The following is a 57671-nucleotide window of genomic DNA, read 5'->3' on the forward strand; positions in this document are numbered from 1 at the left end:
AAATCCTGAAAAAAGAGGGTTATCATAAGCTAACAATCCCTAAAGAATATGGCGGTGAAGAACTTTCATTATATGAAATTTTGCTTGTACAAGAACGATTAGCGAAAGCCTGTGGTTCTACGGCACTGGCGATAGGATGGCACTTAATGGCATTCTTTAGCCTTAGGGATTTCCGGCCTTGGAAAGAAGAAATTTTTGCGAAAATATGCAGAGAGGCCGTTGAGGAAGGTTCATTATTAAATGTTTTTGTCACGGAGCGGACATCAGGCAATATTGTAAGAGGTGGAACCCCATCAACAATTGCGAGAAAAACGAAAGACGGATATATCATTTCAGGAAGAAAGGCATTTGCAACATTGGCGCCAATTGTGTCGCATTTTACGATTTTGGCATATGTCGAAGAAGAAGATAAAACGGCCGAATTTTTAATTAAAAAAAATGATTCGGTACAATTGATAGATACATGGAATGTTTTGGGAATGAGAGCAACAGGCAGCCATGATATCGAACTGCATGATGTGTTTGTGCCGGAAGAGGCGTTATTGTCTTACATTGACAAGGGGAAGAACAACCGCTTTAAGGGCAACAGCAGTGCCTACACGCTGCAGTTGCCAGCCATTTATTTAGGGATTGCGATTGCTGCCAGAGATTTTATTTTAAAGTATGCGGCTGAGAAATTTTCACCAAGTCTAGGAGATGTTATTCTAGAGGCGCCGCATGTTCAGGATAAAATTGGAGAAATCGAAATTTTAATCGCTGTATCAAGATACCTGTTATACGGTTTAGCTGAAAAATGGGACCGAAATTTACATGTTCGAGATAAGTTAAGCAATGAAGTCTCTATTACAAAATATACAGTATGTAATAATGCGATCAAAATAGTAGAGCTGGCTATGAGAATCGCAGGCGGTCATTCGTTATCGAAAGATTTGCCATTAGAAAGATATTTTAGGGATGTTCAGTGTGGTTTATATAATCCTCCTTTAAATGACATGGTCGTGAGTCAAGTTTCGAAATCCGTGATTGAAGAATATCGAAATAGCTTGAAAGAAGTGCAATTTAAATAGGAGGATGCTGGAGACTGTGGGAGCATTTTCTGCTGCTGAGCAGAAAAGTGCATAATATTTGCTGACTGGAACACCAGAGGCCTTAATTTCATGAAAAATGAAATTAAGGCCTTTCTTGTGCGCCCGGCATGGGTGTAATCTATAGGGTGAAAGTCCCGAGCTGCGAAGGCAGAAGTAGCAGTTAGCTTAACGCAAGGGTGTCCGTGGTGACGCGGAATCTGAAGGAAGCGAGCGGCAAACTTCCGGTCTGAGGAACACGAACTTCATATGAGGCTAGGTATCACTGGGTGAGTTTGCAAGACAAAACAAAGCCCTTTCTGCCGAAGGTGATACAGAGTAAATGAAGCAGATGGATGGAAGGAAAGATTACACTCTTACCCGGGGAGGTCTGGCTGGCACGCCAAGTAACCTTGGTAACCTATCTAGTGATAGATAGCTGAACCGTCAGAAGTCAGCAGAGGTCATAGTATTAGTTGGTCTAGAACAACTAAGAAGGACCGAACAATTAAGAGAGAATAGCCCTTGGCATTCAGTGAGTCATGATGAACACAGAAAACGTAGTACCTCACTTGAGGGAGGAAGCGGTGAATCCCGTGGGAGATCTCTTGGAGGGTGGAGTGACCACTGGCATAAAGAGAACAGCTATTCACGGAAGTTATAAAGACTTGCGTCAATTATCTTAATTGAACCGCCGTATACGGAACCGTACGTACGGTGGTGTGAGAGGACGGGAGTTAATCGCTCCCTCCTACTCGATTTTCACAATATGACAAGGAAAAAAATTTTTTGCATTGCACAAATGTGTCAAAGTATTATGGTTCATCGCCATTTTTCCAAGTTAAACAAATTAAATTAAACATAATGAGTTAAGATGGGAGAAGCGCCATCGGCCCAAACACTCGAGTAGTTCCCGCATTAAACGTTTTGAACAAAGGGGATATTGTATATAGATCTGGATAAATTTTCGGTTGGTGGAGGAAATTGATGATTAGGCTAGAGAGAGTTAGTAAAATATACGAGTCTGGTGGGAAAAAAGTAGAAGCTGTAAAAGATGTTTCGCTTCACATTAAAAAAGGCGACATTTTTGGAATCATCGGTTTTAGCGGAGCCGGAAAAAGTACACTTCTTAGGTTAGTGAATTTACTCGAACGTCCGACAAAAGGAAATATTATAGTCGATAATTATGATTTGAATTCCATATCTTCGAAAGATCTGCGGCAATTAAGAAGAAAAATTGGAATGATTTTTCAAACATTTAATCTATTTAATTCTCGCACGGTATATGGCAATATTGCTTACCCTTTAAAATTGGAGAAAAAATCGAAGGAGGAAATCCACCAACGAGTTACAGAGCTATTACAATTTGTTGGTCTTGAAGACAAAGCTGACAAATTTCCAGAACAGTTGTCAGGAGGTCAAAAACAAAGAGTAGGGATTGCACGAGCGCTTGCAACTTCACCAGACATTCTGTTATGTGATGAGGCTACCTCGGCTTTAGATCCAGAAACCACAAATGAAATATTAAATCTATTGAAAAAAGTGAATGAAGAATTCAATATTACGATTTTATTAATAACACATGAAATGAACGTGATTCGAAAAATTTGCAATCGCGTAGCGGTTATGGAAAACGGGAGAATCATTGAAGAGGGCGAGGTTTTTAATATATTTTCAAATCCTCAAGAAAAAACGACGAAAAATTTTATCAGTTCGGTTGTAAATGAAAAATTATCTTCGAGCTTGCTTGAAAAGTTAAGGAAGGATCATGAAAGAAAGCTTTATCGAATTGTATTTTCAGGAGACACTGCGAGTCAACCTATATTATCGACATTAACAGCTAAACATAATATTCACTTTAATATCATTTACGGAAGCATCAATGAACTTCAAAATCAATTGTTTGGCAATTTAATCGTGGAATTCATTGGAGCTGATTCTCAAATTGAAGAAGTATTAAAAGAGTTGACAGAGATAGTTGAAGTAAGGGAGGTCACAAACGGTGAAAGTTGATTGGACGACGTTTTGGCCTAGAATACTTCAAGCAACAGGTGAAACGATTACAATGGTCATTTTCACATTGATTTTTGCTAGTATTTTAGGAATTATCATGGGACTACTGCTATTTGTCACCCGTAAAGGCAATATTTTAGAAAATAGATTCATCTTTTCATTTTTGAATTTATTAATCAATATTATTCGACCTATACCGTTCATCATATTTTTAGTTGCCATCAGCCCGCTTACGCGATTCGTTGTGGGAACTACAATTGGAACGACAGCGGCTATTTTTCCGATGACCATTGCTGCAGCTTTTGCCATTGCCAGGGTGGTAGAAAATAATTTAGTCTCAATTGATCCAGGTATTATTGAGGCTGCAAAGGCGATGGGGGCATCACCCATTCAAATAATATTTGGGGTACTAATTCCCGAAGCATTAGGGCCTTTAATTTTAGGAATTACATTTATCACCGTAGGACTTATTGATTTTTCCGCCATGGCTGGAACGGTCGGCGGAGGGGGCCTTGGGGATCTTGCGATGACATATGGTTATCAGCGGTTTGATACATCCGTCATGATTGTTACGGTTGTCATATTAATTATTCTTGTTCAAATTGCCCAATTTATTGGCAACATGCTTTCACGTTTCTTTTTACGCAGATAGATCAATCATATATTAGGGGGATTATTATTTTATGAAAATCAAACTATTCCATTTACTAGTTACAATTTTGGTGATTGGCCTCCTGGCGGGCTGCAACAGCGATTCAGCATCTGGTGATAAAAATGAAAAAGTCGTTACTGTTAAGGTGGGGATTACCGGATCAGATGGACAGTATTGGGACATCATTAAGAAAAAAGCGTTAGAAAAAAATATTAAGGTAGAATATGTCGAATTTTCCGATTATGTGCTGCCAAATACTGCACTTGTCAATGGCGAGGTAGATGTGAACGCCTTCCAGCATCTTGCATTTTTAAGTCAATTTATCGCGGAAAATAATGTGAATATTGTGCCGATTGGCTCAACTGTTGTTGCTCCTTTAGGATTGTATTCGGAAAAATATAAAGATGTATCCGAGATCCCAAATGGTTCAAAAATTGCGGTTCCAAATGATCCGGCTAATTTAGGCAGAGGGCTAAAGGTTCTGCAGCAAGCTGGATTAATTGAGTTAAGGGAAGATGTCGGTCTTTATCCAACAGTAAAAGATATCGTTAAAAATCCAAAAAATATTGAAATAGTAGAAGTCGTTGCCCAACAGACTCCTAGAGTACTGCCTGATGTAGCCGCATCAATTATTAATGGCGGAATAGCTGGTCAAGCCGGCTACACTTTAGCAGATGCCATTTTTCATGATGATCCAAACAGCAAAGATACACTGCCGTATGTTAACGTTTTTGCCACTTTAGAAAAGAATAAAGACAATGAGGCATATAAGACCATTGCGGAAATTTATCAGACAGAAGAAGTAGCTAAAGCAGTAGAAGAAGATACGAAGGGTGCAAGCATTGTCACAAAGGTGCCAGTACCAGAACTGCAAAAAGAATTAGATCGCTTAGTTGAAAATATAAAACAAGGCAAAGAATAACATAAGAAAGGAATTGTTTATTTGCGAGCAAGGCTGCATTTGAATTTGATGACAATCGACTGATAGAATCGGAATTTGTACTTTTGAAAAGATGCTGGAGTGAGAAATATGGCAAAGCAGATAATATTAAATCTTTTTGATATGGCAGGAGCTATGCATAATTCTCACGGATTATGGAAGCATCCTCAAAATAAACGTCATCTTTATTATAATGATCTACATTATTGGATTGAGTTAGGAAAATTGTTGGAAAAAGGGAAGTTTGACACTATTTTCTTTGCAGATGTAGCAGGAGTGTATGATGTCTATCAAAATAGTAAAGATGCTGCGATTCGAGACGGCGTTCAAGTTCCGCTAAATGATCCGGCCTTTATTGTACCAGCGGTGGCAGCTGTTACAGAGCATTTGTCATTTGTAGTAACGGTCAGCACAACGTATGAACATCCGTTTTCAAATGCACGTCGTTTCTCCACATTAGATCACTTTACAAACGGCAGAATTGGCTGGAATGTTGTCACCTCATATTTGCCAAATGCTGCGCAAAACTACGGCCATAAAGAAATTGTTAAACATGACGAGCGTTATGATATTGCCGATGAATTTATGGAGGTTTCCTATAAGCTTTGGGAAGGCAGCTGGGAGGAGCATGCGTTTGTTGGCGATGCGGAAAATGAAATTTTATTTGATCCCGAAAAGGTTCATGAAATAAACCATAATGGGCGATATTTCAGCGTAAAAGGCCCGCATTTAACATATCCTTCTGCACAGCGGACACCTGTTATTTTTCAGGCAGGTTCTTCTGAACGCGGCAGAGATTTCGCCGCCAAGCATGCAGAGTGTGTGTTTGTTGGCGGGTCGACGCCCGAAAAATTAAGATTTTATATTCAAGATATTAAAGAACGGGCTGAAAAATACGGACGGAATCCTGATAATATTAAAGCATTTACGTTTTTAAATGTCATTGTGGCAGAAACGACAGAAGAAGCTGAATTAAAATATGAGGAATACAATCGATTGTGGAGTGCTGAAGCGGCAAAAGCTCAATATAGCGGTTCAACAGGCTATGATTTATCTAAATATGAAGATAAAGACGCCTTTTTTGAATATAAGCATACGGAACATGGTCAGTCTCGAGCTGCTTCATTAACGAAAGATGCGCCAAGAAAATTAACTGTTCGAGAAGTGTTAAACAAGTTTGAAACGATCGGAAGGAGTAATGTATTAGTCGGCAATCCCGTTGAAATAGCTGACAGCATTCAATTCCAGATCGAACAAACTGGAATCGACGGGTATAATCTTGCACATCTTATAACGCCTCGAAGCATTGAAGAGTTCATTCATTTCGTTGTTCCGGAGCTGCAAAAACGTGGAATCTATAAAAAAGAATACGAGAAAGGAACACTGAGGGAGAAGCTGTTTGGTACAGGGAAAAAGCTGCTGCCAGATGATCATACAGGTGCAAAATATCGGAATTTTTAACAATTTTAAAGTTTGCTTCTCCTTCAGCTCATAATGTTGGAGGTAATAATGGAATTTCGTACAGTTGGAAGGACAGGCATTCATGTTTCAAATTTATGCTTTGGAACAATGTCATTCGGCGGCATTGCAGATGAAGAAACTTCCATTATGATGTATAAGCAATGTCGAGAAGCCGGGATAAACTTTTTTGATACAGCAAATGTTTATAATGATGGACGTGCTGAAGAAATTCTTGGAAAGTGTATTGCCGGTCATCGAGATGAGATTGTTTTAACCTCTAAAGCAGGCTTGCCTACAGGCAAAGATTTAAATAGCGGCGGTTTATCGAGAAGAAATCTTTTTTTATCAGTTGAACAAAGTTTAATAAGATTGGGCACTGATCGGATTGAATTTTATTTTGTTCATCTGTTTGACGAGTATACAGATATTGAAGAAGTCGTTAGAGCTTTAGATGATTTACAAAAACAAGGGAAGATTTTATTCCCCGCTGTAAGTAACTGGGCTGCCTGGCAAATTGCAAAAGCTCTAGGAATATCTGAAAGAAAACAGCTAGCACGGTTTGAGTTAATTCAACCGATGTATAATCTCGTAAAACGGCAAGCGGAGGTAGAAATTTTTCCGTTAGCTCAATCAGAGCAATTAGGTGCCATAACTTACAGTCCGCTCGGCGGAGGCTTATTAACCGGAAAATATAACAGTATAAACAAGCCGGAGCAAGTAAGATTAGTAGAACAAAAGAATTATGAGAAAAGATATAGTCATCAGTATTATTTTACTGTTGCACATCAATTTACGGAGCTGGCGAAACAATTTGGATATCATCCTGCTTCTTTAGCAGTTTCATGGGTATTACATCATCCTGCTGTAACTGCTCCAATTATAGGAGCACGTAATCCGGAACAACTGGCCCTATCGATTGCTGGGGCAGAAATCCCTTTAACTGCCAGTGAAAGAGAACAGATATCCGCATTGTCAGATGAGCCTCCATTACCAACGGATCATAGTCCAGATGAGGATTTATTTAGCAAATATAGAAAGTAATCCAGAGGAAACGGTGCTAGTGTTTTAAAAATCTAGCATAAGAATCGATTTCACACTTTGACAAATTTGAAATCAGAGAATGGTTATGCTGTCTTTTCCTTTAATGGCAATTTGTGAAAAGCTGTTGGAGCAATCTTTTCTTACGGGATGGTGGACTTAAGTATTCTAATGATGAACATCAGAGCTTGGTAAATGGACATCCATTTCCTGAATCAAAACAATCGTGGTGTAAGCTGCGGTGTAAAACAAACGGATTGATGAAACAGTTGAACGTTTGAACTTTCACATTATTTTTTGCGGTAATACGCGAAAAAGATGTGGTTGGTAAATTTAAAAAACAAAACAGGAGTGTTTGATGAATGTCAAGCCAAAAACCATTAAATCAAAGGATTAACTTCAAAAATAAAGATGAATCAAATTCTCTAACTTTTACCAGCCCAGTAAAAGTTGATTCACCAGAATTAGAATACTTAATTGCTGCAATTGCAGAAGATGCTGAAAAACGCAGAAGTACTGGGAGTAAAGATCATCCATATTATGCCTTTGATTTAATCCGAAAATCTCGATTGGGTGCATTGCGATTACCTGTTGAACTTGGCGGCAGCGGTGCAAATATTCGTGATCTTTTTCAAATTTTAATACGTTTAGCGGAAGCTGATCCAGATGTCGCACACAGCCTTCGTTCACACTTTTCCCAAGTGGAGAAATTTTTGCTGCTTACGGATGAAAAACTCCGTGAAAAGTGGCTGCAAAGAGTAGCCAATGGAGAAATCATCGGCAATGCTTCTGCTGAAATTTCATCCAATAATGCTGGAAATTTGGTTTTTGAAACAACTTTATCACCGGATGGTGAAGTCTTCCTATTGAATGGCAAAAAATACTTTAGTACCGGCACACTGTATGCAGACTGGGTAGTTGTTACGGCATCAACTCATGAAGGAAGGCCTGCATCGGTAATAATTCCGACAAATCGTGAAGGTGTCATCATTGAAGATGACTGGGACGGCATCGGACAAAAATGGACAGGAAGCGGTACTACACGTCTTCACAATGTGTATGTCAATCAAGATGAAATAACATATATTGATGGCTCCAAAACGCCTTTCAACTCTTTTCTGCAGCTCTATTTGCATGGAGTGATAGCGGGCATCTTGCGGAATGTGGTGACAGACGCTAAAGCTTTAGTTCATGGAAGATCACGGACATTCAGTTTTGCTGCTGCGGATACACCTCGACAAGATCCGCAACTGCAGCATGTCATTGGACAGCTCTCAAGCAGCGCGTTTACCGCAGAAACTATTGTCCTAGCTGCCGCAGATGCAATTGATGCTGCTCTGAATTCAGCAGTTAATGGAGTGATCGATTATTCTCTGAGCCATGAAGCTTCCCTGCGAGCTGCACAGGCCAAGGTTATTATAGATCAACTTGCCTTACAGGCCTCGACGCTTCTTTTCGAGGTTGGAGGGGCATCCGCAACGAGACAATCAAAACATCTTGACCGTCACTGGCGTAATATTCGCACTCTTGCTTCACATAATCCAACAGTTTACAAAGCTAGAGCTATTGGCGACTACGTCGTGAACAGTACAGATCTTCCAATAAGAGAGGTTTACTTTTAAGGCTGTTTTAAAAATTTTATATATAAAAAGGAGTGTTTAAAAATGAGTAACTATGAAACAATTAACAAAAAGTATTCAAGAGCATTTATTGAGGAAATTAGGGAGAAAGTTAAGCCAATTATTGAAGAAGTCATTAAACCAAGCGCTGAACGAATTGACAAGAGTGGGGAGTTCCCGCGTGAAAGTTTGTTAGCCCTTGCGAAAGAAGGATGGAATTCAGTAACATTTTCTGAAAAATGGGGAGGATTAGATTTAGGATATTTAGGATTTTCCATCGTGGCTGAAGAAATCGGGAAAGTTGATGCGTCAACAGCTTTAGTATATGCTATGCATGTTGGAGCAGCACAAGTAATTGTTTTATATGGAAACGATGATCAAAAGAAACGGTGGCTGCTCCCTATCAGAGATGGTGCGATCGGAACCTTTGCTGTTAGTGAAAAAGCTACAAGAGGTCATGTATGGTTTAGCTTAAGCCAGGCTGAGCGCGATGGCAGCGATTATATCATTAATGCTGAAAAATCCTTTACGACAAGCGGAGGCCAAGCAGATTTTTATATTTTGCAAACGAGAACACCTGATTCTGACGACCCTAGTAACATTAGCTTCTTTATCGTTGACGGCCATAATGACGGTATAGTTGCAAAGCCATGGAATGCATTAGGTGTAAGAGGAAGCCACAGTGGTCCAATTACGTTTAACAATATAAAAGTAAGCGGCCGCGATCTAGTGGGATACGAAGGGTTAGGAAGAGAAATCATGGATGAAGGCGCAAACCCTATTTATATACTGGGTATTGCATCTGTTTGGCTCGGTGTTGCCCAAGGTGCACTAGAACTGGCTGTTAAACATGTTAAGAATGCAGTTAACAAAGGATTTAATAATAGTTTGGCTGACCATCAAGTCATTCGTGAAAAATTGGCAGAAGTGAAAATAAGAATTGCAGGTTTAAAAGCATGGCAGATAGATTTAGCAAGACATTATGATGAATTGCTGGCAGAAGGGCAACCTATAAGCTCATTGGCATCCGAAGTCATAGAATTTAAAGTGAAAGCATCCGAAACAGCAGATTTTGCTGCACGAATTGCGATGGATGTAGCGGGCGGTTATGGCTATATTGAAGGACCTTTTGAACGGCTTTACCGCGATGCCCGGGCAGGAATCCCGATGGCTCCATCTAATAATATCGCCCGCGACCAAGTGGCAAAAATTTTATTAGAATTGCCGTTGAATCTTTGGAATGAGAATGAAAGAAAATAAACCAAACCAGCAATGCATTTTTATTTGGAGTCTGAAATCTGTAAGAACTTTACTGCCTATTTAGGATAATGATGAATGGATGAATCGGTAGGTCAATTGTCTGTAACGCTGTTAGAATAATTATGAATTAATGAATAAATGACCAATTGCTCAAAAAATCTGTTGTTTTTTACAATGTTTTAAAGACTTATTTTGCCAAACTTTAAAAACTCTAGATATAACCATTTCGATGAACTATATGAATAAGCCTCACACTTCTTTTTTATAGTAGGTGTGAGGTTTTATTTTGTGAAAAATAGAGGACATTCGCAATTTTAAGTGGCTGATCATTTACAAGGGAAGTAGACGAGAGTTTTGCCTGTCAGGGAAGCGTATAACAAACAACATTTCAACTTTAAAACAGAAGAAGCATTGGAAAACTGAAAGCGCGAGACTTAAAAGTTTTTTTTCAACGTTTATGGGAAAAGACAGATTTTCACGTTAGACTTCAATGAAACATAAAAAATCAAAAAGCATTTTTCACTGTGAGAAGTTGTGCGGCAGGCAAATTCCTTGTAATACCATTGAACAGTTTTTTACAATCCTTATAAGGAGAGTTTAAAAGGAGTTGAAAAAATGACGAATTCTCAGAAAAAAAGATTGGAAGAGATTGAATTCTCAGTTTTGGATTTGGCTCCTGTTTTATTAGGGAAAACGCCGGCTGACACATTCAAAAACAGTTTAGACCTTGCGCAAAATGTTGAACGATTTGGATATAAACGTTATTGGCTTGCAGAGCACCATAATATGGAGGGCATCGCAAGCTCAGCTACTTCTGTATTAATAGGCTATATTGCAGGAGGTACGAAAACGATTCGTGTAGGATCTGGAGGCGTCATGCTTCCGAACCATGCTCCTCTTGTGATTGCTGAACAATTCGGGACATTAGAGTCGTTGTATCCAGGTCGAATTGATTTAGGGATAGGACGTGCTCCTGGAACAGATCAGGTGACATCCATGGCATTGCGAAGAAATTTACATGGGTCAGTATCAGAATTTCCAAACGACGTCCAAGAACTCATCAATTATTTTGCTCCGAAAGAGAAGCGGAAAGGATATGTACGCGCAGTTCCTGGTGAGGGATTAAATGTTCCTGTTTGGCTGCTTGGATCAAGTACGTATAGCGCTCAGCTTGCAGCAAAGCTTGGACTTCCTTTTGGGTTTGCAAGCCATTTTGCACCGAATCACTTATATGAAGCACTGAAAATATATCGTGACCAGTTCCAGCCGTCAGAACATTTGAAGGAGCCGTATGCGTTGGCGTGTGTGAATGTCGTGGCAGCAGATACCGATGAAGAGGCGAAGTATCTTGCAACCAGCTTGTATCAAATGTTTTTGGGCGTGATCCGAGGAACTTCTAGATTGTTGCAGCCTCCTGTTGAAAGCATGGATGGAGAATGGAATGAATTTGAAAAAGAAGCGGTACGCCATCAGCTTTATTTTTCGTTTGTTGGATCTAAGCAAACAATAAAAGAGAAGCTTCAAAAATTTTTGGATGACACTCAGGTAGACGAAATAATGGTTGTTTCATATATATACGACCATTCGGCTCGCGTGCATTCGTACCGTATTTTATCTGAGATAAAGAATGAAATGTAGTTCTTTTATTTTAAATATGTTATTTTCGGCAACTATCAATACTGTTTAACTTTTTCAGTTAGGGAAGAGATCTGAGAGCGGCAGACTCCTTTTTCAGAAATGTTATTTATGCTGTCATAAAAGCAACGATGTTTATGAATTGCGGATTCTCGAAACAGGCTATCAGCTTTGCTGACAGCTTGCTATTATTTCTCTGATAGCAGATATTTGATGTAGTTATAACTTTTCTGAAATGGGCTGCCCGATGAGTTCCTAAAATGAAGGATTTTGGAGCAATACTACTGTGAAGGACAAAAAAATCCTGTCCTTCATAGAGGCATGAAGTCAACTAGAAGCAATTGTATGTGCTGAATGTCTGTCATAAAACTTTTGAAGAACGAATTCAGAAAGAGAGCATAAGAAAAGTCCTTCATAGACTTCTGAAGGATATAAACAAGATAGAAAAAATGACCTGTCCGATAAGTTCCTAAAATGAAGGGGCTCCAAAAAGTCAGTTAATCCTGACTTTTTGGACAGCCCCGCAACATTTTTTATATGATGCGATTTTAAGAGAATTGCTGAAACTAGGCAAAAAAAGATGCCATTTCAGGGAATATTCCAATTCTAATAGCCTTATAAAATAACAGTAAACGCTTACAAAACAGGAGGTTCAAAATATTTTTTTTCAAAACGTTGTTGTTTTTTAAACGACGGCATGTTTCTTTATTATTGATTGAATGTTAGTTCTTAACTTTTGGGGCTGCCGGCTGACTTACTTTCTCAAATGTGATCAGTGCGTTCCAGCTGCCGGAAGATTGGCCGTCTGCCCAATATTTCGGTTGGTCATCGTCTTCAAGCATGCTTAATAGCATGGCGAGATGTCTTCCTCCTGATTCTACCTTTGCCAGACGGGCGTATTGAGGAAGCATTTGATAGGCTGCATCATATTCTTTGTTTACTATATAACTAATGAATTGTTTATCTAGTGCATGTTCTGAAGCGGTCGGTTTATTGTGTCTGCCGCGGACTAAATTGTGGGAAAGTGCGCCGCTTGAAACAAATACAATTTTCTTTTCGCTTTCTTTTAATACTTTTGCAATCAGCTGTCCCCATTTATACGTTTCATCTAAAGTGGCAGCCATCGTCACGGACAAATTCACAACAGGTATGTCTTCATTCGGCACAAGGTATCTAAGAGGCACAACCGTTCCGTAATCCCAAACATAGTAAGGGTCGTCTATTCCTACAACTTGCAGTCCAGCATCTTGACCGATTTTTACTAGTTCATCACCAAGCTGTTTATCTCCGGGATATTCATAGGGAACATCACGAATTAAATCAGGACATTCAAAAGCGGTTAAAATGCCCTTATGGACAGGAGTGCAATCAACATAATGGAAAAAAGTCGACGGCCAATGGCAGGAAACAAGAACGATGGCATCCGGTTTTAAATCATAAATTGTCTTTGACATCTTTTGCATTTCAATGGCCATATTCTTTTGAAAGTCGGGGACTTGGTCAAAATGGCACATGCTTGGCACATGAGGCGCTAACATAGCCAGCTCAATCGTCATCGCTACTTCTCCTCCTTTAAAATTATTTTCTTACTTCAGATGCGGGTTTGCCCGCAATTCCCCAATGGGTTTTTGGCACCTCTGTCACTAAAACGCGGATGTTTTCTTTTGGTGAATCGAGCGTTTCCGATACAGTATTTGTTACATTTTGAATTAACTCCTTTATTTTCTCTGGCGGCCTGCCCTCCATGATTTGAATAGTAACAAAAGGCATGTCATCCCTCCTATCAGGTAAGAAATTTTTTCTTTCGCTATTTAAACAACATGGAAGCTTACTTCGCCCAATCCGTCAAATTTTCCTGTGACATAGTCGCCTTTGTTTATCAAGACGGCGCTCGTGATTCCTCCTGTTAGAATGACATCACCTGCACGCAGCTTTTGTCCTTTTCGTGATAACATATTGGCAAGCAGAGCGACGGAATGGGCAGGATGGCCAAGCACAGCGGCTCCGGCTCCTAACTCTTTTATTTCGCCGTTTATGGAAAGAGTCGATCCAACTAAATCAAGTTCTAATCCTTCCGGCTTTTTCAAAGACGTTCCGAATACAACCCGGGATGTTGACGCATTGTCAGCGATTACATCAGGAAGCGTAAAATCAAAATTTTCATATCGGCTGTCGATGATCTCAAGAGCCGGCATCACGTATTCTGTTTTCGCAAGCACCTGTGCACCATTGACACCAGGTCCTTCAATATCTTCTTTTAATACAAAAGCGATTTCCGCCTCCACTTTTGGGTGGATTAAGTCATGAAAAGGCAATGCTCCGCCGTTATTGATCACCATATAATCGAATACATAGCCGTAAATAGGCTCATTGACCTTCATTTGCTTCATCTTAGCAAAACTTGTCAAACCCATTTTTGGACCGATGATACGGTGACCTTCATTTATTTTCATATTGACAATCTCTTGTTGAATGGCGTAGGCTTCTTCGACGGACAAATCCGGTTTTAATGAGGCCGTTACCTTTTTTACTTCACGTTTTTCCTTTTCCGCTGTTACTAAGTAGTCAGCAATTTTTTTTATATCTGCGCCAGCCATTTGCTGCATCCTCCTTAAGTATGTGCCGTTTGTTTTTGTTTTGAATTTCAGCAGCTACATCAATAATCATATCCTCTTGACCGCCAACAACCTTTCTTTTGCCAAGCTCAACTAATATGTCGCGCGAATCAATTCCGAATTTTTTGCTGGCAGCTTGTGCATGCAACAGGAAGCTTGAATATACTCCAGCATATCCGAGTATTAGTCCATCTTTTGTAATTTCTTGCGGCTTTTCCAAAATGGGGGCTACTATGTTTTCGGCTACGTCCATAATTTTGTATAAATCGATTCCGGTGTTGATTCCTAAACGGTTGAGCACCGCGATTAATACTTCCGTTTGAGTGTTGCCTGCACCGGCGCCTAAGCAGCGGATGCTTCCGTCAATCCGCGTCGCTCCTTCTTCAATGGCTGCTAATGTATTGGCCATTGCTAGGGAAAGATTGTTATGGCCATGGAATCCGATTTCAATTGACAAGCTGTTTTTTAAAGCTTGAATCCTTTCTTTTACTTCATGCGGCAGAAAAGCGCCAGCTGAATCGACAACGTATACAACATCAGCTCCATAGCTCTCCATAAGCTTTGCTTGCTCAACCAGTTTTTCTGTTGGAACCATATGGGCCATCATCAAAAAACCGACAGTTTCCAATCCTAATTCTTTTGCGAAAGCAATATGCTGTGCTGAAATATCCGCTTCTGTTACATGAGTGGCGATTCTCGCCATTTTTACCCCCAGCTGTGCAGCTTGTTTTAATTCTTTCATTGTCCCGATTCCCGGCAAAAGCAAAACAGCAATTTTGGCATTCGTGACAGTAGATACAGCGGCTTCGATCAATTCCATTTCATTTGTTAAAGAAAGTCCGTATTGCAGAGATGAGCCACCTAAACCGTCTCCGTGCGAAACTTCAATATAAGGTACATTGGCATCATCCAACCCTTTTGCGACGGCTACGACTTGATCCACAGTATATTGATGTCGAATCGCGTGGCTGCCGTCTCTTAAAGCGACTTCAGTAATCAGTATGTTACGTTCTCCCACGATATTCACTCCTTCCTTAAACATTCACTTTAGAAGTAATATTTTTCGCCCATTCCTCCGCCACTTTCACTGCTGCGGCTGTCATGATATCCAAATTGCCTGAATAAGTCGGCAAATAGTCTCCAGCGCCTTCCACTTCAATAAAAACTGTTATTTTATTTCCGTCAAAGAGAGGTTCTTGTCTTAAGCGATAGCCCGGTACATAAGATTGGACTACTTCCACCATATCTTTGACGGATTGAGTAATCTTTTTTTGATCGACAAAATCATTTTCTACAAGGCAATATATCGTATCTCTCATCATAATCGGCGGTTCAGCAGGGTTTAAAATAATGATAGCCTTCCCTTTTTTAGCGCCGCCGATTTCCTCGATTCCGCGCGCTGTCGTTTCGGTAAACTCGTCAATATTTGCTCTAGTTCCGGCACCGGCGCTTTTGCTTGAAATCGTTGCCACAATTTCTGCATATTTGACAGGCTGAACTTTGTTGATGGCATGAACGATCGGAATCGTCGCTTGGCCTCCGCATGTAATTAAATTAATGTTGTCGGCATCCAAATGTTTATCAATATTTACAGGAGGTATGACAGACGGACCGACGGCAGCAGGTGTTAAGTCAAGAACTTTTTTCCCTGCTTGCTTCAGCAATTTTGCATGGCGTATATGAGCTTTTGCGGAGGTGGCATCAAATAGAATATCCGCTAGATCGGGATTTTCTAAAAAACCTTTAATGCCGGTATCAATCGTGTAATATCCGAAATCTTTTGCTTTTTTTAATCCGTCCGATGAGGGGTCAATTCCGATGACCGTTGTAAGCTCCAACACATCTGATCGACGGATTTTGTACATTAAATCTGTTCCGATGTTGCCGGACCCTAAAATTCCAACCTTTACTTTATTCATAAAATTCTCCTTTCAATCTATTATTCTGTAAATGATACAGTTACATGCCCGAGATGAGCGAACCGCGCCGTAAAGACGTCTCCAGCTTGTGCATCAGCGGCTCTGGATAGAGCGCCTGATAAAATGATTTCTCCGGGACGTAAAGAAATATCAAAATCAGCCAGCCTGTTGGCGAGCCATGCGACACAGTTTGCCGGATTGCCTAATGCTGCTGCGCCGACACCGGTATTGACTAGTTCCCCGTTTTTTGTCAAGCTCATTCCAATTAATTCGAGATCAACATTTTCTATTTTTTCCGGTTTTCCTCCCAATAAGAAATATCCGGATGAAGCGTTGTCGGCAATGGTGTCAGCCAGCTTGATTTTCCAATCTTTAATGCGGCTGTCGACAATTTCTAATGCCGGAACAATATAGTCAGTTGCTAAGATCACGTCTAAAGCGGTTACGTTTGGACCTTTAAGCTCCTTTTTTAAAATGAAGGCAATTTCAGCTTCTACTCGCGGCTGCAAAACTTTTTTCATGGAAATGCTTCCGCCGTTTTCAACGACCATGTAATCTAATAAATGTCCATAGTCCGGTTCATCGACTCCAAGCAGCTTTTGCATTGCTAAAGATGTTAAGCCGATTTTTTTTCCGACAATTTTTTGACCTTGATCGACCTTTCTTTTTATATTTTCCAGTTGTATAAGATAAGCTTCTTCGGCAGTCAGATTCGGATCAACGGCAGTAAGAGGATCTGTCGCCCTGTTTAAAGCTTCAGCTTCCTGCAGTTGATTGGCAAAGTTGGCAATTTTCGTTGTTAACATTTTTTCCTTCCTTTCTCATTCAGACAGAATGATTTGGTAAGCAGGCTATTTTAACATACTCCTTATGTTTCAACGGCACCTGAAATTATAGCTTTATCGTTATGTTTGAAAGCTCTGTATAAAAATCTAAGCTGTGCATGCCGCCCGTTCTGCCAATTCCGCTGTGCTTCATTCCTCCAAACGGCGTTCGTAAATCACGCAGGAACCAGGTGTTGACCCAAATGATGCCTGCTTCAATTTGATGTGCCACCCTGTGTGCACGCCGTAAATTATTTGTCCAAATAGTTGCGCTTAATCCGTAATGTGTATCATTGGCTTGGGCTATAACTTCCTCCTCCATGTCAAACGGAGAGACAGTTACAACTGGGCCGAATATTTCTTCCCGTACGCAGCGGGAATTTCGATCCAAACCAGTTATGATTGTAGGTTCGAGATAATAACCCTTATCTAGTCCGTCTGGACGTTTTCCGCCTGTTAAAATTTCTGCCCCATCTTGCTTGGCTATGTCGATGTAGCTGTTGACGCGTTCGTAATGTTCCTTGCTTACGAGTGCGCCGACATCTGTGCCATTTTCAAATGGATCGCCAATCTTTAATTCTTTTGTTTTCTTTACAAATTTTTCTAAAAACTCTTCATAAGCTGGGCGCTCTACATAAATTCTTGAACCGCAAAGACAAACTTCGCCTTGGTTAATAAAGCTTGATTTGATGGTAGTTTCAATGACTTCATCTAAATCTGAATCGGCAAAAATAATGTTTGGATTCTTGCCGCCCAATTCATATGAAAGTTTTTTCAAGGAATTAGATGCTGCTTTCATAATGGCTGCTCCTGTACCCGGTTCACCGATAAAGGAAATGGCGTCAATGTCAGGATGTTCGGCAATTGCTGCCCCAGCGGAGTTTGGACCGAAGCCATGAACAAGGTTGACAACTCCGTCCGGAACACCGGCCTCTTTGCAAATTTCCATTAATGCAGTAGCGGTTAAAGGAGTCCACTCTGCAGGTTTAATAACAGCTGTGTTGCCCATTCCTAAACATGGAGCCAGCTTCCAAGTCAATAATAAAAGAGGTAAATTCCAAGGCTTGATAATTCCCACTACTCCGACTGGGCGTCTGTGTGCATAATGAATGGCCTGATCATCTTGCTGATAAGCTTCATTCGTAATCGAAATGATGTAGTCAGCGAAGAAGTGGAAGTTATAGGCAGCACGGGGAATGTCAATTTTTTTTGCAAGAGATAGCGGTTTTCCTGTATCTAATGATTCCAATCGTGCCAGCTCATCCTGTCTTTCTTGGATTAAATCGCCAATGCGCCGCAAAATTTTTGAACGCTCCGTTAATGTTATGTTTTTCCAAGGGCCGTTCAAAGCCCTTTTGGCAGCGGAAACGGCATAGTCGACTTCTTTTTTTCCTCCTTCAGCGACTGTTCCGATTACTTCCTCAGTTGCAGGATTAATATTGTCAAAGGTCCTTTTGTTATCGGATTCAACAAATTGTCCGTTAATAAAATGCAAGCAGTTAATCGTTCCGTTTGAGTTGATTGGCATGATTCACCCTCCCGAATATCATCATAAATTTCAACTGTGACTTTAATGGTAGTTTCCCTATGTTGCACTTTCAACTTCTAAATTGCTATATATGCAACAAATATAAAAATTTTTAAAAATATCGAAATATTTAATTTTTTACTTTTCAGTTGTTCATATATTTGATATATTCTCGTATAAAGAAAATTGATGTAGAGGGGGAGGGTGTACATTGAATGGAAAAGACGAGAAAAATCAGCTTTCTTCCATCAAAAATGCGCTGAAAATATTGAAAAGCTTTACAATGGAAGAGCCAGAAAAAAAAATAAGTGATTTATCCAATTCTCTAGGATTAAATAAAAGCACAGTCAGCAGGACAATGAAGACGTTGGCAAGTGAAGGATTTGTTTATAAAGATTCAGAAACGAAGAAATACAGATTGGGATTATCCATTTTATCTTTAAGCGGCGTGCTATTCAGCAATATGGATATTTACAGAGAATCGCAACCTGTACTAAATAAACTGGTCGAAACAACCGGTGAAACTGCCCATATTTCTGTATTGGACAATTTAGAAGTTGTTTATTTGCAAAAAGTAGAGTGCAATCACCCCGTAAGATTTTTAACCCATATCGGGAGACGCAATCCGCCTTATTGCACGAGCTCTGGAAAAGTTTTAATTGCATTTTCGGAAAATGAAACGGTCGAAAAAATTATATCTAAAGGGTTAAAGCGTTTTGCAAAAAATACGATTACGGATCCTGAGAAGCTGAGAGATCATTTAAAAAAAGTAAGGGAGAATGGGTATGCCGTCAGCATTGAAGAATTGTCCGAGGGAGTTAATTCCATTGCCGCCCCGATTTATGATTATACCGGAAAGGTTATTGCAGCACTTTCTGTAGTCGGTCCAAAACAACGAATCAATTCTTACAAGCTTAAGGCGATGGCGAAACAAGTGATCGCAGCAAGCAAGGAAATTTCTGAAAGAATGGGGTATTTGAATTTTTCTTAATTTGGTGGGAGAGTGGAGAGATGTATGATTTTCATACACATTTCATCCCTGAAGGCGTGATGGAATGGGTAAAAGAACATAAAGAAACTATTCATGCTGAATGGGTGAAAAAAGAAAAGGATAAGGAAGAGTTTTTGATTGTTAATCAAAAATGGGGATTTGAATTAAAAAAATCTTTTTTAGATTTAACCCTTTTTTTAAACGAACAATTGAAAGCGGGAGTTCATCATTCCGTCATTTCGCCGATACCGCAGCTTTTTATGTACGAGTTTCCGGAAGAAATCACTGCTGAACTATCCGGCGTGTATAATGATTCATTAGCGCGGCTTGTGCAATCGTTCCCGGAAAAATTGTCTGCGCTGGCAACGGTTCCGTTAAATAACCCGGATAAAGCTGCACAAATCTTGACAGATGCGATGGGAAAAGGGTTAAAAGGAGCCATTATCGGTCCTGGGGCAGCTAATCATATGCTGTCAGATGAATTTTTTATCCCATTTTTTGAAGCAGCCGATCGGTTGAAAGCGATTGTTTTCATTCATCCGTTATTGAGCGAAGATCCTCGCTTGAAAAGAAGAATGATGCCAAATTTAATCGGTGTTCCGTGGGAAACAACGATTTGTGCTACAGACCTTTTATTAAGCGGATTGATTGATCGATTTCCAAATGTGAAAATATTATTTGCCCATGGCGGAGGATTTTTGCCTTACCAAATCGGCAGAATAGAAAAAGGATACGAAGAATGGGAAGCGGTTTCAAAAAATTTAACATCTTCTCCGAAAGAATACTTAAAGCGTTTTTGGTATGACAATGTTTTGTGGGAGCAAGCAAGCATTGACTATTTAGTGCGAATAGTGGGAGAAGATCGAGTAGTGCCTGGCTCCGATTTTCCGTTCGACCTTTCTGTCTGGCCTCCAAATGAAAAGCATTGCAAAGGGGCAAGTTCATTAATAGATTTTTAAAAGCTTTTCGTCTTTTAAGCCAGCAGGCTGGACAATCAATCGCTAAATGATTTATCTTTTGAATCATCGTTCCGGTTTTTGTTAGCAAAACGTTATTTCACGAACGGGCCCAGCATCATGAAAACGGAAATGTCGTTGTATTATATGGCAGCAGAAAAGCATAAAAGCAGTCTAGACTTGCGGACTGCTTTTATGCCGTTGTGTGCTGAACAGGCAGTAAAGGTGCTATCTCGTCTATTATTTTTTGATCAGCAATGACAGTATAATTTCCGATCGTTTGTATAGCTCCGCCCGCTTCGCACACAAGCAGCTGTCCAGCAGCAATATCATAAAAATTAGGCTTATAGTAAACTGCGATATCAAGTTTGCCGCAAGCAATGTAGGCTAAAGTGACAGCAGCTGTTCCGATCATTCTGACTCGGTAAACGTCGTTTACAATGTTTTCAAGCAATGAAATGCGCTCTTTATTCGTTTGTTTATTGGCGTCCTTTGCAAAATCGCCAATGGAAATAAAAGCTTCCGCCAGGCTGGCATTTCGAATGTTTATAGCATTTCCATTTAAATAGGCTCCTTCTCCCTTTGCTGCCCAATACGTTTCCCCAAAAGCAGGCAATGATATAGCAGAGACGACTGGATCATTTTGATAGGTTAGGGCGATGGAAACTCCGTAAAGCGGAACGCCGAAACTGTAGTTGATGGTCCCGTCAATAGGGTCAATCACCCATTCAAATTCATCCTTTCCCCCAATGCTGCCGGCTTCCTCACTGAATATGCGGTGATCAGGATATGTCTCCTGAATGCGATCAATGATCAGCTTTTCAGCTTTCAAATCCATTTCAGTCACAAAATCTTTTGCTGACTTTAATGTTTGCTGCCCAGCTTTTCCTGCATACGGCCGAATCAATTCACCGGCCTCTTTAGCTAACTTTATCGCAAAAGGCAAATATTGCTTATACATTGCGTTCCTCCTTCGGAAAAGTGAATCAATGATTGATTGCTATTAATTAATCATAATATATTTCAAGAAATTTAGGAATAGATGGAATGTTAACACACACTTGCTTTAGAAGTGTAATGAAAGGTTTCCACATGAGAAATGAAATGCCCTGGATAAGAAAAATCATCTTACATCTTGCATTGAACGCTTTTCTCTTCATATCTTCCGATGTTTTACATGTTCGATGGTGCAGCGGCTTGACGATTTAATGACAGAATATTATAATTTTAATAAAATTGGACTGCCCAACAGTCCAAAAAAATGAAAGGAACATGTTTATGAAATCCAATATATTTAATGAGCTCACCAATACGAGAGTTTACGAAAAAATTGTTGATCAAATTAAGCAGCTGATAGAAGAAGGAAAACTAAAACCAAATGACCGCCTGCCTCCGGAGCGTGAATTGGCGAAAATTCTCGGGTGCAGCAGGACTTCTTTGCGGGAAGCATGCAGAGTTTTAGAATCGGAAGGAATCATTATTTCAAAACCAGGCGGCGGACGGTTCGTTCAAAAAGTCGATCAAAGCTTGATTCTGAAATATCAGATCAACCCTATTGATGTACTCGAAAAAACAACAGTGATTCAATTTTTGGAGGCCCGGGAAGCATTGGAGCCAAAAATTGCTGAAATAGCATGCGAAAGGGCAACGAAAGAAGATATAGAAAAGATGGAAAAGGCATTGAAATTAATGGAAGAAAAGTTGAAAAATCCGGAAGAGGAAATAGATGCAGACAGCAACTTTCATTTATCTCTCGCCCAAGCGACACATAATTTTGTGTTCATCTCATTTATGGATACGAATTTGAATTTATACCGCCAAGTGCGAAAGCAAACGTTGCAGTCGCAAGCGCGTTATTCTGAATCTTTTTTTGAACATGAAGCGATTTTGGAAGCCGTGAAACAGAAAGATAAAGCAAAAGCATCGGAAGCGATGAAAGTCCATTTAAGCAATTTGCGAAGCAATGTATTAGGCATGCTGCCAGAGAAAAATTAATGTTTTGGAGGGGGATACGATGGAAAAAGGAAAATATGGTCCGTTAACAGGAGTAAATATTTTGGATATATCGACTATGATCGCTGCCCCTTTTGGGGCAACACTGTTAGCTGACCTTGGAGCCGAAGTGACGAAAATTGAATTGCCCAATAAAGGTGATACTTTGCGGACTGTAGGCCCTTGGAAGGGGAATGAGCCGCTCAGATGGCCAGGGCTTGCCCGCAACAAAAAATCAGTTACTTTAGATATACGGAAAGAAGAAGGAAAAGAAATTTTAAAAAAACTTATAAAAAATACGGATATTTTAATTGAAAACTTTCGCCCCGGTACTCTTGAAAAGTGGGGGCTAGGGTATGAAGAATTGAAAAAAGCAAATCCTAAATTGATTATGGTTCGAATCTCCGGCTACGGTCAAACAGGACCGTATCGCGAAAAAGCCGGGTTCGGAACTCCGTGCACCGCTTTCAGCGGCCATACTTATATCCAAGGGTATCCGGACAGACCGCCTGTCAGTCCATCTTATTCATTGCTTGATTATATCACTGGTGTATATACTGCATTTGCTGCGGTCAGTGCATTATATTACCGTGATAAAACTGATGATCCAGAAGGGCAAGTAGTCGAAATGGGATTATATGAATCGATTTTCCGAATGCTCGAATTTTTAGTAGCTGAATATGACCAAAACGGTATAGTAAGAGAAAGAACACCCGGGTTGGCCGGACATTCAAGTCCAGCAGGAACATATGAAACGAAGGATGGAAAATATGTTGTTCTTGTTTGCAGTACTGATTCAACTTTTAATCGGCTTGCAGAAGCAATGGAACGAACAGATATGCTTGAGGATGAACGTTATTATACAAATTCACAACGTTTAAAACATGACGATGAAGTACAAAAGATTGTCTCTGACTGGATACGCCAGTTTACGCTGAAGGAGCTGCAGGAAAAATTGGATTTGTACGGTGTGCCTGTCAGTCCGATTTTAAGTATTAAAGATATTTTTGAAAATGAACATTATCAAGCTAGGAGAAACATAGTAGAAGTTGAGCATCCTCGGCTTGGAAAAGTAAAAGTGCCGGGCGTCGTTCCTAATTTTTCAAAAACTCCTGGAACCATTCGTTACCGCGCTCCTGAGCTTGGAGAGCATAATGAAGAAATATTAGGCGGAAAATTAGGGTTATCAAAACAGGAGCTTGCCGAGTTAAAAGAGAAAGGAGTCATTTAAATGAGTGATGCCATGTTTCCTGCAAGGGTCATCATTTGCGAAGTTGCGCCGCGCGACGGGTTTCAATCAGAGGATCAATGGATTCCGACTGAACAAAAAATAAAAATTATCCGTGCGCTTGCGAACACAGGAGTTCAATCGATAGAAGTGACATCGTTCGTTCATCCGAAAGCAATTCCGCAGTTGAAAGACGCCGAGGAAGTTGTGAAAGGGATAGAAGATTTAACGCATATTAAATTTCGGGCTTTAGTGCCAAATGTAAAAGGGGCCCAAAGAGCAATTGCGGCTGGAATAAAGAAATTGAAGCTTATGCTCTCGGCAACAGATTCGCATAGTTTATCAAATGCAAACTGCCTTGTGGAAGAAGCGCAAAGAGGATTTGAACCTATTGTCGATTTGGCGAAAAAACATAATGTTGAAGTAGGAGGATCAATTTCCGTTGCATTTGGATGTCCATACGAAGGAAAAGTGCCTTTAGAAAAAATAGTAACAATTGTAGATCGATATAAGAAAATGGGGATAACTGAAGTTTCGCTTGCTGACACGACAGGAATGGCCAATCCAAAACAAGTCTATCAATATCTTGGCGTATTAAAAAAGGAATTTCCTAACATGACTTTCTCCATGCACTTCCATAATACGCGCGGAATGGCGTTGGCGAATGTGGTTGCCGCTTTGCAGCAAGGTGTCATCCATTTTGACAGTTCTGTCGCAGGTCTCGGCGGATGCCCATATGCACCAGGAGCAACGGGTAACATTGCAACAGAGGATTTAGTTCATTCACTAGAAGAGATGGGGATTGAGACTGGAATTCATTTAGATCGCATAATTGACGTTGCAAAAGATGTAAGAAACATGCTCGGTCATGATGGAGGAAGCTACATGCTTCAGGCAGGACCTTGTTCGAAATTGAGTCCAAAACCAACTGCTCAGGAAAAATTAGAAAAGTAAAATGATTGATATGGAAAATAAATAAAAAATTATCATTCATATTTTTAGATCGATCTAATATGGTCGATCTATTTTTTGCCGTCAAAAAAAGAGCCAGTTGAAATGCGTAAACCCAATCTGTTAGGCATTGAATAAAGAGTCGTAGCAGGGCAGAAAAGTGACAGGAGCTAAAGGCGGTTGTTGAAAACGAAAGAGCAAGAAACTCGAATGGTGAATTCGAAAACTCTGGCGATGACTCATTCGCTGTATCAAGGAGAACGTGGAATTCTGGGCAAGATCCCTGCCGCAACGTTCCTTGACAACATGATCATTTGTTCGGGAAGACGACCGACAGGAAGACTTGCCGGATTTACCTGCCACTTCAAGCCATCAGATCCATGTTTCTATCAAAGAGGGAAATTTACAAAAAAATTTGGACTTAACCGATTGTTATATTATATGTTATCGAAGGCTTTCCACATAAAAATCCCTTCCATGAGCTTTCTTTTTTCGGTCAACTATATCATTCGTGCGGTGGTTCAGTTTTTTATTGTGCAGTAGACATAGTATGATGATCATTGCTTTCTTACAACTTTATATTCGGCGGATCATTTCCCTTATAAAAGAAAGGACTAAGATATAACATGTGTCAACAGATTGCCGGGAATAGATTCCAATTCATCGGTGGAGGTGGACAAGAGATGCTGATGAAAAATAATTTTTACTATATATGTAAGAAACTAGTGAAAATTCATTTCTTCTTTTGTCTCTAAATAAAGTGCAGTTATAAATTTTTTTATGCTCAATCGGCATTTTGTTGTCTTTTCTCCATTTTTTAGTTCCTCCATTCGTTGGCGGATTTCTTCAAAATCAAATAAACGAGGGGCGTAATGTTCGAAATTAGGATTTGTATAATCAGTTAATCCAATTGAAGCTAAATTGGTGAATGTTTGTAAAACTATTCGGCGAATACGCTGTTCCATGGCACGCAATTCCTTTTGTAGAGATTCTTCATCAAAATGATTTCCAGATTGCAGCAAAATTTGTTTGTATAAGTCTTTTAATTGAGGAAGGTCGTGTATATTTTTTCCATTCTGTTCTCGAGCCTCTAGCCATTTTATCACTGCTAATATGTCAGAAGTTCCCGTCTCGCCAGCAATGCCTAAAGTCAGAAGGAGATGGCAAGCTTTTTCCTCAATCGAATGTTTTGCAGAATATGTAGAAGCTTTTAAAAATGGTTGCTGATCTTTATCATCCATTACTTCTAATAAATTGCGAATAGATATAAGTGAAGAAGATAAGGCAAGATGGTTGGCAACTCGTTTTAAAACGGAAACAACTTCGTATTTGTTAATAGGTTTTTGAATGTATGTGTCGACACCTTGCAAGTATGCTTCACCGACCATTTCTTTATTTTCAACTTGAGAAATCATAATAAAGGGACCGGTGAATCCTTCGCTTCTCAATTTTTTCATTGTTTGAATGCCGTCTAGTCGAGGCATCAATAGATCAATTAGAATAACATCCACATTTTTGAGTTGATCGATTGAAACGTTAATCCCATCATCTGCTTGTCCGATAACTTTTCCAAGCCCGCTGTCTGTTATTATTTTTTCCAACATTCTTCTAATAACAGGATCGTCTTCAATTAGGAAGAAGCGAAGGTACATCACATTCCCCCCCTTTCTTTATTATGGAATACCTATGTAAGCGTTTTAAACAGCTGATCTTTTGGTATCGTTACTATAAATTGAGTAGGTTGTCCTTTTTCATTTGATAATTGTATTGAACCATTTAAATTTTGTACAATTTTTTGGGCGTGTGTCAAACCGATTCCTGTTGATGGATTCCCGTTTTTGTCAAATTTTGTTGTAAATCCGGGTTCAAAAATCCAGTCTTGATCTTCCTCGGATATACCAATACCGGAGTCGGTTACGAAAAATTTTATGTTATGATTATCTTCCACTACACGCAGTTCAACCCAACCTGAATGATGTATTGCTTCGACTGCGTTTGAAACAAGGTTGTTTAATACAGATAGAAGAGCATATACATGGTTAGTACATGAGTCAATATCACATTTTTTTTGGAATTGAATTGGCTTTTCTAAAGCTTCTGCATATTTTTGATTTGTTTTAATAACTAAATCGCAAATATCTGTAATGGAAATATGAAGGTTTAGTTGCTCTTGACTCATTAGTTTAGATAATCCTGCCAAAATCTTTTGTGAATCTTTTTTCACTTCATGAACATGTTCAGCAATATAAAGGGCTGTACTTGCCTCTTTATTTTCTAATTCCATTAAACGCATATATAGTTGATAACTTTTTCTAGTAATATCTTCTAGATGGCTCATTGATTTTCGCAAAAAAAATGTTTCTTCATAAAGGCTTGTATTGATCATAACGAGACGTTCGAGTTCATGTTGTCGCGCTTCACTTATGGCTTTTAATTGAGAAAAATTCAAAATATTGTAAAGCCCTACTGCGCAAAAACTTCTCAAAATCCCAAATAAAAGTAGCATCCAAATAGTTTCTAACGTGAGGGTAAATTGTTCTTGTATTAGTATGCGAAAAGATAATTCCACCATATTAGATGAAAAATCAATGCATGCTCCAATGATTCCTACACGAATGGGAGTTTTTAAATATTTTTGTATTTTTGTAACATAAACGAGTAAAGTAAAATTAAAATAGTAAAAGGCAGCGGGTAAATGGATAAAGAAACTGTCGATCCAAAAGACTTGCCCTAATATAAGATCGATCATCATCCGAAACAGCAAAACAAAAATGCCAGTACTAAATCCAGTTACAAGGATAGGAGCAGATCGAAAAGATAGTAATCCAAAGAAGAAAATTGCACTTCCTAATGAAAATCGAAAAAAATTATCAAAAGGATTGATTTTCATTTCTCCCAGAAGTGCAGTAGTGAAAACAAGGACAACAAGTGTCCAAAGGCGGTTATTCATCGCATTCTCCCTCATAGACAATTATAATACCATTATGGCCAGAAACCTACGAAACGTCTATTTAGATATATTTGTTTTCCAACCGTCTTGAAACTAATGATAATAAATAATTTACAGTAAAATACATGAGAGCAACTAAAATAAAGATCGGAATGACATAGTTGATATTTTTGCCATTAATGATTTGTGCATGATTCATTAATTCTGGTAAAGAGATCACGACAGCAAAAGAAGTATCCTTTAGTAGTGAAATGAATTGACTGACAATTGGCGGAACCATCCGGCGTAAAGCTTGCGGCAGTATAATATACCATAAAGTTTGCAAATAATTTAATCCAGAAGAACGAGCAGCTTCTATTTGACCTTTTTCAATGGAATTTAATCCACTTCGAACAATTTCTGACAACATAGTAGATTCAAAAACTACTAATGCTAAAATGGCAGCGGCCATTTTATCTAATTTTAACCCTATTTCTGGAAGAGCAAAAAATGTAAAGAAAATAATTAATAATAACGGTAAGTTTCGAATCGTTTCCACCCAAACGGCCAGTAGGTGACTAATGATCGGAACTTTTGTGTAACGCAATACACCGATCATGATGCCGAATATAAAACTAAGGGTAATGGATATAAAAGCAACAAGTAGGGTGACAGAAAATCCTTTCAAAAGAAATATGATATGACTGGGAGAATAAGCACCAATAAAATCCATTTTGTTTTCCCCTCCCTCTATAATTTCTCCCAATTCTTTAACACCTATAGATTCTTAACCTCATGTTAATGGATACAAATTGAATTTATTCAATATATTTACATGGTAGAGGGTTATCCTCTTTATCTATTTTTTGCTAGTCTGCGTTCAAGGAAACTGACACTTAAGCTTAAAGGAATAGTTAACAGCAAGTAAAACATAGCAACAAAAATATATACATCAAATGTTACGAATGTTTCAGAAGATATTAAATCACCGAAATACATGAGATCTAAGCCAGCAATTACACCGAGTACAGACGAGTTTTTCACAAGATTAAGAAATTGATTTCCTAATGGAGGGATAACAATTTTAATTGCTTGTGGCAAAATAATATACCACATCGTTTGTACGTATGTTAAACCGGAAGAACGGGCAGCTTCCATTTGACCTTTCGGTACTGCTTGAATACCTGCACGTATCGACTCGGCGATAAATGCGGCTGTATAAGTTGTAAGACCTAGTGTTCCTGCCAAAAAAGAATTAATGCGTAACCCCAAAGCGGAAGGAGCGAAAAAGAATACAAATACTATTAACATCAACGGGATGTTTCGGATAAATTCCACATACATCGTGCCAAGCCAATTGAGTGGTCGAAAGGGAGCTATACGGAAAATAGCGATAATTGTTCCTACAACTAAGCTTGCAATCATAGCTAATACACTAGCTTTTATTGTATTAAAAAAGCCTTCTATATACATATCCCAATGATCAATGAGTATGGAAAAATTCAACAAATATAATCACTCCTTTCAGGAAGAAACAGATGAGGGTGAAAAACCGCTCATCTGTTTATTAAATTATTTTTCATTTTTTGGTACGTCTCCGATCCATTTCTCATAAATTTTGTCATATTCACCGTTTTCTTTAATTTCTTTTAAATATTCATTAATTGTATTTACAAATTCTGTATCACCTTTGCGGACAGCAATTCCATAAGGTTCTTCTGTAAATGTTTCATCAACGACTCGGAAATTAGGATCTTGCTTTGCCATTCCTAGTAATAAAGCATTATCTGTTGTCAAAGCATCTCCTTGACCAGCTTTTAAAGCAGTAAAGGCTTCAGCATAATTTTCAAATTCTAATACAGTTGCTTCTGGTGCTTTTTCACGAATATTTTGAGCGGAAGTAGATCCTTTTGCCGTTAAAACGGTTACACCTTTTTTGACGTCAGAAATACCGTTGATTTTGCTGTCTTTCTTCACAAGTAAAGATTGTCCGGCCATAAAATAAACATCTGAAAAATCTACTTCTTTTTTGCGCTCTTCCGATATAGTCATTGTGGCAATGATACAGTCGATATCGCCATTGTTTAAAAGAGGAATTCGGGTTTTAGAAGTTACTTCTTTCAGTTCGATTTTATTTTCATCTCCTAATATTTTTTTAGCTAAACCTTTAGCAATATCGATATCAAACCCTTCCACCTTTCCGGTTTTAGGATCCTTAAGTCCGAAAAGATTTAAATCATATTTTACGCCGACAATCAATTTGTCCCTTTCTTTTATTTTTTCTAACGTATTTTGATTGTCGGAAGAATTTTCTGTTTTTTCTTGTTCTGCAGTAGTATTAGTAGTAGTTTTTCCGCCGCAGGCTGACAAAATAGATATACATAAAATAGAAATTAAAGAAATGGAAAGTATTTTCTTACAGAATGATCGAAAGCTCATATATAACATCCCCCTTCATATTTAATGATTTAATATTCTGTTTAGGAAATTTTTTGCTCTTTCTTCTTTTGGATTGGAGAAAAATTCTTCAGGTGTTGAAACCTCCAAAATTTTCCCTTGATCAATAAACACAATTCGGTCTGCAACTTCTCGGGCAAAACCCATTTCGTGTGTTACAACCACCATGGTCATCCCTTCTTTCGCCAGCTTTTTCATGACGTCTAACACTTCTCCGATTGTTTCTGGATCCAGTGCAGAAGTTGGTTCATCAAACAACATGATTTTTGGTTTCATTGCAAGACCACGGGCAATTGCAACACGCTGTTGTTGTCCTCCGGATAGAGAGGATGGATAGGAATTTGCCTTATCAGGTATTCCTACTTTTTCTAAATAGTACATTGCAGTTCTTTCAGCCTCTTCTTTTGCAACTCCTAACACTTTTATAGGAGCCAGCGTAATGTTTTGTAGGACGGTTTTGTGAGGATAAAGATGAAAATGTTGAAATACCATCCCGATGTTGCGGCGTAATTTATTTATATCTGTTTTTTTGTCATGAACTTTTACATTATCTACTATTAATTCTCCACTAGAAATTGTTTCAAGCCTGTTAATACAACGAACGAGTGTACTTTTCCCGGATCCTGAAGGACCTATAATGACGACAACTTCCCCTTGTTTAATATGCAGATTGATATTTTGCAGAACATGGAATTTTCCGTAATGTTTATTTACTTCACGGAAAATGATCATTAATCAACCCCCTCCTTTCTATATGTAAATAATTTTTAAAATATTTAACAAATTTTAAATTAATATTAAATTAAATCTACGAAAATCTACAAAAAATTACAAAAACCAAATAAAAAACCTTGTCATATTTTTTTACAAAAGTAGAGAATGGTATAAATGGGGATACTTTAAAAAATTTTATGTAATGCGGGGCAGATACAATATTTCTGAATGAGTTTGGAATTGATAGGGAACCGATTTCCTTTGCAGGAGACTGTCTAGAAAGTCAAATTCCAAAAATATTAACGTTTTAACCCATAAAAAAGAGGCATCATTAAGCAGTAAACACAATTAATCTGCCATATATGATTAATTGTTACGTTCTTCGAATTTTCGCTGGAGGGCTTCCTGCGCTTCTGCAAATCTTCGCAACTTTTCGTTCTGCTAAAAGTTTGAAAGGTCAAATATAATGCTTTTTCAGCGGATTCTTAACTGCTTAAACTGTTCATCGGCTTTAGACGTTTCCGAATCTCCTTGATCGCTCGTTGGATGGTATTTATCGTGTACATCACACTTCGATTACTGCTTAGGTTCATGAAGGCGAGACTCAAGATCGGGCTTCTCTTTTAAAATTTACTCAATTATTCCGATGCAAACTGCCGAAACAACTTCCATGCGTTTTCTTTACCCGGAGATCGATTAGACTGATGCCCTTTTGGTGCTAAGAACGAAACTCGGAATTTCAAACGCGAATTTCCCTTTTATAAACACTATACGGGCTCGCTTTAGGAAGCGATCATCAAGACACGGGAAATTAGCATGTGGATGAAAGTCCCTATTCTCCTGACGATCAGATCAGTTGTATGACCAGAAAGAGAGGACATCAAAAATGGAGCAACCGTCCACTATCCAAGCGTTATGCCGTTTTATATTTGGATTACGACGGTTGAAAAAAGTCATTTATGTAGTGTTTAGAGTAAACGAAAAAGGACATCGCAAAATTTTGGATTTTTTCGTAGGTGGACAAAATTTTGTAAAACCTTTACAAAAGAGGTGTCAAGAAGTGCTTTAAGCGTATTCGATGATTGCCAGGACTGGAGGAGGAGCGATTTATCCGAAAGGCGACGTACAGTGTCTGTCATACTCTTAGCCGTGTAAATTAGAAATAAAAAAAGGATCTGGAAATGAAAGTATATGGATTTCGTTACATATTGGGATGTGTCCGCCTGTTCGATTTGATCTCATCTAGCAATCAGTTCTAATTTTTTTTGATTTATCATCATCATTGTGATTTAGAAAAAATGAAAGCATTTACGAAATCCTAAAAAAATGATCGCAACAAACATAAATGCTTTATCAATAATATGAAACCGATCGGCTTTCAGGGCCACTTCTTCCCGTGTAGATTTGGACGGCGCTTTTTAAGCAAATCGACTTGTGCTTTCTTCTTCTAAACTTTTAAATTGCATGTGTTTTCATACTTCCCGCCGATCGTAAAAACGCATCAAAAAGCCTCTATATTTTGACATTTCTTAAATTTTGCGTATGCCGCTTAATTCCAAAGTGTTTACGGAGTTGGCGATAAGGGAGCCCTCCTTTCATTTCAAACGAACGACTTCACGTTTCAGATCTTCTGAATATGAGTTACATGTTTGATTTTTCACCATAAAAAATCCCCTCTCCGGCAGACTCCTAAGAACACTTTTTTTACTTTCCACCTGGAGGGGATAAAACCACACAGTCCCATCCAATGGATCAATGAAAATGATTATGAAAGGAAACGGACAGCGGAATTTGATCTTGGTGTTAACGCTGCTTGTTCAGCGCCGTTCTAAGATTGGCCAACTCATTTTCAATTTCCGTAAGCTGCTGTTCCGCTTTTTCTATATTTCCTCCGACTGATTCAAGCTTTTCGATGTCCCCTTGAATGCGGATATAGTCAGATTTTAATTCGGCGATTCTTTGTTCAATTTCTTGTTTTGTCATCAATATTCACTCCAATGTATATGATTTCCTGTTTACCATTTTATCATGAATGTCGGAATGATACCTTACACGATATGAGTGATTCCAACTAAAAATGTATGAAAAGTAACTATTATTTATGAAAGAGTCGAAAATATAATTATTTTTTCCGAAATAAAATAAGGAGAATTTTTGCACCGTCTCTTTTAAGGGGTTTTTGGAAAAGGAGTAGGAAAAGGAGAATGAAAAATGTTTTGGTGCTGATGGAAAAAAATTTTGACCGAATCTACAAAAACTTTAACGATTTATGCTCAATGTTTGAAGAAAATCATCATTTAGACTACCAATCTTTTGAAACATATCAACAATTACGGAGAAAATTAATAGAAGATGTAAAAGCTCTTGAATATTTTATTGTTGGAACAATGAAATCTAAAGAAAAATAACTTTTCAATTAATAAAGGCTGCTTTGTTGATTTCGTTGCAAAAGATATATGATTTATGAAAAGATAAGTACAAAAAAGAAAAAGAGGAGGCAGGATGAAAAAAATTATAGCGGAAGCATTAAGGGCTGCTGGAGATTTTGGAGTAATCGAAAACATTCGGAAAGTAAGCGGAGGTGATATTAACGAAAGCTATTTTGTACAGACAGAAAACCAAACGTATTTTTTAAAGTACAATTTAGAAGCTCCCGAAGATTTTTTCCGTCTGGAAGCGGAAGGGCTTCAACTGATTAGGGATACTAACACCGTGCGCGTACCGAAGGTGTTTGCTTACTCCGAGAATTCCAACGAGGGATTTTTGATCATGGAATGGGTGAACGGTAATAAAGATGATAATACAGAAAAGCTGTTAGGCCAAAAGCTGGCAGCTTTACACAAAAGCCATTTTGTATATCACGGATATTCGAAAAATACATATATTGGAACGCTGCCTCAAAGAAACCGCCTTATGTCATCTTGGCTTGAATACTATCGGGACTACCGTTTAAGCGGACAAATGGAAATAGGAATCAAGAAAAATTATATACGTGGTGAACGTGGAAAAAGATTGGAAACTCTCCTTAATCGCTTGCATGAATGGATTCCAGCAAACGTGGAGGCTTCTCTTTTACACGGCGATTTATGGGGAGGGAATTGGATAGTTGGACCGAATGGGGAACCATTTTTAATTGATCCGTCCGTAATGTATGGAGATCGCCATTTTGAAATTGCCTTTACCGAATTATTTGGCGGCTTTTCCCAAGATTTTTACCGCTCATATGAAGAATATTACCCTCTTTCCGAAAGATATGAGGAAATCAAGCCTTTGTACCAGCTTTATTATTTGCTTGTCCATCTGAATTTGTTTGGGGAATCATATGGTGGAGCAGTAGACCGCATATTAAAAATGTATGTTTAAAAAAGATGAGGACTGAGAACCGTTAGTTTTTTCGGTTTAGACAACTGTTTCCCTTCGTTTTAAGAGTTTGCAACTCCCTAATTGTGCAAACGATCAAATGTTTTCTTCCAGAAAGAAAAGATAGTTGTCGTCCCTCCCCGAAATTCTTATTTAAAAGCCCGCTCTTCTCAAATAAATTTATAAACCAACGTTTTCATTTTCTAATTCAACTGTAATGTCAAAGCTTCGCTGCCCGGCGCATTCGGTTTATTAGCTGAAAGAGGTTGGAATACTGAACTCAGCATCAAAATACAAGGACTTGAAGCTGACAGCATTTCTATATTGAAGACAAATGAAACAGGCTTAATAGCTTGCTTGGTCCATTTTGTCTCGGTTGATTCGATTTATCTGAAAAATTCCGCCTCTAAACGCCGATGAAGGCAGCCGCATTGCGAGACTGCTGATTTTGGCAATCATATTTATTGTTAAACAAACGTTTGATTAGTAATATAGGTAATTGATCATAATATATGAAGCAAATAAATGTTTCCACAAAATTTTTTATGATAATCTAAAATAAAGGAGTTGATCACATGGCAAAAGTAGCTACTCTTATTACAGACTTGTTCGAAGACAGTGAGTTCACAAGTCCTGCAGAAGCATTTCAATCAGCAGGTCATGAAGTGGTCACAATTGAAAAAGAAGCTGGCAAAAAAGTTAAAGGAAAAAAAGGTGAAGCGGAAGTTAAAATTGACTATTCGATTGATGATGTAAAACCGGACGATTTTGATGCACTTCTTTTGCCGGGAGGTTTCTCGCCGGACATTTTGCGTGCGGATGACCGTTTTGTTTCTTTTGTAAAAGCTATGATGGATGCGAAAAAACCGGTATTTGCTATTTGTCATGGACCTCAGCTGCTAATTTCGGCAAAAGCATTGGAAGGTCGGGATGCAACTGGCTATAAATCAATTCGCGTAGATATGGAGTATGCAGGCGCCAACTATCATGACGAAGAAGTTGTCGTGTGCCAAAACCAATTGGTTACAAGCCGCACACCTGCTGACTTAGAAGCATTTAATAGAGAATCATTGAAGCTTTTGGATAAAGTATCAAAGTAAGCGGAAAGAAATTCAAGATTTTTGCTGAGTGATCTTGGCAAAAACAAACTTCATATATGGCAAAAAACCTGCCTGTTTATGTTTGAACAGGCAGGTTTTTATCATGCAGCAAGACTTTATTATAGAACATCTTTCATCAAACGTTTAATCATAGGTGCCATGAAGAATAAAATAAGGCCAAGAATAATTGAAATCATGCCGATAATGCCAAAATAAACAATTTCTGTTTCAACTGTGTAGTATTTTACAAGCTGGGCATTAATGGCTTGAGCGGCTGCACTAGTTAAAAACCATAGGCTCATTGTTTGCGCTGAAAAAGCCGCTGGAGCAAGCTTTGTAGTTGCTGAAAGTCCTACTGGGGACAAGCACAGCTCTCCGATTACAACAAGGAAGAAGCTAAGTACGAGCCATAAAGGGCTAACTAATGACTCAGTACCGTTTACATAAGCAGGAATGATCATAACTAGAAATGATAGACCGCCAAAAATAAGTCCGAATGCAAACTTGCTCGGTGTTGATGGCTGACGCTTTCCAAGCTTCACCCAAAACCATGCAAAAACCGGCGCCAAAAAGATGATAAATAAAGGGTTCAATGATTGAAACCATGATGAGTGCAGTTCAAGTCCTGCATAGGATAATTGGGTGCGCTTATCTGCATAAGTGGCCAAAATAATAGCCCCTTGTTCTTGAATAGCCCAAAAAACTACTGCGGCAATAAAGAGCGGAATGTAAGCAATTACACGCGAACGCTCCACTTCTGTTGTTTTAGGACTCCGGTACATAAATATAAAATAACATGCAGGTATTACAATTCCGAGGATGCTGACAATCATAGTAAAGCTATTTATAGTCAAAAGTCCTGCAGGGATGGTGACAGCTAAAAAGGCGATAATTACTAAAGCGCCGATGCCGAAAATAGTGAATACTTTTTTTCGTTCTTCCGGTTGTAATGGGTTAGGCACCTGTGTTCCGGCGAGACCAAGGTTTTTCTTTTTTGTTAGGACAAATGTCAAAAGCCCGAAAAACATACCAATAGCAGCAAGAGCAAAGCCAAGATGGAAATTATATCCTTGTCCTAAAGTTCCAACAATAATGGGAGCTAAAAATCCACCTAAATTAATACCCATGTAAAAAATACTAAACCCTGAATCGCGGCGGGCATCGTTATCTGCATAAAGATCGCCGACAACACTTGATACATTCGGCTTTAAAAGTCCAGTACCGAGAACAATCAGCGTCATGGAAATGAATAAAGCTTCAATATTTCCAGGGAAGGATAAGACGATATGGCCGAGCATGATTAAAATTCCGCCGTAAAAAACAGTTTTGCTTGTCCCTAACAGGCGGTCTGCAATCCATCCTCCAATCGTTCCCGACATATACACGAGAGAACCGTAGATCGCCATAATCGATGCAGCGGTAGCTTCATCTATTCCCAAACCGCCTTTAGAAACTTCATAATACATATAATAAAGAAGTATTGCTCTCATTCCGTAATAGGAAAAACGTTCCCAAAACTCCGTAAAAAACAGCGTAAATAATCCTTTTGGATGTCCAAAAAAACCTTTTTGCGGAAGGCTTTGGACAATCTGCTCCTTTGTTATCATAAAAAATAAACCTCCATTATTTTTGTATAATTTTTAAGATGTTTTGAATTGTCCGAAAATAAAAAATAACCGTCCTACCGCTCTTTAAATAATATTTTAATATAATTAAAACGTCAACTGTTAAATGTATAAAATTATATATATATAATATTTGAAACAGTTGTAAGTTAGGGAATTTTTAAAAAAAGAGGAGGATACAATATGAAATGGGGGATTGGAAAAAGAAAAAATCGGTTCCCATATAGGTTAAACCGATTTTATCCATGGTCATATTGATTATATTAACGATAAGATTTCTTTCTATTTATTTCCTCTGCTATCAATTGATACGATTTTGTGCGTTCTTCATAGCTTCCAGTTATTGTTATGATCATCAATTCATCTGCTTCATACCAATTTTTTAATTCATATAAACGGTGAACGACAAATGTTGGATCGCCAATGATCATATTCTTTTGAAACTGTTGAAATTCATCTGAATTCAGCAATTGCTGCTTTGCTTCTTCTTTTAATGGAAAATCAAGTGTTTTTCCTTTATGATGCTGAAGATTCCATAAAAAGCTGCTGAAGGCAATTTGCTCCGCTTTTTCGTTAGTTTCAGCGCATATTGCCGAGACTGTGACAATTGTCTTTGGCTGCTGTTTTCTTTTTTTCTGGAACTGATTTTTATATGTTTGAATAATTTGCCGCCCGTCTTCATTGCTCATAAATTGGCCAAATGCATAGGAAATGCCGTTTTCAGCTGCTAAAAAGGCGCTCTTTATGCTTGTGCCAAGGATCCAAGGTTCAGGAGGAATATTTGGCAAAGGAGAGGCTGAGATGCTCGAAAATAATTCATTTTTTGGATAGTCATTATATAAAAAATGAAGCAGCTCTTGAACGGTTTTCGGTATGTTTTTTACATTTTCGAGATAATTGCCGGATAACGCAATGCTTGATTGAGCGTCTCCTCCGGGGGCCCGCCCGATCCCAAGATCAATGCGGTTAGGAAATAATGTTGCCAGCATATTAAACATTTCCGCAACTTTATACGGCTTATAGTGGGGGAGAAGCGTTGCGCCTGACCCGATGCGAATCGATTTTGTTTTTGCCCCTATAACTGGGAGCATAATTTCTGGAGCGGAGCAGGCAAGTCCGGAAAGATTGTGATGCTCCGCAATCCAGTAGCGGGTATAGCCTAGTTTTTCCGCCATTACGGCCAGTTGAATGGATTGCTCCAACGCCTCTTTTGCTGTTGAGTTGTTCAAAATCGGTGCTTGGTCTAAAATGCTAACCTGCATTATTCGCCAACCTTTCTTCGTATATTAAAAATTTTTTAATGCTTCGCGAATCGGGGTGTTTCCTGAGACTAGGTCAAATGAGCGGCGAAAAGTGTTTTTCTCCATTATTGATGCAAAAATAACCGAAGCCACATCTTCTCTTGGAATGGCGGCTCTTTCAAGATTTTCGGCAATTTTTATTTTTCCGGTTCCTTTCTCATCCAACAGCGCCCCCGGCCGGACAATTGTATAGTTTAAACGGCTTTGGACAAGGAAACGGTCGGCATAATGCTTGGCAACATAATAATGTTTAATCTTTTCGTTCCAATTTTGTCTATTATGGGCTTGCAGAGCGCTGACCATTATAAACCGTTGAACGCCTGTCTTTTCTGCTGCTTCAATTGTTTTTACGGCACCGTCTAGATCTACTAAAAGAGTTTTATCTGCACCTGTATGTCCGCCTGAACCTGCGGTAAAGACGATCCCTTCCGCACCTTTGATCGCCTCGGCAATCTGATCGACTGTGCCTTCCAAATCAGCTAAAACCGTCTTGACTCCGATCGAGTCAAAATATTCTTTTTGGTTTTCGTTGCGGATCATTGCTTTCACTGTGTGCTCGTTGCTTTCTTTTAATAACTGAACAAGAATTTTTCCGATTTTTCCATTGGCGCCAACTACAACAATTTCCATAACGGACTCTCCTTTCAAACATCGTTTATTAACATTATTCCAGAAGCTGGCTGTTTTCTCAAATGATCGATACATGGTATGTGGTTGATTTTCCCATCGATGGGGATTAGTATATTAATAATTGACTTTTAAGATGTTCAAGGGGGTAAAGGAGGGGTGAGTATGGAACGCTATACGGTAAAGGCAGAAAAAGAAATTTCTAGTAAAAAAATGCTCTTGATAGTTGGAATCATCTTTGCTGCTTTTAATTTGCGTCCTGCTATTACTTCGGTCGGACCGCTCATCGGTTATATTCGTGAAGATCTCGGAATCTCCAACGGGGTTGCGGGTTTACTAACGACTATCCCGTTAATCGTTTTTGCGGTTCTTTCGCCATTAGCTCCGAAATTTGCAAGCCGATATGGAAATGAAACGGCGATTTTTGCCGGGTTAGTCGTGCTTCTTGCAGGAATGATTATTCGAACATTCGGAGCGATGATCGGTCTGCTTTTAGGAACTGTATTGATTGGAGTAGGCATTGCCATTGGAAATGTGCTTCTTCCGGGTATTGTAAAAGAACGGTTCCCGGATAAAATCGGACTGATGACAAGCGTTTATTCAACAGCTATGGGTATGCTTGCAGGGATCGCTTCCGGTTTAGCAATTCCGTTGTCGGAAGGATTAAAATTTGGATGGAAAAATGCCTTATTATTTTGGGCAATTTTAGCAATTGTGGCGATATGTTTATGGTTTCCATTAATTAGTGGAAAACAGAGATCCGCGAAACCGCCAATTGAACATATTTCAAATGGTTTTTTGCTCCGGTCGCCGCTGGCATGGCAAGTCACATTTTTTATGGGTCTTCAATCGTTCTTATTTTATAGTATGGTTGCATGGCTTCCTGAAATTTTGCAGGCGGACGGATTAAGTGCTTCAACAGCTGGTTGGATGCTGTTTCTTGTGCAAATTGCTGGCTTGCCGGCAACATTTGTCGCTCCGGCACTGTCGGACAAATATGCAGATCAAAGGCGAATTGTAGCGGTTTTAGGAGCTATTTATTTAGCAGGTCTCGTTGGATTATTGTATGGCGGGCCTCTTTTACTGATTGTCTTTTGGATTATTTTAATCGGTATTGGACAAGGGGCAAGCATTGGGCTCGTATTAGCGCTATTTGGTTTAAGAACAAGAAGCTCCGAGCAAGCTTCCGCTTTATCGGGAATGGCGCAATCAATTGGTTATTTGCTTGCTGCTTTTGGGCCCATTTTAATTGGCGTTTTGTATGACAAAACTCATTCGTGGGTGGTGCCCATTTTATTGTTTATTGCTGTCTGTGTTTTGATGATCATTGCTGGATTGAATGCCGGACGAAATAAGTATGTGTAAAAAGAAACTAAATAAAAAGCCGGGGCAGTTCAAAGTCGTTTTTTCGGCTTATTGACTGCCCCTTTTAATGTTTTAGAAACGTTGATATATCGGTGTTTGTGATTGTTTGTTTTCAATGGGGATTTGACTTTTTGGACAACCCCAAGCTTTTTATTGTATTTGGAAGGTTCCATTTGATAAATGAATGTTCACATCGGCGATGGATGCAATGTTTAAGAAGGGGCTGTCAAGAAAGTCAGTGAAAAACGATTTTCTTGACAGCCCCATTCCAGCTTGTTGATAGTGATTAATAATATTGATTATTCTTCCTCATAATTAACACCTATTGTAACCTCTTTATTTTCAATTGAAAAGTTTACATTCCATCTAGGATGTATTTTAACTTTATTTTCTTCATCAAGTTCTAGGACCCCGTGTATTTCATCATTATTTTTAGAAATGAAAATAACTTGCTTTGTTTCTTCATTTACATAAACATTAATTGATTCATGATAATTAAGTGTAAAACCGTTAAAAGTCATTTTCTTCATAAACTAAATCTACTCCTATTCTTTATTTGGATAACACTTTCCCATTTTTATCTAAAGAAGCTATTCTTTTTTCATCTTTCTTTAATTTCCATACACGTCCACCACGTCCTGCTGTATCTTTTTCTACTGACCACTTCCCATTTTTAAAAGTACCAGAATTTTTAGTTAGAGGTGTATTCCCGTGTTTATCTTTAAAAGAACCTAATTTCACTTTTCCGTTTGAATCTAACAATGATTGTGGTATTCCATAATTAGAAGCAATTACTCTTTTAGGATCATTAAAATAGTTAGAAATAGTTTTATAGAGCCAACTTCCAGCCTTAATAGTAACCCCACCAACTACTATTGCACCAGTCGCTAGTAATGCAACTTGACCAACACCAGGAACAAAATAAATAGCGGGAGCCAATGCAAAGAAAGGTTGAATAGAAGAACCACCATTACCATCACTTATAACAACAATCTCAGGTGATTTTAAATACTCCTCAAATTCCTCTGGACTATAAAATTTTCCATCTATCAAAACACCATCTTCCAAACTTCAAAATTAGGAATATCTTGGTTATAAATGATCTCCTCATCTTTAAATTGAGAAGCTTTTAGAGTAGATATACCTGCAGTTCCTACAGATGAAAAAATTAAAGCAAAACTAAAATACATTTCATGCGGTTCATATCAAACATCGCCTTTCAATTTTTGGTTCTTAAAATGTTTAAACAGGTAGAGAAATCACATATCCGATAAAAAACAGCATTGTTAAAAATATTTTTGATTTTCCAACCTTTTTAGCTGTTCTATAAAATCCCCCCTTTAAACTTCCAATTTTATGTAGGTTTTTAGCGATTGGGATACATTTCCATTAATGTTATTATAGTATTATGTTGTTTTCAACCCCTCTATATAACATGAGTCAGTCAAGACTTTGTGGGAACTTTTTTGATTCGCTGAAAAAAGAAGTAAGTCATAGGTTAGCGAACCATTTTTTTGAATTTCATCCGTAAGCGCTTTTGGACTCTCATCTCTAGCCATGACGGGCGAATATGTATACCTTTTTTTACCATCCCTTGAATTCAGACAGGGCATGATAGATCGGAGTCCCGGACGATTGCTGTAAATATGGCTTGTTTCCGCGTTACCTCTGGAAGAAGACGGCGGATGCGTTGTTTCGCCTTGTTCACGATCGTCTGTTTGGTAGATGCCGTTTCCTCCGCCGGATGCGACGATTCTTCTCCTAAACGATGTCCGAAAAGACGAATCCCATCCATCCGGGCAATCATTGCCTTGAAAAACGCCCTGAGTCCCTTGTCTGTCCAACTGCGGCAGTATTTCACCCGATATGCCAGCTGGCTCATCACGCTTTCAGCCCTCCCCATCGGATACATGCCCGTTGTGTCCACTCCTTGCTCCTTCAGCCATTCCCGGTAATCACGGATGCATCCCGGCATCGATTCGATCCGGTGGATCAAGGCAGCCAGCTGTTGTTCTTTCGCTTCGTCCCCCAGCGTGCCGAGGGCGCTGTTCAGTTCCACAAGCAGCTTCTCTTCATCCTGCTTCGCCAGCTTTTGCCGAATCGCCTGCCACCGTGGATGGCCCGAGAGGCATTGGCGCAACTCACGCGCCACGTGGAATCGATCCAATTGGAAGCAGACCCGTCCTTTGAAATACTCCCGGCACGCAGTAATCCATGGAGCGCCGTCCCCGTTGATGACAAGAAGATCCCGACACGGATCATAGGCATATTCGTTCATCAAAAATTCCTCGAAGCCTTCCCACACCTCCCCCTTGCCCTCATGGACGTAATGGCGCTGATTCACGAATTCGATCCGTGAGCCGTTGCGCTTCCATCCTTCGTGAACGGTCAGGATTTTGTCTTCCTTGGCCGTTTTCCCTTCCCTTGGCGAGAGACAAACAGTCCATCGGCCTCCACAAACAGCACCCGTCCATATCGCTGGTCAACCGGGCAGTGCAGCGGAACTTCAGCCTCGAGCACCAACTGGCGGATCGTCTCATGGCTCATCACCGGATACCCGACCATCTGGGCAAGCGTATGAGCCGCTTTGCGATAGGAAGAGCACTCCACAGCCAATCCCACCGCCGTTTCTTCTAGACAAGGGCTGATTGACTGCGATCCATCAAACGCTAAAAAGGAATCAAGCAAAAACGTGTAACGGTTTTGTTCTCGGTCTAAATAGTAGTTTCGCTCAAAGGTAACTTCGCCAAACAAGGTTTGAATCGTGGTGCGTCGTTTGTCTTTCAAGTGGTACCGGCGCTTGTCCCGGGTTTCCGCCAATTGTCGGTCGATGTCCTCCAACAGAGCCGTAAACAGCTCGGTGAAGGCGTTTTGCAAGGCTCGAAACAAATCAAGTTCGATCTCTTTGAATGTCAACGAATTTGTGGTAAGATGTTGTTGAATATTCATGGGACTCTCTCCTCCTGTTTGATGGTGTGAACAATGATCATCTTACCAGGGAGAGAGTCCTTTTTTCATGTTTCCTGCTTGGGATCCTACCGCGCTTTGCTTGGTGGCCCCGATGAGGGGGATTGCGAACCTACGTTCCCAACCCCCTCATCGGGGAATTCTAAGAATTTCTCCCACAAACATTTTACTCACACGGTTTTGTTTGTTTTATTGATTTTTTTGGTGATGGGGGATTAGTATATAAATATTGGTTGTTAAGGCAGGCTAAAGGAAATAAGGGGGGATTTTGATGGAGCACAATGCGTTGGAAAGTGCAAAAGCAATACATGCCCGGAATACGTTTTTCATTATCGGCATCATCCTTGTTGCGTTTAATTTGCGTCCGGCCATTACATCGGTGGGGCCGCTCGTCGGTTCTATTCGGGATGATCTAGGAATTACCAATGGGGCGGCAGGCCTTTTGACGACAATTCCGCTCATTGCATTTGCTGTTCTTTCGCCTCTTGCTCCGAAGATGGGAAATCGATACGGCAATGAAGCAGCTGTCTTTGGCGGGCTAGTTGTACTTTTTGCTGGGATGATTGTCAGATCCTTTGGTTCTACCGTTGGATTATTTTTAGGGACTGTTATGATCGGGATTGGTATTGCTGTTAGCAATGTCCTCCTGCCGGGGATTGTAAAAAAGAAATTCCCAGAAAGAGTTGGTTTGATGACAAGTGTTTATTCAACGGCGATGGGGATGCTGGCAGGCACTGCTTCAGGATTGAGCATTCCACTGTCGGAAGGTTTGGGGCTAGGATGGAGGAACGCTTTGCTTTTTTGGGCAGTATTGGCTATTTTGGGTTTATTTTTATGGCTTCCTCAAATACATTGGAAAGAAGGCCGTGCGCCTCGGCAAACTGGAAACGCAGCAGGTGGATTTTTGCTGCGCTCGCCTCTCGCTTGGCAGGTCACTTTTTTTATGGGGTTTCAATCATTTTTGTTTTATAGTTCCATTGCGTGGATTCCGGAAATTTTACAGGCGGATGGGCTGAATGCTGCAACTGCCGGCTGGATGTTATTTCTTATGCAGATTGCCGGTTTGCCTGCCACCTTTATGGCTCCGGCGCTTGCTGACAAGTTTGCAGATCAAAGATGGATTGTAGCCGTTTTAGGAGTGGTTTATATAGTTGGTTTGATTGGTCTGTTAAATGGAGGCGGTATTTTTTGGATCATCTTATGGATGACTTTCATTGGCATTGGCCAAGGAGCGAGCGTCGGGCTGGCTTTGGCTTTTTTCGGTCTTAGAACGAGAAGCGCCGAACATGCATCTGCATTGTCGGGGATGGCTCAGTCAATCGGTTATTTGCTGGCTGCTTTCGGCCCTATTTTGTTTGGCTTTTTGTATGATCAGACCCATTCTTGGACGATGACCATCATTTCATTTATTGCCGCTTGTGTTTTGATGACGGCGTTCGGTTTAGGAGCCGGGCGAAATAAATATGTTGAAATGGAAGCAGATGAACGGGAATGAAAGCGGATGTTGATTGCCGCTTTTTTTTGTTGAAAAAATGTTTTTTACAAAAGATTCAAAGCAATTTTACAATTTTCCAATCTTTATTAACATTTCGTTAAAAGTTTCCGCTTAAAATGAAATGTATGGAATCCATGTAATTCCCTGTAAAAAAAGGTGGATTCGGCATGTTTCGCAGAAAGGAGATTCCGAAATGAAAAAAGTGGATTTACTCAATGTTTCAAAATCATACGACGGCCATCACTACGTCATTCACGAGATCTCTGTGTCAATCGAAACCGGAGAATTTTTTGTTCTTGTAGGGCCTTCCGGTTGTGGGAAAAGCACGATGTTAAGGATGATTGCAGGATTAGAAAATATATCCGAAGGTGAAATTTGGATAGAGGGGAGAAAGGCCAATCATTTGCTTCCTCATGAACGTGACATTTCAATGGTGTTTCAAAACTATGCGCTGTTTCCCCATTTAACTGTCGAAAAAAACATTCGCTTCGGCTTGCATACAAAGAAAATCAGCAAGCAAGAACAAAAAAGAAGATGCCAAGAAGCGGCTGAAATGCTTGGTTTGACGGAATTATTAGACCGCAAACCTCGCGAACTTTCCGGGGGACAGAGGCAGCGTGTTGCTTTAGCGAGAGCGATTGTCACGCAATCTTCAATTTGTTTAATGGATGAACCTTTGTCAAACCTTGATGCGAAGCTAAGAGCAAAAATGCGTTCGGAAATACGGCAAATCCAGCGGCAATTAGGCATTACGATGATTTATGTTACACACGACCAAATCGAAGCCATGACCATGGCCGACCGCATGATGGTTTTAAATAAGGGGGAAATCCAGCAAATCGGAAGGCCGCTTGATATTTATAATCGGCCTGCCAACACATTTGTCGCCTCCTTTATCGGTTCTCCCCCGATGAATCTTGCGAAGGTGAAGTTTGAAGGGAATGTGCTGATTTTTGAAGATGGGCGAGCCTTTGCCATTTCTGAAAAAGTGAGCAAAACTGTAAAAGAAAAAGATTTGCTGATCGGTATTCGGCCTGAAGCGATCCGATTGGCTCGAAACGGAGAAAATGCCCTAGTGGTCACAACAGTCAATAGTGAAATATTAGGTACTGAAACTTTTATTTCCTTTCAAATGGCAAATGTTCAGTGGGTGGCTCGTTGGAATGGGCAATGGAACATACCAATTGGCAAGAAAATACCAATTGTTGTCAATGAACAAGACATTTTTCTTTTTAGTGCAAAAAATGGCCAACGATTATATTCATCTCCACAAGAAAAAAGTTCATTTTCTTTGGAGGAGGAGATACTGCTATGAAAGCTGAGACAGAGCTGCCGGTAAAGGTTGAAGAAAAAGAAAAAGGGCGGCGGACATTGCCGATGTTTGTCCAAGGAGCACTTTATTTGTCGCCCTCGCTCGTGCTGTTTTCCATTTTTTTGTTTTATCCGATGGCTAGAACAATCTATTTGAGCTTGTTTTTGACCGATGGACAAGGAGAGCCGATCCGTTTTGTCGGGTTCGAAAATTTCACTTATTTATTCCAGTCGCCAAGCTTTCAAAATAGTATAAAAGCTACCGTCTTATTTGTTCTTTATACGGTGCCTGCGGGCATTTTGCTCGCTCTGTTTTTAGCAATTATTGCAAACGAAAAGTTAAAGGGGATCGGTTTTTTCCGAACAATTTTCTCTTCGACAATGGGGATGAGTGTCGCAGCGTCTTCTGTCATCTGGATGTTTATGTATAACCCGGCGATCGGCCTATTCAATCAAATTGTTCAAGTTTTTGGGCTTTCTGAAACGCAATGGCTGCTGGATCCGAAATATGCGCTGTTGGCCGTTTCGGCAGCAACGATTTGGATGAATACCGGTTTTGCTTTTCTTGTGCTGCTGGGAGGCCTGCAAAACATCGATCAACAATTATACGAGTATGCCAAAATTGCTGGTGTCGGCTATTTTTATCAATTAAGGAAGATTACTCTTCCGCTGTTGTCGCCCACTTTGTTTTTCATCATTACGGTTTCGCTGATCAATGCGTTCCAAACCTTTGGGCAGATCGATATGTTAACAAAAGGCGGACCGATTGAAACAACCAATGTGATTGTTTATTCCATTTACAAAGATGCTTTTATAAATCATAATATCGGCTCTGCAAGTGCTCAGGCGGTGCTGTTGTTCTTTGCCATTTTGCTAGTCACATTGCTGCAATTTAAGATTGGCGAGAAGAAGGTGCATTACCAATGAGAACGGCCAAAACCATCATTTTATACATCCTTTTGATCATGTCAGCGGCGGTTATGGTTTTTCCGATCTTTTATGCATTTATGATCAGCTTTATGGAAGGAAGAGAAGTTTTAGGAGGACGCATTATACCGCAATCTTTTACATTTGATAATTACATGTCCGCTTTTGAACGAGTGCCGCTTCTGCGTTATTTGTGGAACAGCTTTATCGTTTCGCTGGCGATCATGGTGGGCCAATTAGTTGTGTCAAGTTTAGCTGCGTTTGCTTTTGCTTTTTTGACGTTTCGTGGAAGAGATTTTCTGTTTTTCCTTTTTATCTCCACGATGATGATTCCATGGGAAGCAACGATGGTTCCGAATTTTATGACCGTGCAAAAATTGGGGTGGCTTAATACATATACAGGTTTGACCGTTCCATTTTTTGCTCTCGCATTTGGGACATTTTTGCTTCGGCAGCATTTCAAAACGATTCCAATCGAATTGTATGAAGCGTCACTGGTGGCCGGCATTTCCCGTTTTCGTTTTTTTTGGAGCGTCGTTCTTCCGGTTTCCAAAACTAGTTTAGTAACCTTAGGGATTTACAGCTTTTTAACGGCTTGGAATATGTATTTGTGGCCGCTTCTTGTGACAAACAATGATTCGGTCCGAACGGTGCAAATTGGTCTGAAGCAAATGCAGTCGCAAGAAATTTCTACTGAATGGGGGGTGGTTATGGCAGCTGTGGTCATCGTTATTTTGCCGACGTTAATTCTGCTGTTTGCTGGACAAAAAAGGTTGCAAAGCGGGTTGACACAGGGCGCAATTAAATAAGGGAGGTTGTCCAATTATGAAAAAACCAATGATGCTGCTTTTCTTTTGCCTACTGCTTTTTTTAAGTGCATGTTCAAGTTCCAACCAACCATCCAGTTCTGAAGCAAATGGGGAAAAGCAAAATCAGTCCGATGGAGAAAAAACGGAAGTAATTTTTTGGCATGCGATGGGTGGTGAATTAGAGCCTGTTCTCAATGAAATCGTGGACGAATTTAATAAAAAGCAGGAGAATATTGAAGTAAAGCCGATTTTTCAAGGTTCATATGAAGAAGCGCTGACAAAGTTTAATACTGTCGCAGGTACGAAAGATGCCCCTGCCATAATGCAAATTTTTGAAGTGGGGACGAAGTATATGATCGATAGCGGAAAAATACAACCGGTGCAAAAATTCATTGATGAGGAGAATTATGATACTTCCCAATGGGAAAAAAACATTTCAAACTATTATTCGGTTGGCGGAGTGCAATATTCGATGCCGTTTAATTCTTCAACCCCCGTATTGATTTACAATAAAGATGTCTTTAAAGAAGCCGGTTTGGATCCAGAAAAGCCGCCAATGACATACAGCGAGTTGAAAGACGCAGCCAAAAAATTGACGAAAGGCCAAGAACGCTACGGCTTTTCCATTTTAAATTACGGCTGGTTTTTTGAGGAGCTTTTAGCAGTTCAAGGCGGGCATTTCGTTGACCAAGAAAACGGACGCGAGGGCAATGCACAGAAAGCGGTTTTTAATAGTGAAGAAGGTTTAAGAGTTTTTGAATTGATAGCCGACATGTACAAAGAAGGTACATATTATAATGTTGGAACAAACTGGGATGATATCCGCGCCGCCTTTCAGTCAGGCAAAATCGCCATGTATTTGGATTCCTCCGCCGGCGTGAAAGCAATTGTAGACAACGCCCCATTTGATGTTGGCGTTTCATATTTGCCGGTGCCGGATAATGTTGAAAGACAAGGCGTCATTATTGGCGGGGCATCTATTTGGATGTCTGCGGGCATTGAGGAAGAAACACAAAAAGCGGCATGGGAATTTATGAAATATTTAACAACACCGGAAGTACAAGCAAAATGGCATGTAGAATCTGGTTATTTTGCAATCAATCCAAAAGCGTATGAAGAAGATATTGTGAAACAAGAATGGGAAAAATATCCGCAATTAAAAGTGACGGTTGACCAGCTTCATGATACAAAGCCAACGGCCGCTACTCAAGGTGCGCTTATTTCCGTATTTCCTGAAGCGCGGCAAAAGATTGTAACCGCAATGGAAAACATTTATCAAGGCATGGATCCGAAACAGGCTCTTGACCGGGCCGCCCAAGAAGTGGATCGTGCGTTGGAAGTTGCAAACAAAAAACAGGAAAATTAACATGCAGCGCGAAATGTTTTATAGATTTGTAGTTTTAAGGAGAGATGAAAATGGGTGAAACGATGCATATTTATGCTCATCGCGGGTTTAGCGGCAAATATCCTGAAAACACGATGGCTGCTTTCCGTGCAGCAGCCGAATTAAAAGTGGAGGGCATCGAATTGGACGTGCAGATGACAAAAGATGGTGAAGTTGTAGTGATTCATGATGAGCGAGTGGACAGAACGACAAACGGGACAGGTTTTGTGAAAGATTATACGTATCAAGAACTAAGCCGATTTGATGCAGGAAGCTGGTTTCACCCGGATTTTTCAAACGAAATGGTTCCGAGATTGGGAGAAGTTTTGCGGTTTATTTCGTCAATCGGCGATCCGATAACGGTAAACATCGAACTGAAAAACAGTCTGTTTCGCTATTTGAATTTAGAGGAAAATGTATTGCATGAGGTTTATCGCTATTCTTTGCAGGATCGCATTATTATTTCATCATTTTGCTACGAAAGTTTGGAAAAGGTTCGAAGTTTAGACGAGAACATTTCTTTAGCTTTTCTAATACAAGGCATCAAAAGAAATGCCGTTGAGAAAGCGAAAGCCATTCATGCGGACATCCATTGCCAAAAATCTTTTGCCTTAAGTAAATATGGAAAAGAAGCTGTCAATGAAGGATGCCGTTTAAGGGTTTACACTGTCAATCATGTAAAAGACTATATCCCCTTGAAGGAGGCCAATGTGTCTGCCATTATCACAGATGTTCCGGATGCATTTATAAGCCTTGTAAATGAAGGGGCTGTCTGAAAAAAGACCATTTTCGTATCATATGTTTCCAAATAAAAGGCCCAAGAATGTAGATATAACAACATTCTTGGGTTTTGTGTGCGCCCGGCATGGGTGTAATCTATAGGGTGAAAGTCCCGAGCTGCGAAGGCAGAAGTAGCAGTTAGCTTAACGCAAGGGTGTCCGTGGCGACGCGGAATCTGAAGGAAGCGAGCGGCAAACTTCCGGTTTGAGGAACACGAACTTCATATGAGGCTAGGTATCACTGGGTGAGTTTGCACAACAAAACAAAGCCCTTTCTGCCGAAGGTGATACAGAGTAAATGAAGCAGATGGATGGAAGGAAAGATTACACTCTTACCCGGGGAGGTCTGGCTGGCACGCCAAGTAACCTTGGTAACCTATCTAGTGATAGATAGCTGAACAGTCAGAAGTCAGCAGAAGTCATAGTACTCTTTCAAGCTCGAGATGGAAGAGGAAGGACTGAACAATTAAGGAGAACGAATCGCTAGGCGTTCACCTTCTGTGTGGAAGCAGACAATCCGATAGGACTTACTTGAAGGAGGAAGTGGTGAATCCCACGGGGGACTTCAAGAGGGTGGAGCAGAAGATGGCACAAATAGAAGAATTCGTTCACGTGGAGAGGATATCAATGTTGATGGAAATGATTTTGTCACGGGAAAATCTCCTGGCGGCACTGAAACGAGTCGAACAGAATAAAGGAGGTCACGGAGTAGATGGCATGTCCGTAAAAGACCTACGAAGACACCTCTACGAAAATTGGGACTCCATTCGACAGTCGTTGAGAGAAGGAACCTACAAGCCCTTACCCGTCCGTCGGGTCGAAATCCCGAAACCGAACGGTGGAGTAAGGCTTCTAGGGATCCCTACCGTGACGGATCGTTTCATCCAACAAGCGATTGCCCAAGTTTTGACGAAAATCTTTGATCCGACCTTCTCGAACCATAGCTATGGTTTCCGCCCAGGCAGAATGGTATTATGTCAATAATATGGACACAAAAAATTAAGATTTTCACTTTGAACTCTACCGCGCTTTCGCTTGGTGGCCTCTAGATAAGATTGAGAGTTTCACTCGCAATCTTAACTAGAGGTTGTAATATCTTGATTCCTACTGTAATAGAGTTTTTCATACGCAATAGGAGACATATAATTATTAGAAGAATGAATCCGTTGATCATTATAAAAACTCACAATATATTCAAATATGCTTTGTTCCGCTTGCTTACGAGTTTGATAGTCTTGAAGAAAAACAAGTTCTTTCTTGATTACGCTATGAAACGATTCCATGCAAGCGTTATCGTAACAATTTCCTTTTCTGCTCATACTTGTCTTGATATGATGTTCACGTAATAACTTTTGATAATCTTTAGATGCATACTGGCTACCGCGATCTGAATGATGGACCAACCCTTCCTTAGGTGGTTGAGTTCTTATTGCTCGTTCTAATGCTGTTATTACTAACTCTTTGTTCATTCTTTTACTCATATACCAACCAATAATCCGCCTTGAAAACAAGTCCATTATCGTAGCTAAATACAGCCATCCTTCACGAGTCCAAATATACGTAATATCCCCAACCCACACTTTACCTGGTTTGTCTACTTCAAACTGTTGATTTAATAAGTTCGGATAAACTGGCAAGTTATGCTTCGAATTGGTTGTTGCTTTATACTTTTTCATAGTTTTTGAGCGAATATTGTTCTCACACATAATACGGCTGACCGTCTTTTGTGAGACCTTCGTTCCTTGTTCGTTAAGTACCTTTGTAATTTTAGGACTACCATATAGGCCTCTTGATTCTAAATGTGCACGTTTAATCTTAGCTGTTAGCTTTTCTTTTCGTTTCTTTTGTTGACTCTTTTCACGCTTTTTCCAAGCATAATATCCACTTTTTGCAACACCTAATACTTGGCACATCTTCGCTACACGAAACTCGTGTTGGTGTTTTTCAATGAAGTCATATATTACTTCTGGTTTTTGGCGAAGATGCCCATAGCCTTTTTTAAGATTGCGTTCTCTTCCTCCAAATCCTTTATACGCTTATTTAATTCACGCATAGCTGCATCCTCAGGTTTTAAGTTGCCACTCCCAACAAAACTATTTACTGGATCCTTTTTATAATCACTCACCCATCTATGTAAGGTTTTTGGTGAAATATCTAGTTGTCTAGCCGTTGCTGTAATTTGTTTTCCACCTTCTAAAACTAATTTTACTGCTCCTTCTTTAAATTCTTTATCAAATCGCTTTGCCATTATGGCCACACTCCCTTGAATTATTATATTAACTATAAACTTCTCAATTCTGTGTGTCCATAATTTAGACTAACACCAGAAGGGGACATGATGCGGTTAGGGAAGCAAAGGGTTATATCAAAGAAGGATATCGTTGGGTAGTCGATATAGACCTAGAGAAATTCTTTGACAAGGTGAATCACGACAAACTGATGGGGATCTTGGCGAAAACGATCAAAGATCGAATTCTACTGAAGGTAATTCGCCGGTATCTTCAATCAGGCGTGATGATCAATGGAGTGGTAATGGAAACGGACATGGGAACGCCTCAAGGCGGCCCGCTTAGTCCACTTTTATCAAACATCATGCTTCATGAATTGGATAAAGAGCTTGAGAAACGTGGACATAAGTTTGTTCGGTATGCGGATGACTGTAACATCTATGTGAAAACAAAGAAAGCAGGAATTCGTGTCATGAACTCCATTACGAACTTTATAGAGAAGGAGTTAAAGCTCAAGGTAAATAAAGAGAAATCGGCGGTAGACCGTCCTTGGAAACGGAAGTTTCTCGGTTTCAGCTTCACACTCAATAAGACTCCAAAGGTACGGATTGCGAACGAAAGTGTGAAACGTTTGAAGAACAAGATCCGTGAAATTACATCAAGGTCGAAACCGTATCCAATGGAGAAAAGGATTGAGAAACTGAATAAGTATTTAATGGGATGGTGCGGATATTTTGCCTTGGCAGAAACACCAAGTAAGTTCAAAGAATTTGATGAATGGATTAGACGAAGGCTTCGGATGTGTTTGTGGAAAGAATGGAAAACCCCGAAAACAAGAATTCGGAAACTCAGAGGATTAGAAGTTCCAAGCCATAAAGCATTCGAATGGGGCAATACACGCAAGAAATATTGGCGGATTGCCTGCAGTCCCATTCTACACAAAACCCTCGACAACTCCTATTGGAAGCGTCGAGGGTTAAGAAGTCTATTCGAAAGATATCAAGCACTACGTCATACTTAATTGAACCGCCGTATACCGAACGGTACGTACGGTGGTGTGAGAGGTCGGGGGTTAGTCACCCCCTCCTACTCGATTTTTTATGATTAGGCTGAAACCCCATTTTTCAGGTTCAGCTTTTAGTTGAAAATGCCGCATATGCAATGGTTGCAATGGCCGGATCGTACGTCGCCAAGACTTTGAAAGGACAAGTACACATATATGATGGGAAAAATGATAATTTTAAAGGCTTTTGCCTTTTGGACGATATGCTCAACAGCGCCTTTAAAAAATTCATTTATCCTCTCCCTCCGTTGCTGTTTTTCATGAGTAAGCTTATCTAAAACAGATGAACAAATTATGACAAACTGTTATGGAAAAATTAATTTATCGGAACAGAGGCTGCGGCGGTTGATTCTGATTACCGGCTCGTTTATTTTGAAAATAGAGATTGTTTTTGCGGGAGGATAACGAATGAAAATATTGGTGATTGAAGATAATGAAAGCGTCTGTTCGATGCTCGAAATGTTTTTTATGAAAGAAGGCATCGAGGGGGAGTTTATTCATGACGGATTGGAGGGCTACAAAAAATTTAAAAGCGGCAAATGGGATTTGCTCATCATTGATTGGATGCTGCCAGGGATGGATGGTGTATCCCTTTGCAGGAAAATACGAGAGGAAGAGTATGGTGTTCCGATTATTATGTTGACGGCCAAAGACAGTGAATCCGATCAAGTGATCGGACTTGAAATGGGAGCCGATGATTATGTCACGAAACCGTTTAGCCCGATTGCACTAATGGCGAGAATAAAGGCAGTGGCGAGAAGATATAACAAGCAAGAACCTCGTCAAAAAAACATTGTGACAACCAAACACTTTAAAGTGGACAAAGATGCAAGAGAAGCGTATTTTAAAGGACAATCGATTAATAACCTAACTCCAAAAGAGTTTGACCTCCTTTATCATTTTCTCACACATCCGCGCCAAGTATTTACGAGAGAGCAGTTGCTGGAAAGTATATGGGGGTATCAATTTTACGGGGATGAAAGAACGGTTGATGTCCACATGAAAAGGCTGAGAAAGAAGCTCGGGCCTGAAGCGCAAAACTTCCTTCACACGGTTTGGGGGGTGGGATATAAATTCGACGAATCGGTGAAGCACGATGAAACTTAAATATATGTATCAGCTGCTTATTAGCCATATAGGAGTTTTAGTCATTGCATTCTTGATTTTGAGCTTTTCCTTTGCAAAATATGTTGAAAACTATGTTTATCAAAATAAAGTAGAAGAATTGATTGCCTACGGCCAAAACATTTTACATGATTATAGCCGCGATAATTGGGGTGGAAACCGGATTTTGGATCAATACCGGCAGGTGCTGAGGACACGAAATATTATGTTCAGTGTGTTTAATCAACAAGGCGAAATTTTTTATCCGGAAGCTGGCTTTTTCCCGCGGTTCACAATGTCAGAAAAAGAATGGGAGAGTTTGGAGGATGGCAAAATTGTCGTGGTCAAGCAAGATTTAAAACGGTTTGATCAGGCGGTATCCTTCGTTTCTTTGCCATTCATCGTGAACGGGGAGCTGATGGGAGGAGTTCTCCTAGTTTCGCCGATAAGCGGTTCAAGAGAGACCATCAGCGACATTAATCAGTTTTTATTTTATACAATTTTAATTTCGTTGACGGTTTCATTTTTGCTAAGCGGTCTTTTATCGAAGCTGCATGTTCGGAGAATTCAGAGGATTCGTGAAGCAACGTCAATGGTGTCATCTGGAAACTATGACGTCCAGGTGAATGCCTCCAAAATCGATGAAATTGGTGAGCTGGCAAGCGACTTTAATGAAATGGTAAAAAAGCTTAAAGCTTCTCAGGAGGAAATAAGCAGGCTTGAAAAAAGAAGGAGACAGTTTATTGCAGATGTTTCTCATGAGTTGAAAACTCCTCTTACAACGATCAGCGGTGTCATTGAAGGATTAAAAAGCGATATGATTCCTGAAGAAGAAAAAGAAAGAGGCATTCAATTAGTAAGCCAAGAGGCAAAAAGGCTGATTCGGCTAGTTAATGAAAATTTGGACTATGAAAAAATTCGGTCGAATCAAGTAAAGCTAAATATAGAACCTATACAGTTAATTGATGTGTTTGAAATTGTGAAGGAACAGCTTCTTTCACAAGCTGAGGAGAAAAATAACATTATGATCATTGAAGCGGATGAAAATGAAATCATTTATGCTGATTATGATCGCCTCATTCAAATTTTGATCAATATTGTTAAAAATAGCATTCAGTTTACACAAAACGGAAAAATATTTTTGCGGGGGAAACCTGGATATAAGGAAACAATCATTGAAATCGAAGATACCGGGATCGGAATGGACGAAAAAGAAATTGAAAACATTTGGCAGAGATTTTACAAAGCAGATCTGTCAAGAACAAACAATAAATACGGGGAATTCGGGTTAGGACTCTCAATTGTGAAGCAGTTAGTGCTCCTGCATCAAGGAGAAATCAACGTGACAAGTAAAAAAGGCAAAGGAACGAAATTTGAGATTAAACTGCCTGTCAAAAGCTAAAGAATCTTGTAGAAGGGATTGGATAATACATGGAGCTTGAATTTCATCGTTCGCCCAATAAATATATCGGGGGAGTATCGATCAAAGTGGAGGATCTTAAGAGATCTATTGCGTTTTACCACAATTTATTGGGGTTTAAAATATTAGAGCAAAAGGAAAATAAAGTCGTTTTTTCTGCTGATGGAAAGAAGCCGCTATTGATTGTCGAACAACCGGATAATGTCATAAGAAAACAAGTCCGGACGACAGGGTTATATCATTTTGCCATTTTATTGCCGGAAAGGAAAGATTTAGCTAATGCCCTTTATCATCTCATTCAAATGAACTATCCGCTGCAGGGTGCTTCCGATCATTTGGTCAGTGAAGCGGTCTATTTGGCAGACCCGGATGGAAACGGCATTGAAATTTATGCTGATCGAAAGTCGGCGAATTGGGAATGGAATCAAAATCAAGTTGTGATGGACACGATTCCGTTAGATATAAACGATTTATTTTCTGAAAGAGATCCAGAGGGCTGGCAAGGGATGCCTGAAGCAACCATTATTGGTCATGTTCATTTGCATGTTGCCTATTTAGATGAAGCAGAACAATTTTATTGTAAAGGCCTCGGTTTTCAAATGACATCAAAATATGGATCTCATGCATTATTTATTTCTAGCGGCAAATACCATCACCATATTGCGTTAAATACTTGGAACGGTATAGGGGCTCCAAAGCCTCCTGAGAATAGTGTCGGGCTTAAATGGTTCACAATCATTTTGCCGAATAAGGAAGAAAAAGATCAGGTGATCAAGAGATTAAAAGAAATAAATGCACGTATAACTGAAAAAGATGGAAAAATATACACGATCGATCCTTCCGGAAATCAAATTGAAATAACGACAGCTCATTAAAAATCGATCATGAACATGGACGCATTGGCGTCTTTTTTTTTGTGCAAATTTTTCTTGCATTAAGAATAAAAAAACGAAAAATGCAAATATTAACAAGAAATAAAAATGCTGGAGTTAAGCAAAAATGAAATTCAAAAAGATGCTTTTATTTGCTGTTGTTTTGTTGTTGTTATCCGGCTGCTGGAACCGAAGAGAATTAAACACGATTGCCATTCAAGTGGGTTTAGGGATCGATAAAGAAGGAGACCAGTATGTGGTGACCTCGCAAATAGTAAACCCTAGTCAAATTGCCATGCTGATGAGTAAAGGGGATAAAACTCCTGTTATGACTTATCAAGAGAAAGGTCACACCATCATTGAAGCTATACGGCGAATGACCACTGCTGTTCCAAGGAGAATTTACTCGTCTCATTTGCGGATTTTAGTAATCGGTGAGGAATTAGCAAAAGAGGGAATTGGGGAGGTGCTTGATCTTTTGTCACGCGATCATGAAATGAGAACAGATTTTTATATAACTGTTGCAAAGGATGCCAAGGCAGGGGATATTTTAAAAATTTTAACAGCGTTAGAAGATATCCCGGCGAACCAGCTTTTTAATTCTCTTGAATTATCAGATAAGCAATGGGCGCCGACAATATCTGTAACTCTTGATCAATTGTTATCGGATTTAAGCAGCGAAGGGATCGAAGTGAAACTGACAGGAATATCAGTAGAAGGCAATCAGCAAGTCGGTGAAACGAAAGCCAATTATGAACAAATTGACCCTGAAGCAAAATTAAAATTTAAAGGAATCGCTTTGTTTCACCAAGACCGATTAATAGGCTGGCTGGATGAACAACAGAGCAGAGGACTTCATTATATTATCGGCAAAGTGCATCGGACGATCGAAGAAATTTCATGCAAGAATGACGGAAAGATAAGCATTGACATTTTTTCTGCAAAAAGCCAGCTAAAAACAAAAATGCATAAAGGCAATCCCGTTGGTGAAGTTCATATAGAGGCTCAAGGAAATGTAGCGGATGTACAATGCAAGCATCTCACAATAACAAATACAAAAACGATAAGAAAGATAGAAAAAAAGACGGAAGAAGAAATAAAACAAGAAGTTGAAAAAGTTCTTTCGAATGTTCAGCAAGATTACCGAG

Annotated in this window: 50 protein-coding genes and 3 pseudogenes (2 of these 53 only partly in view); 31 read left to right on the forward strand and 22 right to left on the reverse strand. The window is 39.6% G+C overall.

The annotated features are described in order from the left end of the window. The 9 genes from NSQ41_RS01525 to NSQ41_RS01565 all read left to right on the forward strand — a co-directional run. Nucleotides 1-1067 carry the 3' portion of an acyl-CoA dehydrogenase family protein gene (locus NSQ41_RS01525; protein ID WP_339210838.1) on the forward strand. 142 nt of this gene lie to the left of the window's left edge, so 1067 of the gene's 1209 nt are visible here — the last part of the coding sequence; its start codon lies beyond the left edge, outside the window; it ends in the stop codon at nt 1065-1067. Nucleotides 1068-2051: 984 nt separating this feature from the next. Continuing rightward, complete coding sequence (locus tag NSQ41_RS01530) at nt 2052-3077, forward strand: methionine ABC transporter ATP-binding protein (protein ID WP_130157495.1); 1026 nt, start codon at nt 2052-2054, stop codon at nt 3075-3077. Beyond that, nucleotides 3067-3729, forward strand: coding sequence for a methionine ABC transporter permease (locus tag NSQ41_RS01535; protein WP_066247161.1), 663 nt, complete (start codon nt 3067-3069; stop codon nt 3727-3729). The genes NSQ41_RS01530 and NSQ41_RS01535 overlap by 11 nt, the downstream gene beginning before the upstream one ends. A gap of 31 nt (nt 3730-3760) precedes the next feature. Next, a complete protein-coding gene (locus NSQ41_RS01540; protein ID WP_339210840.1) occupies nt 3761-4651 on the forward strand; it encodes a MetQ/NlpA family ABC transporter substrate-binding protein in 891 nt (296 codons plus the stop codon). Between the two features lie 108 nt (nt 4652-4759). Next, entirely contained in the window at nt 4760-6130 is a 1371-nt protein-coding gene (locus tag NSQ41_RS01545; RefSeq protein ID WP_339210842.1) for an LLM class flavin-dependent oxidoreductase, read from the forward strand. A 48-nt stretch (nt 6131-6178) separates the two neighbouring features. Beyond that, nucleotides 6179-7171, forward strand: a complete 993-nt coding sequence (locus tag NSQ41_RS01550) for an aldo/keto reductase (protein ID WP_339210844.1) — start codon at nt 6179-6181, stop codon at nt 7169-7171. 359 nt (nt 7172-7530) lie between these two features. Next, on the forward strand, nt 7531-8790 hold the full coding sequence (locus NSQ41_RS01555) for an acyl-CoA dehydrogenase family protein (RefSeq protein ID WP_339210846.1): 1260 nt from the start codon (nt 7531-7533) through the stop codon (nt 8788-8790). Between the two features lie 42 nt (nt 8791-8832). Continuing rightward, nucleotides 8833-10047 (forward strand): acyl-CoA dehydrogenase family protein, encoded by a 1215-nt coding sequence (locus tag NSQ41_RS01560; RefSeq protein WP_063388388.1) that lies wholly within the window; start codon nt 8833-8835, stop codon nt 10045-10047. Between the two features lie 615 nt (nt 10048-10662). Then, the gene (locus NSQ41_RS01565) at nt 10663-11685 is read left to right on the forward strand and encodes an LLM class flavin-dependent oxidoreductase (protein WP_063388387.1); all 1023 of its coding nucleotides are present in this window, start codon (nt 10663-10665) and stop codon (nt 11683-11685) included. A gap of 719 nt (nt 11686-12404) precedes the next feature. Here NSQ41_RS01565 and NSQ41_RS01570 read toward each other — a convergent pair. From NSQ41_RS01570 to NSQ41_RS01600, 7 genes are all read right to left on the reverse strand, one after another. Beyond that, the gene (locus tag NSQ41_RS01570; RefSeq protein ID WP_339210848.1) at nt 12405-13238 is read right to left on the reverse strand and encodes an extradiol ring-cleavage dioxygenase; all 834 of its coding nucleotides are present in this window, start codon (nt 13236-13238) and stop codon (nt 12405-12407) included. Between the two features lie 22 nt (nt 13239-13260). Further along, the gene (locus NSQ41_RS01575) at nt 13261-13452 is read right to left on the reverse strand and encodes a 4-oxalocrotonate tautomerase (RefSeq protein ID WP_063388385.1); all 192 of its coding nucleotides are present in this window, start codon (nt 13450-13452) and stop codon (nt 13261-13263) included. A gap of 41 nt (nt 13453-13493) precedes the next feature. Further along, complete coding sequence (locus NSQ41_RS01580) at nt 13494-14279, reverse strand: fumarylacetoacetate hydrolase family protein (protein WP_130157905.1); 786 nt, start codon at nt 14277-14279, stop codon at nt 13494-13496. Then, nucleotides 14248-15318, reverse strand: coding sequence for a 4-hydroxy-2-oxovalerate aldolase (gene dmpG / locus NSQ41_RS01585; RefSeq protein ID WP_339211588.1), 1071 nt, complete (start codon nt 15316-15318; stop codon nt 14248-14250). Before dmpG ends, NSQ41_RS01580 begins: the two co-directional genes overlap by 32 nt. A 13-nt stretch (nt 15319-15331) precedes the next feature. Then, complete coding sequence (locus NSQ41_RS01590) at nt 15332-16216, reverse strand: acetaldehyde dehydrogenase (acetylating) (RefSeq protein ID WP_339210850.1); 885 nt, start codon at nt 16214-16216, stop codon at nt 15332-15334. A 20-nt stretch (nt 16217-16236) separates the two neighbouring features. Continuing rightward, complete coding sequence (locus NSQ41_RS01595) at nt 16237-17022, reverse strand: 2-keto-4-pentenoate hydratase (protein WP_117017461.1); 786 nt, start codon at nt 17020-17022, stop codon at nt 16237-16239. Between the two features lie 85 nt (nt 17023-17107). Further along, nucleotides 17108-18568, reverse strand: a complete 1461-nt coding sequence (locus tag NSQ41_RS01600; protein WP_063388380.1) for an aldehyde dehydrogenase — start codon at nt 18566-18568, stop codon at nt 17108-17110. 211 nt (nt 18569-18779) lie between these two features. On the opposite strand from NSQ41_RS01600, the gene NSQ41_RS01605 reads away from it, so the two are divergent. Continuing rightward, nucleotides 18780-19559, forward strand: a complete 780-nt coding sequence (locus NSQ41_RS01605) for an IclR family transcriptional regulator (protein ID WP_063388379.1) — start codon at nt 18780-18782, stop codon at nt 19557-19559. Nucleotides 19560-19579: 20 nt separating this feature from the next. Further along, entirely contained in the window at nt 19580-20518 is a 939-nt protein-coding gene (locus NSQ41_RS01610; protein ID WP_339210852.1) for an amidohydrolase family protein, read from the forward strand. A 190-nt stretch (nt 20519-20708) separates the two neighbouring features. Here the strand turns inward: NSQ41_RS01610 and NSQ41_RS01615 are convergent, their stop codons facing one another. Next, a complete protein-coding gene (locus NSQ41_RS01615; RefSeq protein WP_066247136.1) occupies nt 20709-21476 on the reverse strand; it encodes an inositol monophosphatase in 768 nt (255 codons plus the stop codon). 317 nt (nt 21477-21793) lie between these two features. Between NSQ41_RS01615 and NSQ41_RS01620 the strand changes: the two genes are divergently transcribed. From NSQ41_RS01620 to NSQ41_RS01635, 4 genes are all read left to right on the forward strand, one after another. Beyond that, nucleotides 21794-22510 carry a FadR/GntR family transcriptional regulator gene (locus NSQ41_RS01620; protein WP_063388391.1) on the forward strand — a complete coding sequence of 239 codons (717 nt, stop codon included), beginning with the start codon at nt 21794-21796 and terminating at the stop codon, nt 22508-22510. A gap of 19 nt (nt 22511-22529) precedes the next feature. After that, nucleotides 22530-23738 carry a CoA transferase gene (locus NSQ41_RS01625; RefSeq protein WP_339210854.1) on the forward strand — a complete coding sequence of 403 codons (1209 nt, stop codon included), beginning with the start codon at nt 22530-22532 and terminating at the stop codon, nt 23736-23738. After that, nucleotides 23739-24689, forward strand: coding sequence for a hydroxymethylglutaryl-CoA lyase (locus NSQ41_RS01630; protein WP_339210855.1), 951 nt, complete (start codon nt 23739-23741; stop codon nt 24687-24689). A 177-nt stretch (nt 24690-24866) separates the two neighbouring features. Beyond that, nucleotides 24867-25229, forward strand: coding sequence for a hypothetical protein (locus NSQ41_RS01635; RefSeq protein ID WP_339210856.1), 363 nt, complete (start codon nt 24867-24869; stop codon nt 25227-25229). Between the two features lie 179 nt (nt 25230-25408). On the opposite strand, the gene NSQ41_RS01640 is transcribed toward NSQ41_RS01635, so the two are convergent. The 7 genes from NSQ41_RS01640 to NSQ41_RS01670 all read right to left on the reverse strand — a co-directional run bounded on the left by NSQ41_RS01640 (nt 25409) and on the right by NSQ41_RS01670 (nt 32769). Then, the gene (locus NSQ41_RS01640) at nt 25409-26338 is read right to left on the reverse strand and encodes a response regulator (RefSeq protein ID WP_339210859.1); all 930 of its coding nucleotides are present in this window, start codon (nt 26336-26338) and stop codon (nt 25409-25411) included. Between the two features lie 32 nt (nt 26339-26370). Then, entirely contained in the window at nt 26371-27636 is a 1266-nt protein-coding gene (locus NSQ41_RS01645) for an ATP-binding protein (RefSeq protein WP_339210861.1), read from the reverse strand. Nucleotides 27637-27697: 61 nt separating this feature from the next. Then, complete coding sequence (locus tag NSQ41_RS01650) at nt 27698-28348, reverse strand: amino acid ABC transporter permease (protein ID WP_339210863.1); 651 nt, start codon at nt 28346-28348, stop codon at nt 27698-27700. Nucleotides 28349-28470: 122 nt separating this feature from the next. Continuing rightward, nucleotides 28471-29124, reverse strand: coding sequence for an amino acid ABC transporter permease (locus tag NSQ41_RS01655; RefSeq protein WP_327856070.1), 654 nt, complete (start codon nt 29122-29124; stop codon nt 28471-28473). Between the two features lie 63 nt (nt 29125-29187). After that, on the reverse strand, nt 29188-30054 hold the full coding sequence (locus NSQ41_RS01660; protein WP_066247116.1) for a glutamate ABC transporter substrate-binding protein: 867 nt from the start codon (nt 30052-30054) through the stop codon (nt 29188-29190). Between the two features lie 21 nt (nt 30055-30075). Continuing rightward, nucleotides 30076-30804 (reverse strand): amino acid ABC transporter ATP-binding protein, encoded by a 729-nt coding sequence (locus NSQ41_RS01665; protein ID WP_327873198.1) that lies wholly within the window; start codon nt 30802-30804, stop codon nt 30076-30078. A 1785-nt stretch (nt 30805-32589) separates the two neighbouring features. Beyond that, nucleotides 32590-32769, reverse strand: coding sequence for an SE1832 family protein (locus tag NSQ41_RS01670; protein ID WP_063388738.1), 180 nt, complete (start codon nt 32767-32769; stop codon nt 32590-32592). A 221-nt stretch (nt 32770-32990) separates the two neighbouring features. On the opposite strand from NSQ41_RS01670, the gene NSQ41_RS01675 reads away from it, so the two are divergent. The 3 genes from NSQ41_RS01675 to NSQ41_RS01685 all read left to right on the forward strand — a co-directional run bounded on the left by NSQ41_RS01675 (nt 32991) and on the right by NSQ41_RS01685 (nt 35246). Then, nucleotides 32991-33194: a hypothetical protein gene (locus NSQ41_RS01675; RefSeq protein ID WP_339210865.1), complete on the forward strand. Its 204-nt coding sequence runs from the start codon at nt 32991-32993 to the stop codon at nt 33192-33194. Nucleotides 33195-33288: 94 nt separating this feature from the next. After that, nucleotides 33289-34149: a fructosamine kinase family protein gene (locus tag NSQ41_RS01680; protein ID WP_339194019.1), complete on the forward strand. Its 861-nt coding sequence runs from the start codon at nt 33289-33291 to the stop codon at nt 34147-34149. Between the two features lie 572 nt (nt 34150-34721). Further along, entirely contained in the window at nt 34722-35246 is a 525-nt protein-coding gene (locus tag NSQ41_RS01685) for a type 1 glutamine amidotransferase domain-containing protein (protein WP_066247109.1), read from the forward strand. A gap of 119 nt (nt 35247-35365) precedes the next feature. Here the strand turns inward: NSQ41_RS01685 and NSQ41_RS01690 are convergent, their stop codons facing one another. From NSQ41_RS01690 to NSQ41_RS01700, 3 genes are all read right to left on the reverse strand, one after another. Then, nucleotides 35366-36853: a peptide MFS transporter gene (locus NSQ41_RS01690; RefSeq protein WP_327847759.1), complete on the reverse strand. Its 1488-nt coding sequence runs from the start codon at nt 36851-36853 to the stop codon at nt 35366-35368. A gap of 281 nt (nt 36854-37134) precedes the next feature. Next, on the reverse strand, nt 37135-38133 hold the full coding sequence (locus NSQ41_RS01695; RefSeq protein ID WP_339210867.1) for an LLM class flavin-dependent oxidoreductase: 999 nt from the start codon (nt 38131-38133) through the stop codon (nt 37135-37137). 24 nt (nt 38134-38157) lie between these two features. Then, nucleotides 38158-38802, reverse strand: a complete 645-nt coding sequence (locus NSQ41_RS01700; protein WP_339198439.1) for an SDR family oxidoreductase — start codon at nt 38800-38802, stop codon at nt 38158-38160. A gap of 162 nt (nt 38803-38964) precedes the next feature. Here NSQ41_RS01700 and NSQ41_RS01705 point away from each other — a divergent pair, with 162 nt between their 5' ends. Continuing rightward, the gene (locus tag NSQ41_RS01705) at nt 38965-40164 is read left to right on the forward strand and encodes an MFS transporter (protein WP_339210869.1); all 1200 of its coding nucleotides are present in this window, start codon (nt 38965-38967) and stop codon (nt 40162-40164) included. A gap of 299 nt (nt 40165-40463) precedes the next feature. Here NSQ41_RS01705 and NSQ41_RS01710 read toward each other — a convergent pair whose 3' ends face one another. From NSQ41_RS01710 to NSQ41_RS01720, 3 genes and pseudogenes are all read right to left on the reverse strand, one after another. Next, nucleotides 40464-40694, reverse strand: coding sequence for a hypothetical protein (locus NSQ41_RS01710; protein ID WP_339210870.1), 231 nt, complete (start codon nt 40692-40694; stop codon nt 40464-40466). A gap of 22 nt (nt 40695-40716) precedes the next feature. Next, nucleotides 40717-41217 carry a hypothetical protein gene (locus NSQ41_RS01715; RefSeq protein ID WP_339210872.1) on the reverse strand — a complete coding sequence of 167 codons (501 nt, stop codon included), beginning with the start codon at nt 41215-41217 and terminating at the stop codon, nt 40717-40719. A 531-nt stretch (nt 41218-41748) separates the two neighbouring features. Beyond that, nucleotides 41749-43113, reverse strand: a pseudogene (locus tag NSQ41_RS01720) (ISLre2 family transposase). A 289-nt stretch (nt 43114-43402) separates the two neighbouring features. Between NSQ41_RS01720 and NSQ41_RS01725 the strand changes: the two are divergent. The 7 genes and pseudogenes from NSQ41_RS01725 to NSQ41_RS01755 form a co-directional block, all read left to right on the forward strand. Next, nucleotides 43403-44626, forward strand: coding sequence for an MFS transporter (locus NSQ41_RS01725; RefSeq protein ID WP_339210873.1), 1224 nt, complete (start codon nt 43403-43405; stop codon nt 44624-44626). Between the two features lie 193 nt (nt 44627-44819). Beyond that, the gene (ugpC, locus tag NSQ41_RS01730; RefSeq protein WP_094244978.1) at nt 44820-45941 is read left to right on the forward strand and encodes a sn-glycerol-3-phosphate ABC transporter ATP-binding protein UgpC; all 1122 of its coding nucleotides are present in this window, start codon (nt 44820-44822) and stop codon (nt 45939-45941) included. 62 nt (nt 45942-46003) lie between these two features. Beyond that, nucleotides 46004-46864, forward strand: a complete 861-nt coding sequence (locus NSQ41_RS01735) for a sugar ABC transporter permease (protein WP_339199941.1) — start codon at nt 46004-46006, stop codon at nt 46862-46864. Further along, a complete protein-coding gene (locus NSQ41_RS01740) occupies nt 46861-47673 on the forward strand; it encodes a carbohydrate ABC transporter permease (protein WP_094244980.1) in 813 nt (270 codons plus the stop codon). Before NSQ41_RS01735 ends, NSQ41_RS01740 begins: the two co-directional genes overlap by 4 nt. 16 nt (nt 47674-47689) lie before the next feature. After that, nucleotides 47690-49039 carry an ABC transporter substrate-binding protein gene (locus NSQ41_RS01745; RefSeq protein WP_339210874.1) on the forward strand — a complete coding sequence of 450 codons (1350 nt, stop codon included), beginning with the start codon at nt 47690-47692 and terminating at the stop codon, nt 49037-49039. 50 nt (nt 49040-49089) lie between these two features. Continuing rightward, nucleotides 49090-49833 (forward strand): glycerophosphodiester phosphodiesterase, encoded by a 744-nt coding sequence (locus tag NSQ41_RS01750; protein WP_198318557.1) that lies wholly within the window; start codon nt 49090-49092, stop codon nt 49831-49833. 630 nt (nt 49834-50463) lie between these two features. After that, a pseudogene (locus NSQ41_RS01755) lies at nt 50464-50796 on the forward strand (group II intron reverse transcriptase/maturase); the annotation flags it as partial. Between the two features lie 116 nt (nt 50797-50912). On the opposite strand, the gene NSQ41_RS01760 reads toward NSQ41_RS01755, so the two are convergent. After that, nucleotides 50913-52084 (reverse strand): IS3 family transposase gene (locus tag NSQ41_RS01760; protein ID WP_339210876.1). Its coding sequence is split into 2 segments (ribosomal slippage): nt 50913-51826 and nt 51826-52084, totalling 1173 coding nucleotides; the frame shifts between segments, so codons are not numbered across the junction. 77 nt (nt 52085-52161) lie between these two features. Here NSQ41_RS01760 and NSQ41_RS01765 point away from each other — a divergent pair. From NSQ41_RS01765 to NSQ41_RS01785, 5 genes and pseudogenes are all read left to right on the forward strand, one after another. Next, nucleotides 52162-53085 (forward strand): annotated as a pseudogene (locus tag NSQ41_RS01765) (reverse transcriptase domain-containing protein); the annotation flags it as partial. A 450-nt stretch (nt 53086-53535) separates the two neighbouring features. Continuing rightward, nucleotides 53536-54234, forward strand: coding sequence for a response regulator transcription factor (locus NSQ41_RS01770; RefSeq protein WP_339210878.1), 699 nt, complete (start codon nt 53536-53538; stop codon nt 54232-54234). Further along, a complete protein-coding gene (locus tag NSQ41_RS01775; protein WP_063388213.1) occupies nt 54224-55633 on the forward strand; it encodes a HAMP domain-containing sensor histidine kinase in 1410 nt (469 codons plus the stop codon). Before NSQ41_RS01770 ends, NSQ41_RS01775 begins: the two co-directional genes overlap by 11 nt. Before the next feature lie 29 nt (nt 55634-55662). Beyond that, on the forward strand, nt 55663-56526 hold the full coding sequence (locus tag NSQ41_RS01780) for a VOC family protein (protein WP_339210880.1): 864 nt from the start codon (nt 55663-55665) through the stop codon (nt 56524-56526). A 124-nt stretch (nt 56527-56650) separates the two neighbouring features. Next, nucleotides 56651-57671: the 5' portion of a Ger(x)C family spore germination protein gene (locus NSQ41_RS01785; RefSeq protein ID WP_339210882.1), read on the forward strand. 176 nt of this gene lie beyond the right edge of the window; only the first 1021 of its 1197 coding nucleotides appear in the window; the start codon lies at nt 56651-56653; its stop codon lies beyond the right edge, outside the window.

Origin of the sequence: Aeribacillus sp. FSL K6-8210, from assembly GCF_037963925.1 — a bacterium.
In the GTDB taxonomy this organism is placed as follows: domain Bacteria; phylum Bacillota; class Bacilli; order Bacillales; family Aeribacillaceae; genus Aeribacillus; species Aeribacillus composti.

Excerpts from the sequence above, each read along its gene's own strand:
- NSQ41_RS01530 (WP_130157495.1), top strand. The coding sequence starts at position 2,052 with ATGATTAGGCTAGAGAGAGTTAGTAAAATATACGAGTCTGGTGGGAAA.
- NSQ41_RS01540 (WP_339210840.1), top strand. The coding sequence starts at position 3,761 with ATGAAAATCAAACTATTCCATTTACTAGTTACAATTTTGGTGATTGGC.
- NSQ41_RS01545 (WP_339210842.1), top strand. The coding sequence starts at position 4,760 with ATGGCAAAGCAGATAATATTAAATCTTTTTGATATGGCAGGAGCTATG.
- NSQ41_RS01550 (WP_339210844.1), top strand. The coding sequence starts at position 6,179 with ATGGAATTTCGTACAGTTGGAAGGACAGGCATTCATGTTTCAAATTTA.
- NSQ41_RS01555 (WP_339210846.1), top strand. The coding sequence starts at position 7,531 with ATGTCAAGCCAAAAACCATTAAATCAAAGGATTAACTTCAAAAATAAA.
- NSQ41_RS01560 (WP_063388388.1), top strand. The coding sequence starts at position 8,833 with ATGAGTAACTATGAAACAATTAACAAAAAGTATTCAAGAGCATTTATT.
- NSQ41_RS01565 (WP_063388387.1), top strand. The coding sequence starts at position 10,663 with ATGACGAATTCTCAGAAAAAAAGATTGGAAGAGATTGAATTCTCAGTT.
- NSQ41_RS01570 (WP_339210848.1), bottom strand. The coding sequence starts at position 13,238 with ATGACGATTGAGCTGGCTATGTTAGCGCCTCATGTGCCAAGCATGTGC.
- NSQ41_RS01575 (WP_063388385.1), bottom strand. The coding sequence starts at position 13,452 with ATGCCTTTTGTTACTATTCAAATCATGGAGGGCAGGCCGCCAGAGAAA.
- NSQ41_RS01580 (WP_130157905.1), bottom strand. The coding sequence starts at position 14,279 with ATGGCTGGCGCAGATATAAAAAAAATTGCTGACTACTTAGTAACAGCG.
- NSQ41_RS01590 (WP_339210850.1), bottom strand. The coding sequence starts at position 16,216 with ATGAATAAAGTAAAGGTTGGAATTTTAGGGTCCGGCAACATCGGAACA.
- NSQ41_RS01595 (WP_117017461.1), bottom strand. The coding sequence starts at position 17,022 with ATGTTAACAACGAAAATTGCCAACTTTGCCAATCAACTGCAGGAAGCT.
- NSQ41_RS01600 (WP_063388380.1), bottom strand. The coding sequence starts at position 18,568 with ATGCCAATCAACTCAAACGGAACGATTAACTGCTTGCATTTTATTAAC.
- NSQ41_RS01610 (WP_339210852.1), top strand. The coding sequence starts at position 19,580 with ATGTATGATTTTCATACACATTTCATCCCTGAAGGCGTGATGGAATGG.
- NSQ41_RS01615 (WP_066247136.1), bottom strand. The coding sequence starts at position 21,476 with ATGTATAAGCAATATTTGCCTTTTGCGATAAAGTTAGCTAAAGAGGCC.
- NSQ41_RS01620 (WP_063388391.1), top strand. The coding sequence starts at position 21,794 with ATGAAATCCAATATATTTAATGAGCTCACCAATACGAGAGTTTACGAA.
- NSQ41_RS01625 (WP_339210854.1), top strand. The coding sequence starts at position 22,530 with ATGGAAAAAGGAAAATATGGTCCGTTAACAGGAGTAAATATTTTGGAT.
- NSQ41_RS01630 (WP_339210855.1), top strand. The coding sequence starts at position 23,739 with ATGAGTGATGCCATGTTTCCTGCAAGGGTCATCATTTGCGAAGTTGCG.
- NSQ41_RS01640 (WP_339210859.1), bottom strand. The coding sequence starts at position 26,338 with ATGTACCTTCGCTTCTTCCTAATTGAAGACGATCCTGTTATTAGAAGA.
- NSQ41_RS01645 (WP_339210861.1), bottom strand. The coding sequence starts at position 27,636 with ATGAATAACCGCCTTTGGACACTTGTTGTCCTTGTTTTCACTACTGCA.
- NSQ41_RS01650 (WP_339210863.1), bottom strand. The coding sequence starts at position 28,348 with ATGGATTTTATTGGTGCTTATTCTCCCAGTCATATCATATTTCTTTTG.
- NSQ41_RS01660 (WP_066247116.1), bottom strand. The coding sequence starts at position 30,054 with ATGAGCTTTCGATCATTCTGTAAGAAAATACTTTCCATTTCTTTAATT.
- NSQ41_RS01665 (WP_327873198.1), bottom strand. The coding sequence starts at position 30,804 with ATGATCATTTTCCGTGAAGTAAATAAACATTACGGAAAATTCCATGTT.
- NSQ41_RS01670 (WP_063388738.1), bottom strand. The coding sequence starts at position 32,769 with ATGACAAAACAAGAAATTGAACAAAGAATCGCCGAATTAAAATCTGAC.
- NSQ41_RS01675 (WP_339210865.1), top strand. The coding sequence starts at position 32,991 with ATGAAAAATGTTTTGGTGCTGATGGAAAAAAATTTTGACCGAATCTAC.
- NSQ41_RS01680 (WP_339194019.1), top strand. The coding sequence starts at position 33,289 with ATGAAAAAAATTATAGCGGAAGCATTAAGGGCTGCTGGAGATTTTGGA.
- NSQ41_RS01685 (WP_066247109.1), top strand. The coding sequence starts at position 34,722 with ATGGCAAAAGTAGCTACTCTTATTACAGACTTGTTCGAAGACAGTGAG.
- NSQ41_RS01690 (WP_327847759.1), bottom strand. The coding sequence starts at position 36,853 with ATGATAACAAAGGAGCAGATTGTCCAAAGCCTTCCGCAAAAAGGTTTT.
- NSQ41_RS01695 (WP_339210867.1), bottom strand. The coding sequence starts at position 38,133 with ATGCAGGTTAGCATTTTAGACCAAGCACCGATTTTGAACAACTCAACA.
- NSQ41_RS01700 (WP_339198439.1), bottom strand. The coding sequence starts at position 38,802 with ATGGAAATTGTTGTAGTTGGCGCCAATGGAAAAATCGGAAAAATTCTT.
- NSQ41_RS01705 (WP_339210869.1), top strand. The coding sequence starts at position 38,965 with ATGGAACGCTATACGGTAAAGGCAGAAAAAGAAATTTCTAGTAAAAAA.
- NSQ41_RS01710 (WP_339210870.1), bottom strand. The coding sequence starts at position 40,694 with ATGAAGAAAATGACTTTTAACGGTTTTACACTTAATTATCATGAATCA.
- NSQ41_RS01725 (WP_339210873.1), top strand. The coding sequence starts at position 43,403 with ATGGAGCACAATGCGTTGGAAAGTGCAAAAGCAATACATGCCCGGAAT.
- ugpC (WP_094244978.1), top strand. The coding sequence starts at position 44,820 with ATGAAAAAAGTGGATTTACTCAATGTTTCAAAATCATACGACGGCCAT.
- NSQ41_RS01735 (WP_339199941.1), top strand. The coding sequence starts at position 46,004 with ATGTTTGTCCAAGGAGCACTTTATTTGTCGCCCTCGCTCGTGCTGTTT.
- NSQ41_RS01740 (WP_094244980.1), top strand. The coding sequence starts at position 46,861 with ATGAGAACGGCCAAAACCATCATTTTATACATCCTTTTGATCATGTCA.
- NSQ41_RS01745 (WP_339210874.1), top strand. The coding sequence starts at position 47,690 with ATGAAAAAACCAATGATGCTGCTTTTCTTTTGCCTACTGCTTTTTTTA.
- NSQ41_RS01750 (WP_198318557.1), top strand. The coding sequence starts at position 49,090 with ATGGGTGAAACGATGCATATTTATGCTCATCGCGGGTTTAGCGGCAAA.
- NSQ41_RS01770 (WP_339210878.1), top strand. The coding sequence starts at position 53,536 with ATGAAAATATTGGTGATTGAAGATAATGAAAGCGTCTGTTCGATGCTC.
- NSQ41_RS01775 (WP_063388213.1), top strand. The coding sequence starts at position 54,224 with ATGAAACTTAAATATATGTATCAGCTGCTTATTAGCCATATAGGAGTT.
- NSQ41_RS01780 (WP_339210880.1), top strand. The coding sequence starts at position 55,663 with ATGGAGCTTGAATTTCATCGTTCGCCCAATAAATATATCGGGGGAGTA.